Here is a 57,671-nt window from a genome sequence, read left to right on the forward strand (position 1 = left end):
TTATCAGCTGTCTTTTACGTTTATAACAAATAATGTTGAGACTGATGCAGAGGAATTTGCCGTGAACCAATTTGGCGAAGATGTAGAGAACTACTCTGAACTTCGTGACCAGGCCGAGGCCAGGTATTTAGATTCTATCGGTAATGATGAAGTTATTGCGGGGATTACCTACAATGATGCGAAGGACAAGGAGCTTAATAAAGGGCTTGACTTAAAAGGAGGAATCAACGTGATCCTTCAAATTTCGGTTAGAGACATTTTAAGCGGACTTGCGAACGATTCAAAAGATCCTGCTTTTAGAAAAGCGATCGCTGAAGCAGACGAAGCACAGACCGATAGCCAGGAAAACTATGTAGATCTTTTCTTTGAGGCTTTCAACAACATCCCGAATGCAGAACTTGCATCTCCGGATATTTTTGCAAATAAGACTTTAAGTGATGAGATCAACTTTAATATGTCTAATGAAGAAGTTGAACCAATCATCCGTAGAAAAATTGATGAGTCTATTACTTCGGCTTTCGAAGTTTTAAGAAAGCGTATCGATAAATTTGGAGTTACTCAACCAAACATCCAGCGTCTTGGAAACTCAGGAAGAATTCTTGTTGAATTACCAGGTGCAAAGGATATAAGCAGGGTAAAAAATCTTTTACAGAGTACTGCGCAGTTAGAATTCTGGCACGTATATAAGAGTAATGAACTAGGAAATTTCCTTGTTCAGGCGAATAACAGACTTGCAGAGATGAAGCGTTCTGAGGATGTTTCTTCTGAAGAAGCTGTAGATTCTACAGATACCAGTGGTGACGAAGAGATCGATGAGCTTTTAGCTGAATCAGAAGATAGTACTGAAGTAGAAACTGGAAACAATCCACTTTTCGACCTTATTGTTTCTCCTGGTTATCAAGGAGGTCCGGTACTTGCAACTTTTAAGGTTCAGGATACTGCGCAGGTTATGGATTACCTTCAAAATCCTCAGATTCGTTCATTGCTACCTTCAGAATTAAGATATGCTAAATTCGTTTGGGGAGTGGCAGACGAGGAAACTCAAACCACGGGACTCTATGCATTGCGAGGAAACCGTAATATGGAGCCACCATTAAGTGGTAGCGTGATCACCGATGCCCAGCAGACATATGATCAGCTTGGAAGAATTGCAGTTAGTATGCAGATGGATGGTACAGGAGCGAAGATCTGGGAAGATATGACCGGACGAGCTTCTAATGAGCAAAGCCAGATCGCCATTGTTCTTGATAATATTGTTTATTCTGCCCCTGGTGTTTCTACTGGACCTATTTCTGGTGGTAGAAGTGAAATTTCCGGAGATTTTTCAATTACAGAAGGTCAGGATTTAGCGAATGTTCTACGTGCGGGTAAACTTCCTGCTTCCGCAGATATCATTCAAAGTGAAGTTGTAGGGCCATCTCTTGGTCAGGAAGCTATAGACAGCGGTATTAACTCTTTTGGAATTGCTTTGATCCTGGTTCTTATCTGGATGATTCTTTATTATGGTAAAGCTGGACTTTTCGCAGATGTTGCCCTTGTAGTAAATATTCTTTTCATTTTTGGAGTACTTGCAGGACTTGGAGCTGTATTAACACTTCCAGGTATCGCCGGTATTGTTCTAACAATTGGTATGTCGGTTGATGCGAACGTACTTATCTTCGAAAGGATCAAGGAAGAACTTGCTAAAGGAAAGGCTCAGCGAGATGCCATTAAAGATGGTTTCAATAATGCCTTGTCATCTATTCTTGATGCGAATATCACCACAGGTTTAACTGGTTTAATATTATTCCTACTTGGAACAGGTCCTATTAAAGGTTTTGCCACTACCTTATTAATCGGTATTGCAACATCCTTATTTACGGCAATTTTTGTAACCAGGTTATTTATTGATGGGTATGGTAAGAATGGTAAATCACTTGATTTTACTACTTCAATAACCAAGAACCTGTTTACAAATATGAATATCGATTTCCTTAAGAAAAGGAAAGTCGCTTATATCGTTTCAGGATTATTTATCGTGATTAGTATCGGGTCTCTGTTTACTCAAGGTCTAAACGAAGGTGTGGATTTTGTTGGAGGTAGAACTTATACTGTAAGATTTGCAGATGATGTAAATCCAACTGAAGTTCAGAGTGATCTTGTTGCTACTTTTGGAAGTGCCGAGGCCAAGACTTTTGGTCCTGATAATCAGTTGAAGATTACTACAAAATATAAAGTTGATCAAGAAGGTGCTGAAGTAGATGAAGAAATCCAGAGATCTCTTTATGAGTCTCTTGGTTCTTACTTACCTGCAGGCCTAACTTACGATGAATTCGTAGATGGCGATGATAATAAACAGGTAGGGGTGATGAAATCTATGAAAGTAGGTGCTACCATTGCTGATGATATTAAAAATGCTTCTTTCTGGGCTGTATTAGGATCACTAATTGTTGTATTCCTTTATATTCTATTGCGTTTCCGTAAATGGCAATTTAGTTTAGGAGCGGTTGCTGCAGTATTCCATGATGTTCTTGTGGTGCTGGGTATCTTCTCTTTACTATATAAAGTAATGCCTTTCAATATGGAGATAGATCAGGCGTTTATCGCAGCCATATTAACCGTAATAGGTTACTCACTGAATGATACCGTGGTTGTTTTTGACAGGATTAGAGAGTACGTTAATGAACATACAAGCTGGCCTCTAGGTAAAACAGTGAATTCAGCTATTAACAGTACCGTTAGCAGAACTTTGAATACCTCGCTTACTACCTTGGTAGTATTACTTGCGATCTTCATCTTCGGAGGTGAAAGCATCAGAGGGTTTATGTTCGCGCTTATTGTTGGTGTGATCGTAGGTACTTATTCTTCGATCTTCATCGCAACCCCGGTAATGTTCGATAGCGTGAAGAAGAAGTCTTCAATTCAGAAGAAAGAAAAACCTAAGACTGAAGAAGCAGCTACTGCTTAAAAGGTTATAGTTTGTTAGAATATAAAAAAGGCTTTCCAATCGGAAAGCCTTTTTTAGTATTTATAGTTTTTAAATTATGGTAGAGTAAATACCTTAATTTTAGAAATTTTTAATTCGTTTTATTGAAGCTTGCTAAAATCTATTCGATCACCATCTTCAATTCCCCACTCATCTGAAAGCCCACCATTAATCTCCAGGACAAATTTAGTTGGCCCGTCTGATGGTAAAGAAGTTTCATCTCTTGGAGTAGCATTCTTTTGAATACTTACCAGGGTACTATCTGCATCGTAATAAATAATATCAAGTGGAATGTAAGTGTTCTTCATGTAGAAGCTTCTAACTCTTTCCGTATCGTAAATGAATAACATTCCCTGGTCATCTTCCATGCTTTCTCGGTACATCAAACCAGTTTGATGTTCGTATGGAGTTTCAGCAAGTTCGATATCCAGCTTCCTTAGAGTATCACCAGAGGCTTTTATAAGATATAATTCACCTTCTTTGGTAAAGGTGATAGGATCGGTTTCAATAGAATCTTCCTTGTTATCTTCCTCGCATGAGGTTAGAGAGAAACTTAAGAATAGAGCCAGGCTTGCCAGGTTTAAAAATCTTCTTTTCATACTATTTTTTGTTTTGTAGGTCGGTACATGAAATAAAGCCCCGCGATCACAAAAGGAATACTAAGCCACTGACCGGTATTGAGTAGCCAGTTGGCACGTTCACCTACTTGTGGTTCTTTAATGAACTCTATAAAGAACCTAACGGTCCATAAAAGCACAAGAAACAGACCAAATATATATCCTTGTTTAAAACGTTTTTCAGTTTTCCAGTAAATGAACCATAAAATTAAGAATATGGCCAGGTAGCAGGCAGACTCATATAGCTGGGCTGGATGCCTTGGAAAATCTTCCCCTAATTTTTCAAATATCACCCCATAATCTGAATTTGTTGGTTTGCCGATTATTTCAGAATTAATAAAATTCCCAATTCTTACGAAGATTGCTCCGCTGGCAACAGGTATTACAATCCTGTCCAGGATCCAAAGAACTGGTTTCTGAATGATCCTTTTTGCATAAAGATACATGGCGACAATGATACCTATGGCAGCACCATGACTGGCTAATCCTCTGAATCCGGTAAATTCAAATTCTGGTTCGAATCTAACCGGTAGAAAGATTTCTAAAAGGTGATTTTGAAAATATTCCCAGTCGTAGAAAATTACATGTCCCAGCCTGGCACCTATAAGAGTGGCTAGAACGGTATATATAAATAGAGAATCTAGTTTTTCTATTGCTACGCCTTCCCTTGTATAAATACTTTTCATAATATACCATCCAAGGGTAAAAGCAATTATGAACATTACGCTATAATAGTGAATAGTGAAAAATCCTAGATCCAGTCCCTCTGAAGGATTCCAGTGAATGGCATTAAGCAGCATAGTTGATTTTTTGATTAGGCGTAAATATACATATTTGCCTTTTCTTTAACCCTTTTTGCTGTCTGATTTTCCTGGTACGGGGTCGTAACCGGAACCGCCCCAGGGGTGGCAGCTGGCAATTCGTTTAAGCCCGATCCAGAATCCTTTGATGGCTCCGTGAACTTTTATGGCTTCCAGCATGTATGTGGAACATGTGGGATGATATCTGCACGAAGCTGGAGTTAAAGGTGATATGAACTTCTTGTAGAACTGAACTAATGCGGTCAATATTTTACTCAACCATCGGTTCAGCATAATAAAAGATTATTTTACAGAAAAAGTAGTTCCTTCTTTTCCATCTTTTAATTGAATACCCATCTCCTGTAACTGATCTCTTATCTGGTCGCTTAAAGCGAAATTCTTATTATTTCTGGCTTCCGCCCTTAATTTGATAAGTAGTTCAATTGTTCCGGCGAGCTTTTCTTCACCATTACTATTTTCTGAAACCGAATCCTTTAGGCCAAGAATGTCGAACATAAATGCATTCATTGTTTGCTTTAGATGTTCCTTGTCTTCTTCGGTGATAACAATTTTACCTTCTTTAATTCCATTAATGGTTTTAACAGCATCAAATAATTTTGCAATTAAAATAGGGCTGTTAAAATCATCGTTCATGGCATCATAGCAGGATTGTTTCCATGCCGCCAGATCGAAATTCGTCTTATCAGATAATGGCAAGTCATCTATAGCATGATAAGCGTCCATTAATCGGTTGAAACCTTTCTCACTTCCAAGTAAAGCTTCACTTGAAAAATCAAGAATGCTTCTGTAATGCGCCTGAAGTACAAAAAATCTCACCACATTTGGTGAAAATGCTTTGGTTAGGACATCATTATTTCCGCTGAAAATCTGTTCCGGTAAAATGAAGTTACCGGTACTTTTAGCCATTTTTTTACCATTCAGGGTAAGCATATTCGCGTGCAGCCAATAATTTACCGGTGACTTTCCAGACGCGGCTTCTCCCTGCGCGATTTCACATTCGTGATGTGGGAATTTCAGATCCATTCCGCCGCCATGAATATCAAATTCTTCACCAAGGTACTTGGTGCTCATTACGGTACATTCCAGGTGCCAGCCTGGAAAACCATCACTCCATGGAGATGGCCACCTCATGATATGCTGTGGCTCAGCTTTTTTCCATAAAGCGAAATCCTGCGGGTTTCTCTTGTCGCTTTGTGCGGTAAGTTCCCTTGTGTTGGCGATCATATCCTCAATGGCTCTACCACTCAGTTTTCCATAAGAATGATCATTATTGAATTTTAAAACATCAAAATAAACAGATCCGTTGGCTTCATAGGCATAGCCGTTTTCAAGTATGGTCTTGATGATCTCTATTTGCTCTACGATGTGCCCTGTTGCAGTTGGTTCTATGCTTGGAGGTAGATTGTTGAATTTCTGAAGAATATTATGGAAATCTACCGTGTACTTTTGAACTACTTCCATTGGCTCGATCTGTTCCAGTCTGGCCTTTTTAGCAATTCTGTCTTCACCGCTATCAGCATCATTTTCGAGATGACCGGCATCGGTAATATTCCTTACATAGCGTACTTTATATCCAAGATGTTTCAGGTATCTGAAAACCAGGTCGAATGAAATAAATGTACGGCAGTTACCAAGGTGTACATTACTGTAAACAGTAGGTCCACACACATACATTCCCACATTTCCTTCATTAATAGGGGTGAAAACTTCCTTTTCACCGCTCATGGAATTATAAAGTTTCAGGCTTTGTTCCTGGTATAGCGCCATGTAATAAGAGTTTTTGATTTATTAGAACGATGTGTCTAATTTAATATAATCCAGAAATTCTCGTCTAATTTCTTTTTGTTTGAAGGCTCCTCCAAATTCACTGGTAACTGTGCTGCTTTCAATATCACGAATTCCCCTGCTATTTACGCATAAATGCTTTGCGTCTACTACGCAGGCAACATCTGGGGTTCCAAGTACGTTTTGTAGTTCATGAACTATTTGCATGGTCATTCTTTCCTGCACCTGCGGCCTTTTTGCGAAATAGTCTACAATACGATTCATTTTAGAAAGACCTACAACCGTACCATTTGAGATATAAGCTACGTGAGCCTTTCCTACTATTGGTAAAAGGTGATGCTCACAGGTAGAATAAACAGTTATGTTCTTTTCCACAAGCATCTCACCATATTTATATTTATTCTCAAAAGTGGATGCTTTAGGCTTTCTCTTGGGATGAAGACCAGAAAAAATTTCATTTACAAACATTTTCGCGACTCTCTGCGGAGTTCCCTTAAGACTATCATCTTCAAGGTCTAGACCCAAAGTGTCCAGAATATTCTTTACATCCTTTTTAATAAGGGCAATCTTCTCTTCATCACTTAAGTTGAATGCATCTTCTCTAAGGGGAGTGTTCGCGCTACTACCAGCATGGGCATCGCCCATCTCTTCAATTTCGTTCAATATTTTGTCTATTTTCATGCTTTTTTGCAATAATAGTCGGTTAAAACCGTATTGGCTTGCAAAGATACATATTTATAAGGTTTTGGCAGTATTCAAAATTCAATAAGCCTGAAGGCCTCTTCTGCTTTATATTTTATATTTTGCACTGGTTAAGGTGATAACTGGAATGAGGGAGCATTTGAAAACAATTCTATTTCTCTTAAGTGGGTTCTTATCCAGTAATTTTGGATTCGCCCAGGGAGCGCTATGTTCAGATATTGAACCTTTTTGCGCAGGAGAGGAGCGTCTTACTTTCCCTAATTCTAATTTTACCAATAGTAATCAGCTTAATGGTGAACTGGGGCCAGATTATGGATGTCTTGACGAACAGCCGTATCCAGCATGGTTCTTTCTTCAGATTGAAGAAGCTGGGGATCTAACATTCAGGATTTCTCAATATGAAAATCCTAATGGTACCGGTGCTCCCCTTGATGTAGACTTTGTTGTTTGGGGGCCTTTTGAAAGGGGAGATGAATACTGCAATAGCAATGCCTTAAGTGCAGATAAGATCATAGACTGCAGTTACCTTCCAGACGCTGTGGAAACCATGAGAATTCCAGATGCCGAGGCAAATAGTATTTACGTGGTGGTGATCACTAATTTTGAACAGGTGCCTGGTTTTATAAGCCTTGAGCAGACAAATACCGGGCAGGGGGGGTCTACAGATTGTTCCATTCTTCAGCTCGATCTTGGGGATAGTATTTCAGTCTGCGATGAGTCGGAATATGTTTTGGATGGAACTACAGATGAGGCAAGTTCTTATGAATGGTTCATTTTTAATGAAAATTCGCAGGAATACGAAGCAATACCCGGAGAGAATGGTCCAACCTTGACGGTTACCGAGTCTGCAAATTATAAATTGATTGTGACAGACGATATCGAAGATAAATCTGAAGAAGATGATGTAACTGTTACCTTTTATAATAGCCCCAGTATTGGCGAGGTTTCCAGTTTGGCTGTGTGTGATCTTGAGTCTGATACTATAGACCTCACGGAAAATTTTAATGATCTAATTCAGCCTAATGAGGGAGATGATTACGAAGTTCTTTACTACGAAAGTTCTGCTGATGTAACCGACGGGAATTTTATCAGTCAACCTGAGATCTATCCTTTCGAGGAAGGAAAAATCATTTACGCCGAAATTATTGATATGGAAAGTGGATGTACTTCTCCAGTAGAAGATTTTGAACTGAAAATTTTTGATTTTCCTGATCTTGGTCTTGACGAAACCACTATTTTTTGCGTAACTAGAAATCAAGTTTTACTGGAGCCGGTGGAGGTAGGGGATGATCTTGGAGAAGATTATTCTTATGAGTGGTATATTGATGAGACGTTAATTAGTTCAGATCCTGTAGTTGATTTTCAGGATTTGCCATCTGGAACATCTCTTAGGGCGGAAGTTACACACGCCGAATCTGGGTGCCAGGTGTCTTTCAATACTCTAATTGCTCCTGTTTCAGCTCCTGAAAACGTTCTTATTGACATTTCAGGTTCAGATTTTGGTGATGGTTATACCGTAACGGCCGAGCCTGAAAATTTTATAGGGGGTGAATTTGCCGAATTCGAATTCAGATTAGATAATGGCACCTGGCAGGATAGCAATGTTTTTAATCAGGTTAAACCTGGAAACCATACGGTTACAGCCCGGGAGATCAACGGGTGTGGGGCTACTACCAGTGAAAACTTCTTTCTTGTTGGTTACCCTAGGTTTTTTACGCCAAATTCAGATGGGTATAACGATAACTGGAATTTAATTACAGACAGTAATATCAGTATTAAAACACTGTATGTTTTTGACCGCTATGGGAAATTAATTACTCGCGTAGATCCTGATAATAAAGGTTGGGATGGAACCTATAACGGGCAAGACCTTCCCGCCGACGACTACTGGTTTCGTGTGGAATTCATCGATGAGAAAACAGGTAGGCATCAGGAGTATATATCTAACTTTACCTTGATGCGCAGCAGGTAAATTTCTTTAATAAATTCATTTTCATTTTTACAGGCCGAAGGTCAGCGAAACTACAAAATTTGATAAGTCACGGTCTATATAGGTTGGATTGATGGTTCCTGTGGTGCCATCGCTATAATTGGCGTAACTATATGCAAGATCTACATTGAAATTTCCGAAACTGTAACCCAAGCCTCCGGTATATCCTGTAAGGTCTCCCGCATTATTTTTATCCTCAAACGGACTTTCTTCAAACCTATAGCCTGCCCTCATGCTAAAGTTCGCAATGCGATATTCACCTCCAACTCTAAATGTTGAAACGGATTTCATTTCGTTTGAAATAACGTCATTAAGATCCCCGAATTCAATATCATAATTAGACCTGAATTTAATATTTGAGAAATCCTGCCAGCTGTAATCAAAACTTATAAGTCCTTTTTTACCAAATAAATAGGCGAAACTTCCATTGAGTTTAGATGGAGTTCTGAACTGGTATTCAGGATAAACATTAATAATCTGCGGAGCTACCCTTACAAACTCGTCTAAGGAGCTATTGGTTTCAAGATACTGCGTACTCTCTTCTCTTACGGTATACCAGGTAGGAGAATCATAAGTGAAGCCAACACGTATATTTTCTGTAGCTTTGGCAATACCACCTAATTGAAAAGAAAATCCGTCACCGTTGGTATAAAGATCATTGCCGAAATATACTTCGGTGGTTTCACTACCTTCGTTACTATTCGTTTCTCCAAATTCTGTAGAATTCTCATAATTGATAAAATGGGAATTCAAGTTTAGTCCCAGGTATAGAAAGTCTTTATATTGTGTACCGAAATTAAAAGTGAGTTTTCCCTTCATTCCGTAGGCTGCATATCTATATCGCTGATCAAAACTTCCAGGACTGATCAGGGAGAAATATTCGGTATTTTCAGGATTTTCAGATTCCGGTTCAATTATGTAACCCTGATATCCCAGGAAAGCTTGTTGTGCAGCATAGCCTTCATTTTCGCCTAAAAAAGAATATAGGTCTGATATTGTTTCATTATCTCTTAACTGCAAAAGATCTAATGGTACTCCATTGGCATAATTCAGAAAATACTGATCTATAGAATTATTTGAGGAACCTTGAACGAAATAATTCTCCTCATAATCTAATTCTGTGTTATAATTGACACCGATCGAAAATTTTCGCCAGTCATTGTTTTCGTTTCCGGTAAATACAAAAACACCACCTACGTTATTAAGATCGAAATTGCTTTCTCCTCTACTTCCAAATCCATCATTAAATCTAATGTCATTTTCGAGATCTCGGTAGTTCAAACTAACGGTTGCACTGCTAGATAGAAAAACTGCCGATGATGCCGGATTAAGAGCCATGGCAGATATGTCTCCACCCAGAGCGCCAAAAGCACCACTCATTGCCATAAACCTGGCGGTTCCTGTAAGTTCATTGTCTGAATATCTATAGGCGTCCCGAAGGTCTTGGGCGTTGATAGCAGGAGTAATGGATATTAGGAACAGGAGTAATATTCTTTTCATCTTCAGAAATCTTTTATTTATAAAAAAACCTTACAGGAAAGCACCTATAAGGTTTTGTTCATTTTAATGATTATTATCGGTTTCCACCACGACCACCACCTCTTGATGATCTACCCCCACCTGAACTTCGGCTAGCTCCTGAACTTCTTGAGCTGGATGATCTTGTAGCTGAACTACTACTCCTGCTACGAGAAGATGAAGATTGATAAGATCTGCCACTGCTGCTCCTGCTTTGAGTAGAGCGTTGATAAACAGGGGAACTACTTCTGCTCCTGCTATAGGAGTTATAAGATCTTCCAGAGTCAGTTCTGCTGGTAGATCTGGTATAAACTCTTGAATTATCTCCAACACTTCTACTGGTTCTTGAAGCGCGATCTGCGGAAACCCTAGGGTTTCTTATATCTCTAATACTTCTTGAGTAAGAACTTCTTTGGTTCTGATTACCTCTATAAGTGGTAGCATTTGAGCTTCGTCTTCCTCTATTGTATGAATAGCGGTCGTTATGATGATAATTGTACTGGTAATTATTATAGTAAGGGTAATAATATCCCGGATAGCCCCAGCCCCAGCCTATACCGAAGCCCCAGCCGCCGTAACCCCAGCCACCGCCGTAGGCCCATCCAGCTCCCCAACCTGGACCCCAAGGTCCCCAGTTAGGAAAGAACGGATCCCAGAATGGATCATACCATCCGCCGCCATACCAGCCGCCCCAGCCCCAGCGAGGACCTAATCCCCAAGGTGAATAGAACCCGCCAAAACCATTATTTATTACGGTAATCGAGTAAGTATCTGGATCTTCACCCCAAGGTGCGTTTCCGCCAACGTATGCAACGTCCCCGCCAACTTCTGAATAATCTTCATATCCATCATTGGAGCTATAACTGTCTACGTCTGTAAAAACTTCATTTTCCAGAACTTCACCAACCATTTCAGATTGCTGTGCAAACAGGTTTTTATAATAATTGGAATTGTTATTTGGTCTTACCTCGTTATTCTGTGTTTGTTCCTGCTCCCAGATCCCGGGTCTTGATTCTCCGTAAATTCCATCTGCTTCATAACCGGAGTACTGATACGAACCACACGATACCAGGGTGAAAAACACCACGGGAATCATTAGTAGATTCATTGTATTTCGAAAGAGGTAGTAAAAATCCATTGGTAATTCTTTTTATTGTTGGGCATTCTAAAAATAGTTAGTTTTGCCCGAACGGTTAGTATACACTACTGTTAGAAGTTACAAGTTTTATGCCAAATAACAAGATATGGGTAAGAATTTAACGAAGCGAAGCGAGGACTATTCAAAGTGGTATAACGAATTGGTTGTAAGAGCCGATCTGGCTGAAAATTCGGCCGTTCGGGGATGCATGGTGATAAAGCCTTATGGTTTTGCCATATGGGAAAAAATGCAGGCCGAACTTGATAGGATGTTCAAAGAAACCGGTCATCAAAATGCCTATTTCCCGCTATTCGTTCCTAAGAGTCTTTTTGAAGCTGAAGAGAAAAATGCTGAAGGATTTGCCAAGGAATGTGCGGTAGTAACCCATTATCGTTTGAAGAATGATCCGGATAAAGAGGGGAAACTAATGGTAGATCCGGAAGCCAAACTAGAGGAGGAGCTGGTAGTAAGGCCAACTTCCGAGGCTATTATTTGGAATACCTATAAGAACTGGATACAATCCTATCGAGATCTACCGATCAAAATTAACCAATGGGCCAATGTGGTGCGTTGGGAAATGAGAACCAGGTTATTTCTTAGAACTGCGGAATTTCTCTGGCAGGAGGGTCATACGGCACATTCTACCAAACAGGAAGCACTGGAGGAGACAGAACTAATGAATAATATCTATGCTGAATTCGCCGAAAATTTTATGGCAATCCCAGTGGTTAAAGGTGCAAAAACCGAAAATGAACGTTTTGCCGGGGCTTTGGAAACTTACTGTATCGAGGCTCTAATGCAGGATGGTAAGGCTTTGCAGGCTGGAACTTCGCATTTCCTGGGACAGAATTTTGCAAAAGCTTTCGATGTGAAATTTGCAACCAAGGAAGGCGGACTCGAAAATGTCTGGGCTACTTCCTGGGGAGTATCAACCAGACTTATGGGGGCTCTTATTATGACCCATAGTGATGACAATGGTTTGGTGTTACCTCCAAATTTGGCGCCAATACAGGTTGTGATAGTGCCTATATACAGAAATGAAGAGCAATTAAGCCAGATCTCAGAGGTGGCTAATCAGTTAGTAAAAGACCTTAGAGCCGTTGGGGTTACGGTTAAGTTTGACGATAACGATAATCAGAAGCCAGGCTGGAAATTTGCTCAATATGAATTACAGGGTGTACCGGTTAGGTTGGCGCTTGGACCCAAAGACCTGGAAAAGGGAACGGTTGAGCTTGCCAGAAGAGACACGCTTACCAAAGAATTCGTTAATCGGGATGAGGTTGTTGAAAAAGTGAAGAACTTAATGACCGAAATTCAGGATAGCTTATTTGAGAAGGCAAGAGAATATAGAGATGAACATATTACCGAAGTAAATACTTTTGAAGAATTTAAAAAGGTGCTGAAAGAGAAAGGCGGGTTTATATCTGCGCATTGGGATGGCACTTCGGAGACAGAAAACAAGATCAAAGACCTTACAAAGGCTACTATTAGATGTATTCCGTTCGAAAGAAAAGATGAAGCCGGAGAGTGCGTTTTAACTGGAAAACCATCTGAAGGAAGAGTGCTTTTTGCAAAGGCCTATTAATTTTTTTAATTTTTTTTGCCGAACATTTGCGGCATTATAAAAAAGTTGTATTTTTGCATCCGCATTTGAAACAAAACGGTCCGTTCGTCTAGGGGTTAGGACGCCAGGTTTTCATCCTGGTAACAGGGGTTCGATTCCCCTACGGACTACGAAATAAAACACTGCGAAAGTGTTTAGTTAAAAGCAACAATTTTAAGTTGCAAATTGAAATAAATAATGGTCCGTTCGTCTAGGGGTTAGGACGCCAGGTTTTCATCCTGGTAACAGGGGTTCGATTCCCCTACGGACTACTTTTAAAAAACATTTAAATAGTAATTGAAATGGCAAATCACAAGTCAGCGTTGAAGAGGATTCGTAGCAATGAGACTAAGCGTCTAAGAAACCGCTACCAGCATAAAACTACAAGAAACGCGATCAAAAAATTGCGTGACGCCGATAAGAAAGAGGCTGAGGCTATGTTGCCTTCTGTAATTTCTATGATCGACAAATTGGCTAAGAATAATATTATTCACGATAATAAAGCTGCTAACCTAAAGTCAAACTTGACTAAGCACGTCGCAGCACTTTAATTTTAGCAGTGTTCAATTTATTAAAGAATGCTTTTCGGTTTCCGGAAGGCATTCTTTTGTTGCTACAATTTAAAATACCGAAACCCCTGTTAAGGTTGTAAACCTTTCCAATGCTTTCATGCCTAACTCAGAATTTCCTTTTTCATTCAGAATCGGGCTCCATACAGCTACTGAATAATTTTTTGGGTGAATAGCTACGATTCCACCTCCTACACCACTTTTACCGGGCAAGCCTACCTGAAAACTGAATTCTCCAGCCTCATCATAGAACCCACAGGTTTGCATTAGCGCATTTATTCTTTTTACTGTTTTAGGCTTTAGAATCTTTTCATCTGTATCCAGAAGCCTTCCCCGATTGGCGAATATCATAAATGCTTTAGAAAGATCTTCACAAGACATGGCCAGCGAACATTGATGAAAATAGAAGTCTACAATAGGCTCTACATCACACTTGATGTTTCCAAGGGCCTTGATATAATTTACAAGAGCGATATTTCTATAACCAGTAGCTTTTTCAGAAGCAGCTACGGTTTTGTCATAATCTATATCTGGGTCACCTGTAATATGCCTTACGAATTCCAAAAGCTCTTTTTTAGGGTCATCCAGTTGGTCTACCAGGATATCTGAAATTACCAAAGCTCCTGCATTAATAAATGGATTTCTGGGAATTCCGCTTTCATATTCTAGCTGGGTAAGACTATTAAAAGGATCACCAGAGGGTTCAACATCCACACGGTCCCAAAGATCTTCTCCCATTAACCTCATAGCCATGGCCAGCGTGAATACTTTAGAAATACTCTGAATAGAAAAATTCTCCTTACTATCTCCAAAGCAAAAGTGTTGTTTGTCCCCACAATAAACATGCATACCGAATTTTTTTCGGTCTATTTTGGCAAGTTCCGGAATGTAGGAAGCTACTTTTCCTTTTACATCCCGGTAGCTCATTTCATCATGAATGGTATCTAGGATTTGCTGGTAATCCATATTAATTTAAATCGGTTAAATCTGTTCCTGTCTCTATTTCGAAAGGTACTTTATCCTTTTTGAAAACTCTTGCGTTCAGGTCCCCTTTTAACGTAACTTTATTATCCTTCAGTTCAAGCCAACTTCCCTCTCTTAGTCCAATAACAGGCTGAGAGTTTAACCCATGAAATTCTTTAATTCTCGTTTCTCTGGTTTCACCTTTATGCTCTGAATTTGGGTCTGGATCTAGATAATGCGGATTGATGTTAAATGGAACTAATGCAAGAGTTTGAAAAGAAGGAGGATAAACTATGGGCATATCATTAGTAGTCTGCATGCTTAATCCTCCTATGTTAGTTCCCGCACTAGTACCCAAATAAGGTGTTCCGTTTTTAACAGCTTCCCTTAGTGCGTTCATGACCTTGTTCCTGTATAATTCCGAAACCAGTAAAAAAGTGTTTCCGCCACCTGTAAATATTCCTTTGGCCTTCTTGATAGCTTTAGCCGGGTTTTCAAATTCATTGATTCCCTTTACCTTAATTCCAGCCTTCAAAAATGCTTCAGCTGCTTTTGAGGTATATTCCTCGTGCGAGATGCCGCCGGGCCTGGCGTAAGGAATAAAAAGAATTTCATCTATATTTTTATAGAGTTCTGAAAGCTGAGGAATTAAATATTCCAGGTATTCCTGGTTATGTAAGGTTGAAGTACTTGCAAGTATGGCTTTGGTCATTGTTTTTATGGTAAAATTAGGTAAACAGATGTATTAACAAAAGTTTACATTCTATTATAAGCGAAATGGAAATATCTGTCGTTATAAATTACCGAATACTAACCGATTCACCTTGATTTTTAAAAATACTTTAAGGCTTTTAACCTTAATTTTTATGCTTCTCCTGTTCGAGACAAATGTGTTTTCGCAGGAGACGAAATTATTACTGGGGCAAATTCTTACCGATAGTGTCCCGGCAGAAAATGTTCATGTGGTGAATTTAAATCTCATGAAGGGAACAACCAGTAATCAATCTGGTGCTTTTACGATCGAGGTTAAAATGGCAGATACACTATTTTTTTCCTCTGTACAATTTGAAAATAAAGAAGTGGTTGTTGACGAGCTGAACTTTCAATCTGGAAATATTATAGTAAAACTATCAGCAGCCAGGAATGAATTACCCGAAATCAGTCTTTCAGATCTCAGGCTTAGTGGGCACCTTGATACAGATCTGCCTAGGATCAATTACTTTAAGAGGGAGAAATTTGGAATACCATATCCAGAAAAAAGACTTAGTCAAACCGAAAGGAGGTTGTATACGGCGAATGCCAATATAACAAGTAGATGGCAATATATTGGGGTTTTACTTGGCGGGGTTCCTATAGATGTGATAATGAATGACATTAATGGCAGAACAAAATATTTAAAAAACCTGGCAAAAAGGGAGAAATTACAAGTAGATGTGCAGCGGGGGATAGACCTGCTCGGGAAAAGCTTTTTCATTACGACCCTTAATCTACCAGAATCGGAAATCGAAAATTTCGTTTTTTACTGCACGATGTATCCTGAATTTTTTGAATATATAGAATCATCAAAAATCCTTGAACTTATTGAATTTTACGAGTCTAAAACCGAAGGATTCATTAATCTAAGACAAATTAATGACCCTAAAACAGACTAGCCTAAAATCTTTTTTTTTGATTGTAGTTCTCTTTACCTGCTTTCAGTTCTATGAAAGCCGGGCGCAGGAGAGGAAACTCCTTGATGGAGTAGTTTTAATTGATAGTACGGGTGTTGCCGGAGGAATTCATGTAGTGAATCTCAGCGCTGAAACGGGAGCCTCTACAGATGCAAACGGAAATTTCAGAATAATGGCTAAAACCGGGGATACACTGTTTTTTTCTTCAATACAATTCCAGCATAAAAGAATTATAATAGAGCAATCTTCTTTTAATAGTGTTCTGAAAGTTAAACTTGTAGAAAAGTTCAATGAGCTTGATGAAGTTCAGCTTGATGACATAAGATTGTCTGGATTTTTATCTGAAGATCTGGATAAAGTACCAAAATCGATCTACGAAAAATTGGGGATGCCTTTTCCGAAACCAAGAAGGAGCAGCCTGGAACTAGCGGCTCATTCTGCAAGGAACGGTGGAAGTATAAGTACGATTATTAATGCTTTAAACGGGAAGCTAAAGCAAATAAAAAAAGCTGAAGAAAATCATAAACGAACTGTCCTGGTGGAAGAAGGCCTATCTCTTGTAGGAAAATCTTTATTTAAATACCGGTTTGGGTTACCTGAAGAAGAGATCATCAACTTTCTGTACTTCTGCACTGAAGATAACGAATATTCTACTTTAGTGGCCTCAGAAAGTATAATGGAACTACTTGAGTTTTTTGAATCTAAGATAGATTCTTTCAAAGCATTACGTGAACTGCATTAAATTTCTTTTGTTTGTAAAATCATGAAAATCATCAATAAAACATATTTTAATTTGAGCATTAATTTTTTCAAAAACTGGTTTAGCCTTTTACTTTTTATCTGCATTTTTTCTTTTTCTGCGCAGGCGCAGGAGCCTGTATTAGTTTCCGGAAAGGTAAGTTCTAATAATCCCGATCTTGATAGGATTCATATAATAAACCTCAATTTAGAAAAAGGAGTGGTAACTAATGCGAAAGGAGAGTTTCAGATCCCAGTTAGGGAGAATGATAGTTTATATATCTCATCGGTTCAATATGAGAATAGGACTATAATAATAACTTCAAAAAATATCAACGACCGCAGAGTAGTTATCGAACTTCAGGACGCCGTAAACGAATTGGCAGAGGTAGTGATAGACGATATAAATCTCTCAGGATATCTGGTAAATGACATTAATAAGATTTCTATCGCAGATGTGGAGAGAAAGAATCTGCTACAGGATAACCTGAACACCTTTATTGAAAAGGACAGAAAACTGAATCCGTACGAGAAACCCAGTCCGGTGGGGAGTATTCCCGTAGGTAAGATAGCAGGTATGGTGATAGATAAACTTTCTAAGAATAAAGACAGGTCGGTTAATTATACACCTAAAGAACTTGCCAATAGAAGTATAGCGATAGTTGGCAGGGAATTTTTTAGGGAAGATCTTGAATTAAAAGAAAACGAGATCTGTAATTTCCTTTATTACTGTACAGAGGACATTAGCTTTAAACATCTGGTTATTAATAATAATAATGCTTTTGTGCTTATAGAATATTTCGAAACCCGGATCGATGATTTTAGGAATCTGCGTGGATCGATGTTAAACGAATCTCAGGAAATTCCCGGTTAATTTATTTCTTAATTAAACCTTCTCTTTTTTTAAAGGTCAAATAACTGCAAAACAGAATTTTCTGAATTTTGGTTTAATATTTGCGACATTATTACAAAAAACTATGAAAAGGATTTTTTTTCTTTTAGCTGTCCTGGTAACGCTATGCTCTTTTACGATGAAAGCTCACGAAACTTACCTAAGCGTGACAGAGATAGAGTATAAGCAAGATCAAAAAAGTCTTCAAATTATATCCAGGGTGTTCATCGATGACCTGGAGAATGTCCTTTCTAAGAGGTACCAGAAAAATGTAAGTCTTTCCTATAAAGAGGATCTGGAACAGAACAAAGACCTCATTGAAAAATATGTAAATAAAAAATTAGGTATCTCTATTAATGGACAGAGACAGGAACTGAAATTGCTAGGATGCAAATTTGATGCAGGTCAAATTGTAATGTTCATCGAAGGCGTGGATATCGAAAATTTTAATGATATCACGGTAGAAAACCTTATCCTCACAGATCTTTTCGATTCTCAGAAAAATATCGTTCATGTAAAAAAGGGTGAGGAGATAGAAAGTATGTTGCTAGTAAAAGGCAATGGAATAAAAACTGTAAAATTTTAAAAAGTTCTCGGGAAGGGAATTTTAAATATATATTTTTGGCAATCTTAAAATTAAAACTAAGTAAATGAAGAAATTAAACATGCTATGCTCCGTGTTTTTGATGTTCGTTTTCGCAGGGGTATCTGCTCAGGAAACAGAACAGAAGGAAACGCGGCAGGAAGGTCACACAAACCAGAACAAATTCAGGCAAATGTATCAGGAGCTTGCCACTCCCAACCAGTATAGAACCGCTTCGGGTGCCCCTGGGCCGGCCTACTATCAGAACGAAGCTGATTATAAAATGGATATAGTTCTGGACGACGAGAATTCAGTTCTTACCGGTGAAGAAACCATCACCTATCATAATAATTCTCCACAGGATCTAGAATATCTGTGGGTTCAGTTAGACCAGAATATCAGAAAAAAAGATGCACCTCAAAAAGATGGTGACGGAATGAGTCCGGTAGTTACTCCAGGAAGATTTGCAAATAGTTATATGCAGGAACCTTTTGACGGTGGATTCAATATTAAAGAAGTTTCTACCAGTGGATCTCCTTTAAAATATACCATACACCAGACCATGATGCGTATAGATCTTCCAAAGCCTTTAAAGGCTGGAGAGAGTTATACTTTCGATATCAATTGGTCTTATAATGTGAATAATCACGTGACCAATCGAGCGCGTTCTGGATACGAGTTTTTCCCTGAAGACGGAAACAAGGCATATGTTATCGCACAGTTCTTTCCAAGAATGGCAGTTTACAATGATGTTGAAGGATGGCAGAATTACCAGTTCTGGGGGAATGGAGAATTCGCTCTTCCGTTTGGAGATTATGAAGTAAACATTACTGTTCCTTCAGATCACGTGATGGAAGCGACCGGAGAACTTCAGAATAGAAAAGAAGTTTACTCTAAAGATATGATGAAACGTTACGAGCAGGCTAAAAAGTCTTATGACAAGCCGGTGATGATCGTAACGCAGGAAGAGGCTGTAGAAGCTGAAAAAGGTTTTTCTAACAAGACTAAAACCTGGACTTACAAAGCAGATATGGTTCGTGACTTTGCTTTCTCTACATCTAGAAAGTTCATACTGGATATGATGGCGGTAGATGTTATGGGGAAAGACGTTATGGCTGTTTCTCTTTATCCTAAAGAAGGTAATCCACTATGGGAAGACTGGTCTACTAAGGTTGTTGCCAGTACTTTAAAGAGTTATTCAGAGCATACTTTCCAGTATCCTTATCATAAAGCTGTTTCGGTACACGCTAAGAACCAGGGGATGGAATATCCAATGATCTGCTGGAACTATGGCCGTCCTGATGAAAATGGTAATTTCAGTGACCGTACAAAATTCGGAATGATGAGTGTGATCATTCACGAGGTAGGGCACAACTTCTTCCCAATGATCGTGAACTCAGATGAGCGTCAGTGGGGATGGATGGATGAAGGTATCAATACTTTCGTTCAGTATGTGGCTGAGCAGGAATTTGCCAAAGAATATCCTGAAGCGATCGCACCTTTGGATAAATATCCATCAAGACGTGGGGAGCCTAGTAAAATAGTGCCTTATATGAAGGGGAATCAGGATTATATCTCTCCTATCATGTCTAACCCAGAGCAGGTGTACCAGTTGGGGAACAATGCCTACGGAAAGCCAGCGACAGCATTGAACATTCTTCGTGAGACCATTATGGGACGTGAATTGTTCGATCATGCTTTTGAAACTTACTCAAAAAGATGGATGTTCAAACACCCAACTCCAGAAGATTTTTTCAGAACGATGGAAGATGCTTCTTCTATAGATCTTGACTGGTTCTGGAGAGGTTGGTTCTATACTACAGATAACGTAGATATCGGAATAAAGGAAGTGAACAAATATTATGTGACGGATAAGCCTACTGAAAAAGGTAGAGAAATGCTTGAGCGTTATGGAACCACTCCAGAAGAGACAGAAGCCTTATATGTGGTAACTGAAGATGATGCAGAGTTTGAAGAATCTATGAAGGAAAAGTCACTTCTGGAAAGCTCAGAAACACTTCAGGCCTACGTGATGGACAATTTCAGCGAAGAAGAAAGAAAGAATCTTAAAGCTCCTAAGTATTTCTATCAGGTGGTTTTTGAAAAACCAGGTGGATTGGTAATGCCAATTATCGTAGAATTAACTTATGCTGATGGTACTTCAGAAAAACAAACCTATCCTGTGCAGATCTGGAGAAAGAACGACAAGACAGTTAGCAAAGTGATCCCGACAAATAAAGAGATCACCAAAATAACACTTGATCCAGACCTTGAAACTGCAGATGTAGATGTGAACAACAATAGTTGGCCTAAGAAAGAGGCGAACAACGAATTTGAAGAATTTAAAGAGTCCTCTCAGGAATAAGGATTTAGATCAAGAATATTTAAGCCGACTTTAACGAGTCGGCTTTTTTTATGCTTAGCTTTGTATTTATATTTGTCCCGTTATGCATACGATACCTTTATTTATTAGTGGAGCTGAAATAGCTTTTATCATGTTCATTCTTGTGATGGTGTTTGGAGCTGATAAAATTCCTGATATCGCCCGTGGATTGGGAAAAGGCATGAAGGCCATTAGGAATGCTTCAAATGATATAAAAAGTGAAATTCAGAAAAGTGCCGAAAAACAGGGCATTGATACAGATTTCACAAAGGATGTTCGCGGGGAGATAGATAAGGTAAAGGAGGATATAGATGAAATTACCGGTTCTGTAAGAAGGAAACCCTAATTGGACTTAGTGCATGTGGGAGAAAATTCAGCAGTGGGACAGGGAATTGTTCGTTTATCTCAATAACCTGGGTATTGAAAAATATGATGCTTTCTGGATCTTCGTAACGAACCCACGGCACTGGATACCACTATATTTACTTTTCTTCCTATTTTTCTTTCTGGCCTTTCACTGGCGAAAAGCAGCATTTACTTCACTTTTTTTACTGGCTACGGTTTTTACTACCTGGGGACTTACCAACCTTGTAAAGGGCATTGCCCTTAGATTAAGACCAAACAACACACCAGAACTTACAGAGCTTATAAGGATCTTGCAGGAACCAACTAACTACAGTTTCTTTTCAGGGCATTCATCAACTTCTTTCGCTGCAACTACATTTATTGTCCTAATTTTATCTCAAAAGACAAGATGGATCTATCTTGCTTACCTCTGGCCAATCATCTTTGTAATGAGTAGGATTTATGTAGGTGTGCATTATCCAGGTGATATACTCGTAGGAATGATCGTGGGAATAATTATGGCAATCATATTCTACAAACTCTATGATAAATCTGGAAGAAGACTGATATTTTAAAGAACCCTGGTAAGGGTAAGGCCATCCCTTATTGGCAGAATAACCGTTTCAACTCTTGGATCTTCGTTCAATAGTTTATTATACTCTAAAAGTGCCTGGGTAGATTCGTCATCCTTTTTGATTTTTTCGATCACTTTTCCAGACCACAGGACATTATCAGATAAGATGATTCCTCCAGAATTCATTTTCTCTATAATAAGTTCAAAATATTTCGGATAATTCGGTTTATCGGCATCAATAAAAACAAGGTCGAAATTTGAATCTATCTCCGGAATTATTTCCGTGGCATCTCCTAAATATTGCTCTATCTGGGAACTGTAATCAGACAGATCAAAATACTTCTTTTGAAAGTCAAATAATTCCTCGTTCACATCTATAGTATGCAATTTGCCATTTTTGGTAAGGCCTTCTGCCAGGCACAAGGCAGAATATCCTGTGTAAGTACCAATCTCAAGTATGGTTTCAGGAGATTTAAGCTTGGAAAGCATGCTCAAAACTCTTCCCTGGTAATGTCCGCTAAGCATTCTTGGCTGCATCACCTTCTGATTAGTTTCCCGGTTAAGTTTTGAAAGTAATTCTGGCTCCTTTTGTGAGTGAGCCACTATATAATCGTCTATATCTTCAGGTAAAAAATGCATTTTCGAGATCTTTTTGACAAAATTAAAGATTTTAGGTGGTGTTTCTGGCCTGTCTCATTTAAAACGAAATTGTATTTTTACCGAAAATTGAAAATATGCAGTTCGAGAATACCAGGGAATTTGCCAGGCAACTAGATAAAGAAGATAAACTTTCCAGATATAGGCATGAATTTATTTTTCCGAAGGTAAATGGTAAAGAGGTTATTTATTTTGTTGGAAATTCTCTAGGTCTTCAACCCAGGTCAGCTAAAAAATATGTTGATGAGATTATGAAAGACTGGGCTGAACTTGCTGTTGAAGGACATTTTTATGCCGATAAACCCTGGTGGGATTATCACGAGCGCTTTTCTGAAAAACTAGCCAAAGTAGTTGGTGCCAATCCCTCTGAAGTTACCGTAATGAATACCTTGACGGTTAACCTTCATCTATTGATGGTTTCTTTCTATAGGCCATCAGGAAAAAGATATAAGATTATATGCGAGGAAAAAGCATTTCCAAGCGACCAGTATATGATCAATAGCCAGGTGCGATTTCATGGTTATGATCCTGAAGATGCGATCGTCGAAATAAAAAGACGTGAGGGAGAAAATAATTTCAGAACAGAGGATATACTTCAGAAAATTCAGGAGGTAGGAGAGGAGTGCGCTCTGTTACTTATTGGGGGAGTAAATTATTATACCGGCCAAGTTTTCGATATGGAGACTATTACCAAAGCCGGGCATGATGTTGGAGCTTTCGTTGGATGGGATCTGGCCCATGCCGCTGGAAACATAGAGTTGAAATTAAGCGAATGGAACGTGGATTTTGCTGCCTGGTGTAGTTACAAATATATGAATTCAGGACCTGGAAATGCTTCCGGGTGTTTTATAAATAAGAAGTATCATAACAAAAAAGATATTCCGAGATTTGAAGGCTGGTGGGGTCATAATAAAGAAAGAAGGTTTTTGATGGAGCCGGAATTTCATCCAGAACCAACAGCAGATGCCTGGCAGATAAGTAACGCACCTATCCTTGCACTTGCTCCATATTTGGCCTCTTTGGAAATGTTCGATGAGGTAGGAATGCCTGCATTAATCCAAAAAAGAAATAAGATCGTGGCCTATCTTGAATATGTATTGCAAGAAATAGATAAAGATGTAGAAAGTACCTTCGAGATCATTACTCCGGCTGAACAGGAGGATAGAGGAACTCAGTTATCTGTATTCCTCCACGGTGAAGGTAGGGAATTATTCAATTATCTCATGGAGCAGGGGGTGATCACCGATTGGCGGGAACCTAATGTGATCAGGCTAGCGCCCGCACCATTCTATTGCTCTTTTGAAGACATGTATGAATTTGGGCAAATCCTGAAAAAGGGAATTCTTAGCAAACAAAAAGTTTAATTAAAAAAGGAGGCGTTCGCCTCCTTTTTTAATTTTATAAAATTTTCAAGAATTATTCTTCTACTGAAATGTCGCTAAAGAATAATTCGAAAGAGCCATCCTTGGATTTATGCATTTTGGAGATCATTACTCCATTGAAGTCTTCATAATCTTCCCAGGTAGTGGCCATTTCTCTTCCGCCACCTGAAGCCTTATAAACCCATTCCTGAATCATGTAATCCTCATCAAAATATATATCATAGCTATCACCAGGAGTGTAACCTCCTTCTGATGGATAGCTTACGGTAAGCATTTGCATTTCGTCTCCACTAATTGGTGCTTTGGATTTCTTTGTTTCGCTTATTTCAGCATCAGACCACTTTAACTGGTAAGGGAAAAGTAGCCAGTAAGAATCATTTACAAATCGTTGGTCTATATATTCCTTATCCTCTTCCAGGCTATCTTTTTTAGTATAGCTCATGGTAGAATCCTTTTCCGTAAGACTTATTTTGTCGCTTTTTACATTCCAAACCCATCTTCTTTCAGAACGCAATGTGTCATTTACCTTAACATTGAAAGTGAATTTTATCTGGCTGATACTATCAAATTCTTTGAATCCGTTCGCCATGGCTATTTTCTCATGAACTTCAAGATTCGGATTTTCGGTCACTACTTCCTTTTCTTTTTTCCTGTTATTACAGGAGATAAGAAAACATCCAATAATACTTAATATTATAAGTTTTTTCATGTCGTTGGTTTTGTTAAAGGTAATAAATATACTGCTTAAAGTGCATTAACACTCATTCCTCCATCTGCCACGATGTTCTGTCCAGTAATAAAAGATGAATTGTCCATGGCTAAGAATGAAATTATCGAAGACATTTCCTCTGCTTCCGCAACCCGGTTTAGGGGTGTTCGGTTTAAAATCGCCTGCATTTTTTCTTCATTATGAAGATATCCTTCGGTAAGTGGCGTTTTGGTGAACCAGGGTGATACGGCGTTTACCCTGATACTGTCCTGTGCCCATTCTACTGCAAGGCTTCTCGTTTGTTGCAATAAACCTGATTTAGACATGGAATAAGGCGTTCCGGTTCCCACATCCTGCAGCGCTGCTGAGGAAGCTACATTTATGATAGACGCGTTTCCAGACTTTTTAAGAAGAGGAAATAATTTCCGGCTAATTTCGAAGGGAGCAACCAGGTTGACCTCAAGTACTTTCCTAAATTCTTCTTCTGAATAATCATTGGTCTTTTTCCTGATATTGATCCCGGCATTATTCACCAGGATGTCCAGCTTTTTCCAGTTTTTATTTATCCATTTCTTAATTTTATCAATATCCTTCGAGTCAGATGAGTCTGCTACAATTCCGGTAGCTTTTAGTCCTTCATTTTTTAGTTTAGATTCAAAAGAATTAATTTCTTTTTCATTTCTCGCCGTAAAAAGCACCTCTGCTCCAAGGTCCAGAAACATCTTAACTGATGCTCGGCCAATTCCCTTGGTTCCGCCAGTGATGAGCGCTTTTTTGTTTTTTAGGTTCCACATATTGTAGATCTTCAGAAAAGTATTTTATAAAAAAACCCTTTGATCGCTCAAAGGGTCGTGTTCAAATTTTAGTCGTCTATAATCTTCTACCGGTTAGTAGTTTGTAAAGAATTAGGATAACGGCTAATACTATTAAGATATGGATAATGCTTCCTAGGTCTGGAAAAGCAAAATATCCAACAAGCCATCCAATTACCAGTAGAACGATAATAAGCCAAATTAAATCTCTCATGTCAGGTTGATTTTTAGGCAGGCCTTAAGGCTTGCCGTTGGTTAAAATAAAATATTAGTTAGTCGGTTTTTTGTTAATTTCAATACTAATTTAGAGAATAGACTCACCCAGTAGTTTTGATTTAACCTTGATTTAACTATACTTCCTAAAAGTCCTCAGGCTTATTAATGATCTCTTTAGCCCTCGTTCTTATTTCTTCTAATTCTTTCGAATCCTTCTTTTCCAGTAGGCTCATCATCATGTTCATTCGTTGATTATCCTTGAATTTTTCGCGATTATCATCCAGAAAATTCCAGTATAGACTGTTAAAAGGACAGGCTTTTTCCCCGGTTTTTTTATTTACACTATAATGGCAATCTTTACAATAATTACTCATTTTATTGATGTAATTGCCGCTGGAAACGTAGGGTTTGGTTGCAACAATCCCTCCATCTGCGAACTGACTCATCCCACGTGTATTGGTGATCTCTACCCATTCTATCGCATCTATATAAATTCCCAGATACCATTTATCCACTTCATCGGGATGTGTTTGACTCAATAGTGCATAATTCCCGGTGATCATTAATCGTTGGATATGATGAGCGTAGGCATTTTCCAGACTATTTTTTATGGAAAGATGGAGGCAATTCATCTTTGTGTCAGCGTTCCAGTAGAAGGAAGGAAGATCATTCTGGTTTCTCAGTTTATTTGATCTTTTATATCCGGGCATTTCCTTCCAGTAAATACCCCTCATGTATTCTCTCCAGCCTAATATTTGCCGAACGAAGCCCTCTACCTGAGAGATATCTATATCATCTTTATGGTCGTAGTAATAGTCTATTACAGAATCTATCACTTCCTTTGGACTAAGCATTTTAGTGTTCAGGCTGAAAGATAAGCGTGAGTGGAACAAATAAGCCTCGTCTGAATGCAAGGCATCCTGGTAATCTCCAAAATGTACCAAAAGGTTTTTGCAGAAATAATTCAGAACCGAAAGTGAATCTTCCCTTGAAGTGGGCCAGTTAAAATTTTTCTCGCTTACAGAGCCCATGGTTTTTACACCAGACTTTTCCAACTCTTTCAGAATGCTAGAAACATCTTTTCTAAAGCCTCTTTCGTGTGGTATATCCGGATCGCCATTCCATTTTTTTCGATTGGATTTATCAAAATTCCATTTTCCGCCTTCAGGATCAGAGTCTGTAGCCATAAGAATGCCATACTTCTTCCTCATATGGCGATAAAAGTATTCCATGGTGAGCTGCTTCTTACCCTTGTAGAATTTTTCCAGTTCTTTTCTTTCTGATAAAAAATGTTCTGAGTCGAAAGCCTCAGTTTCTATGTCCAGCTCTTTACAAATTTCCTTCAACTGTTCATCTAACCTGTATTCATCTGGAAGCTGATATTCGAACTTTTTAAATCCTTCTTTAGAAATCAGATTTTTTATATTCTCATCTAGTTTTTGCCGGTTGTTTTTGTCATTGATCTTGAAATAAATCACCTTATGATCCCTATCTTTTAGATAATTGGCGAAATTTCGCATGGCGCTGAAGAATCCCAATATCTTCTGAATGTGATGCACCACATAATCGGTTTCCTGTCTTATTTCCATGAAAACATAAGTGATATCTTCATAATCATCTTTAAACCAGCTGTGTTGATGGTTTAACTGGTCACCCAGGATAAGACGTAAGGTTTTTAATCTTTCAGCCATAAGTTCTGATATTCATTATCCGGATCATAGCGATCTGCCTGACTTTTAATATTGAATTTCCGGTCTCTGGGATCGTTTCCAACTCCACTATTATACATCCAGTTACCCCAATTGCTATGCACATCATAATCTATAAGCATACTTTCAAAATACGAGGCCCCAATTCGCCAGTCCTGTTTTAGTTCTTTCGCCCAGAAACTATTTACATTCTGCCTGCCACGATTGCTCATAAAACCGGTTTTGGCGATCTCCTTCATATTGGCATTCACAAAATCATATTTAGTTTCTCCAGATATCCATTGCTCCAATTCTTGTCTATTTTTATTCCAGTCGAGTTCCTTATCCAGGATTCCACCAATCTGGAATATTTTACTTCCATGTTTTAGAGAAACATATTTAAAAAAATCACGCCAGATAAGTTCAAATATCAGCCAGTAGGTGCTTTGGTTGCTATTTATCTCCTTTTCATACTTTTTCACCTCGTGGTAGATCTGTTTTGGAGAGATACTTCCATTAGCTAACCACGCAGATAATTTTGAACTGTAGTCGGGTCCTATCAGGCCATTCCTGGTTTCCTTATATTCTGATAATTTCTTGGTTTTCCAGAAATATTCATCCATGCGTTTTCGTGCCTGGTCTTCACCACCCTTAAATGGAAATGCCGACCTTTCATCTATTTCAAAATTTTCCAGCCCAAGGTCTTCCAGGGAAGGAATGGAATTGTTGTTGGAAGAGGTGGCTTTCTTTAGAGGTTCCGGAGTTTCTATAAGCTCACGGATTTCCGTTTTGTTTTCACAAGATTTCCTGAAATGAGTATATACTTTGGGAATTTCTTCAAAGCTTTGAAAAGGGATATCCTCTGGATGATATAAGAATTGCTGGTAATAGGAATTAAAATTTATCTTTCCGGAATTGTCCTTTACAGCATTTTCTACTTCTCTTTCATCCCTCGTCCATTCTTTTTGATAATAAATGGAATCTATCCAATACTCGCTTATAAGGTCTGGAATTACCTTTTCCGGTTTTTCCTGGAAGATGAATAATGGAATATTAAGAGAATCCAGATTACTTTGCAGTTCAGAAATCGTTTCAATCAAAAAATTTGCTCTGAATTTCCCTGTTTTTACAAAACCAAATGTACTCTTCGAATAATGCCTGGGATCAAAACAGTAAAGAGCAATTACTTTATCGTGATTTTCACAAGCTTTTTTTAAAGCTTCATGATCTGAAATCCTTAAATCGTTTCTATACCAAACAAGGCCTGTACTCATTCTTTATTTTTTCGGCATTTTTCACTACAATATTTTACGTTTTCCCAGTCCTTTTTCCATTTTTTTCTCCACTTGAAAGGGCGTTGGCATACCGGACAGATTTTTTCCGGCAAATGTTCTTTTTTCATGAATTCACTTTCTTGCTAAAAAAGGATTTCACCTCCTGGTTAGGTCTGGCGTAGTGAAACCTGTCCAGTAAGGTAGGGAGGGAATATCCATCCAGACCATTTATCGCAACCGTACCGGCATCATCAAGACGAAGCCAGCCGTCTGGCATTTGTATTCCATCATCAAAATATATATGTTCGATGGAAGCTACTACAAGCAGAGTATCGTTTTCTTTGATCTCGTATTCGTTGAGGTATTTACAACCCATTTTTATTTCAGACTGTTGCACATAAGGAGCATGGAAATCATCAAGGTATTCTTCAGTAAGCCCGGTTTTATGAAATTCTGATATTTCTTCATCATATTTCGCGGCTGTATGATGTGCCTGCTCTATCATTTTTTCGTGAATATGATTCACCGTGAAATATGAAGTTTCCTTGATATTGTTATAGGTATTTCTGGAAACACTCAGTGGCCTTGTAACAAACCCTAGCATAGCAGGATTGCTACCCATATGGGTCACCGAACTGAAAACCGCAACATTTGGATTGCCGCTTTCAGATTTTGTTGCGATAAGATTAGCAGATTTATAGCCTGTGGAGCTGTTTATCAAATTTAAACGGAAGATCTTTTCCATTTTTTCGATATCCTTGGAGCTGATATGTTTCATAAAAAAAGGCCAGTTTATTTGACTGACCTCAATTTATTGATTGCTCGTTTAAAAGCCTGTTAATGTACTTTTAAATTATTACTGATTCTCCATTTTGTTAATGGCCATTTCATATTCTTCCATAGCTTCCCTTACCTGGTCTATATTATCTGAAGCTTTTTGATGGGCGTCTTCCATCACTTTTTCCAGATTTTTGTCTGGATGCTGGAATAAGTCGGTGATCACATGGTTAATTTTATCAATTAAACTGCTTTGGGTATTCTTGATATCCTCCAGTTTGTTTAACGTAGACCTCATGTGGTCAAGTTTCTCCTGATCCATAATTTTAAGTTTTTAGTTACTCTAATTTACCTTAACATTTACCAGGTCCAAAAGGTCTTAACAGGTTTTAAAATAGCTTTATAAAAATATTATGATACTTTTTCTTCTTCATAAGCCGGATAATCTATGTATCCATCTGTTCCAGGGGTATAAAAAGTGTCTTCATCATAAGAAGCCAGAGGCCAGTTATTCTGAAAACGTTCAGGAAGATCGGGATTTGAAATGAATAATTTCCCAAATGCCACCAGGTCTGCATTGCCATTCTCTATTACTTTGTTTCCAGACTTTTTATCAAAGCCATTATTGATCATCAAGGTACCTTTATAGATCTTTCGGTATCTCTTGGCGATCTCAGTTTCCAGGAATGAAACATCGCTAACATCGGTGAATGGTTCCGATAAATGTACATAAGCCAGGTCATACGCATTCAGCTTTTCGATGATATAATCGAAGGTAGCTATACTATCTTCTGTAGCTTCTATTCCGAATGATTTGTGTAGAGAAGGATTGAATCTGCAACCTATCCTGTTCTCTGGCCATATTTCTGCAATTGCCTCTAGTACTTCGAAAAAGAAGCGAGCCCTGTTTGGGATATTTCCTCCGTATTCGTCCTCCCTCTGGTTGGCATTTTTATTAAAGAACTGGTGAAATAAATATCCGTTGGAAGAGTGAATTTCAATTCCATCGAATCCAGCAACTTTGGCTAATTTTGCCGCATTCTTGAATTCCTGAACGGTTTCTTGGATTTCCTGAACGCTCATTTCCTTTGGTTCTGTGGTTTGCTCAAAACCCTCAGGAGTATATACCTTGGCATTAGGGTTCACCGCACTGGGTGCAAGGGGTTTATCTCCATTATGGAATTTTGGATGGGAAATTCTTCCTACATGCCATAACTGTATAAAGATCTTTCCATCCTTTTCATGGACAGCCTCGGTAACTTTTTTCCATCCTTCCACCTGTTCGGTAGTATGAATTCCAGGCGTGTTAACATACCCAACTGCTCGTGTGGAGACCTGGGAGCCTTCGGTAATAATTAAGCCTGCCCCAGCTCTTTGGGTATAATACTTAACATGAATATCTGTTGGGGCATTTTCAGAGTTATCGGCCCGGCTCCGCGTCATAGGTGCCATAACTACCCGGTTTTTAAGAGTTATATCTCCAAGTTTAAAACTTTGTAAAAGTGCTTGTGTTTGTTTGCTCATAGCGATTTTTCTTTAAAATTACCGGTTATGTTCGTGCTGTGCTGTTAATGAATTGATAAATGAGGTTTATTAGATTCCTGAATTGAAAATCTGGTGCATAAAGTCTGTTTCATAATAATTGAGTAATTTCGTAATCAGAATAACTACAATATTTCGGCGCTAACGTACCTCTGCCGGGATTAAACTTTTCAAATCAATACATGCAAGAACAAAAAGATGTAGCAATAGTAGGATCGGGACTTGTAGGATCATTACTAGCTATTTTCCTAAGAAAGCAAGGCCATAAAGTCACAGTGTTCGATAGACGGCCAGATGTGCGTAAAGTGCAGTTCTCTGGGAGATCGATAAATCTGGCCATGTCGAACAGGGGATGGAAAGCTCTTCGTGAAGCAGGTATTGAGGATGAAATCAGGAAACTGGCCCTTCCACTGGATAAACGAGCTATGCATGTAGAAGGGAAGCCGGTATATTTTCAGAATTATGGAGAAGATGGGGAGGCTATTTATTCTATTTCCAGGGGTGTGCTAAATCGAAAAATGATCGATCTTGCAGAATCTGCCGGAGCTAAATTCCGCTTTGAGGAAAAGATCTGGGATGTAGATATGAAAGAAGCCAGGCTTTATACCGGCGATTCTGAGAAAAGTCCATGGAAAGAATATAAGTTCGATCTAATCTTTGGGGCTGACGGTGCTTTTTCAAGAGTTCGTCATAAAATGCAGAGGCAAAGCAGGTTCAATTATTCCCAGCACTTCATTGATGTAGGTTACAAGGAGCTAACAATTCTGGCAAATGAAGATGGTTCTCACAAGCTTGATAATTCGTCATTCCATATCTGGCCCCGGGGTAATTTTATGCTCATTGCCATGCCTAATCTTGATGGAACCTTTACTTGTACGCTTTTTATGCCTTTTGAAGGTGAAACTTCTTTCGAAACCATAAATACAGTGAAGGAAGCCGATACTTTTTTTGAGAATTATTTTCCAGATATCAAGGATGAGATCTCAAATTTAAAGAAGGATTTCTTCAGAAATCCAACCAGCGCCATGGTGACCATTAAATGTTTTCCTTGGTCTTATTATGATAAAATAACTCTCGTAGGTGATTCAGCGCATGCCATTGTTCCATTCTACGGTCAGGGGATGAATGCTGGTTTTGAAGATATTTCTGTATTAAATGAAAAGATGAATAAATATGGGAATGACTGGGAACAGATATTTGAAGAATATCAAACCGAGCGAAAACCAAATGCAGATGCTATTGCTGAATTGAGTTATAGGAATTTCATCGAAATGAGCAGTAAGACGGCAGATCCTATGTTCTTACTCAGGAAAAAGATCGAAAAGAAATTTACCCAGGATCATCCAGACCTTTGGGTACCTTTATACTCACGAGTAACTTTTTCAGACAAGGCGTATGCTGAAGCTCTGAAAATTGGAGATTACCAAAGGGGAATAATGGATGAGGTAATGAATACACCGGAAATTGAGGAGAAGTGGGATAGTAAAGAAATTGAAAATAAGATCATTGATCTTATCAGAAAATGAAATAAAAAAAGCTGCTAGATGGCAGCTTTTTTGTTTTAATGTTTGTCCTCTTTTAGAATATCAGGAAACTTGGATTTAAACCTGTTCAATCTTGGTATAGAAACATTCCTGATATAAGGATTATTCGGATTGTTCTTTTCGTAATCCTGGTGATAATCTTCAGCTTTCCAGAATTTTTGAAAAGGCATAACTTCAGCGGCAATCGGTTCTTTATAGTCTTTAGCTACTTCAGCTTTTACTTTTTCAATAATTTGCTTTTGCTGAACATTTTGATAGAAAATTATGGATCTATATTGAGAGCCTTTGTCTGGTCCCTGACCATTTACCTGGGTAGGATCCTGCGAACCAAAATAAACCTGAACGAGAGTTTCAAAACTAACTGTCTCCGGATCATAGATCACTTCCACCGCTTCGGCATGACCGGTTCTTCCGGTATTACTTGACTCATAAGTAGGGTTTTTAGTATGACCACCGGAATAGCCAGAAATGGCTTCTTCAACGCCTTCAACGCTCTCATAGATTGCTTCGACACACCAGAAACACCCGCTGGCAAAATATGCTCTTTCCATTCCTTCCTGGGAAGAGACTTCCACCGGTTCTGCATTTGCGATTTTGTCATTTACAGCCTGCTTATCTTCTGTTTGATTTCCACATGCTAGAAGTATTAGACTAATAAAATTTATCAATAATAATTTCATTGTTATTTCTTTTTATAAGTTCCTTCAAGGGTTTTTTTACCTAATAATGCATAATCCACGGCGATCTTTCCATCTTCAGAAAAGCCTTTCCAGTCTAATTTCAGGCGGTTATTGCCTTCATGGCTTAAAACTGCAATAGGTGTACCAGTTTCAAAATTATCCCATGGAATTTCCTCATTAGAAGAGGAGGAGGCCAGATTCACAAAGTATACATTTACATTATTGCCATTTTCTTCAAAACGGGCGTTGATATATAATTCATCTTTTTTCAGACATAATTCAGAAGTGCTGGAAAAATTGATGTCCACACAATTACAATTGCAGGGAAGGTCCTGTTGCTCACCACTGTTTAAGTATAATCCTGGTGTAATTCTGGAAGTTTCAGAAGTTACATTTTCTGATGGACCAGTGTCATTTTTAGTTTGATCTTCAATATAGTCTGATTTTTTTATATCATCATCTGAAGAAGGTGAGTTGTCTTTTGAATCCTGTACAACTTCCTGATAATTTTCCTGATCGGGGTCGCCATCATTTTTATTTTCCTTGCAGGAATAAAAACAAAGAATTAACAGCAGGAGGAAGGTAGTAACTCGCATATCATGTGATTTAAGGTGGGTTAAAGTTAGTTTTAAATCATTCAGTATATGTGAAATACTTGTTAATCTAGGTAAGTGTATGAATCTTTAAATTTTGAGCATAAAAAAACTGCCTGAAAAACTTTTGCTTCAGATCTTAAGATCTTACTGTTATTTTCCAGGCAGTCTATATTAAAAATTCAAGAAGTTTAGAACTTCTTAAACATGCTCTCCATTTTTTCCTGCTCTTCTTTCGCAAGTTCTTCATCAACAAGAATTCGTCCACTGTGCTCATCGGTAATGATCTTTTTACGACCAGCGATCTCCATGATTACCTGTGGAGGAATAGTAAAGAAAGAACCTCCAGAAGCACCACGTTCTACAGGAACTACCGCGAGACCATTCTTTACATTGCTTCTAATTCTTTTATAAGCGCTAACAAGTCTGTCTTCGATATTTTTCTCGTACTCTTTAGACTTCTCAATAAGTGCCTTCTCTTCCTTTTCGGTTTCTTTCAGTATCTCATCCAGCTCACCTTTTTTGTGCTTAAGGTGTTCTTCGCGCTCAGAAAGTTTCTCTTTAGTTTGAGTAATTACTTCTTTCTTCTGCTCGATCTTTGCTTTGTATTCTTTGATGTGCTTTTCAGCAAGTTCGATCTCCAGTTCCTGGAATTCAACTTCTTTGCTTAATGCGTTAAATTCTCTATTGTTACGAACGTTTTTCTGCTGTTCAGAATATTTTTTGATCGTAGATTTAGACTCCTCAATCTGGTTCTTCTTGTTCTTGATGTCATTATCAATGACTTCTATATCTGCATCCAGTTTTTCCAGGCGTCTGTTTAAACCTGCTACTTCGTCTTCCAGATCTTCAACTTCCAGAGGTAATTCACCACGTACGTTTCTAATTTCATCAATTCGCGAATCCACCAACTGAAGATCGTACAGTGATCTTAACTTCTCTTCTACAGTAACATCGTTTTTTTTCGCCATATTATAAATAATGTATTGGATTGGTATTTGTATCTGCTAAAATAAGTGCAAAACTACTAATTTTTTTGCTAAGAAAAGAATATAGTAAATTTTTTGTAAACTGTTCACTTTCATAGTGTCCAATATCTGCTAGTACCAGCTTTTCCTCGGCTTTATAGAAGTCGTGGTATTTGAAATCTGCTGAGACAAAGATATCGGCTCCGGCTGATTTGGCATTATTGATGGCAAATGCCCCACTTCCACCTAAAACAGCTACTTTTTTAATGGGTTTGTCCAGAAGTTTGGAATGTCTAACACATCCTGTATTAAATGTGCTTTTCAACTGTTCTAAAAAAGATTTTTCGTCAACTACTTTTTCCAGTTCACCTATCATTCCCATCCCTAAATGCTGGTTCTTGTTTTCCAGGCTATGTATTTCATAGGCAACCTCTTCATAAGGATGAGCTTTAAAAAGCATTTTCAGGATTGGGCTTTCTAAATGTGCCGGGTAAGTGATCCCGATTTGGGTTTCCTCCTCATAATGAACCTTTCCCTTTTCGCCAACAACAGGATTTGAATCTTCATTACCCATAAAACTACCCTTTCCAGTGATGTTGAAGCTGCAGTTGTCATAATTCCCTATGCTTCCAGCTCCGGCAGAAAACAACGCCTCGCGGACTTTTTCAGCTTCTTCGGTTGGAATAAAAGTGGTTAGTTTTTTAATTGAATCTTTCCTAGGAATAAGTATTTGTCTGTTTTTAAGGCCAATTTTTTCACAGATCATATCATTTACGCCTTTGTGCTGGTTGTCTAAAGCGGTGTGAATAGCATAAATAGCAATATCATTTTTGATTGCCTTTAAAACAGTTCGTTCTACATAATCCCTTCCCGTTAATTTCTTAAGACCGGAAAAAATTATGGGATGAAAGCTAATGATTAAATTACAGTTTTTGTCGATGGCTTCATCTACGGTGGCCTCTAATGTGTCAAGTGTGATCAACGCCCCTGAGACTTTAGTAGAATTGTCACCAACCAGCAAACCCACATTATCGAATCCTTCAGCATAATTTAAAGGAGCAAATTCTTCAATTAGGTCTATTACTTCCTGAATGATCATATTTTAATATTTTAGCCCTTAGATTTGAAACTATGGGATCACGGTTTGTAGATTCAGTGTTGAAATTCCTCAACAGCTTTTCAAATATAAATATTATACCAAGCCTTTCATGTCGAATCTAAGAAAATTACTTTTTCCCTTTTCATTAATATATCACGGTATTACCGAGGTTCGTAACAGGTTTTATGATCTGGATATTCTTAGGTCTAAGTCATTTGAAGTACCAGTGATCGCTGTGGGAAACCTTAACATGGGCGGGACAGGAAAATCTCCCATGATCGAATATCTTATTGGTGAGTTGTCTAAAAAATATAAGGTGGCAACGCTAAGCCGTGGTTACAGGCGAGATAGTAAAGGTTTTCAGCTTGTAGAAGAAACCGATCCGGTAGAGAGATCGGGAGATGAGCCGCTGCAGTTCAAGAGTAAATTTACTGATACTATAGTGGCTGTTGATGTTAACAGGAAGGAAGGAATTGCAAAATTAATGAAGTTCTCACCTGATGTTATTTTACTGGATGATGCATTCCAGCATCGTAAAGTTAAGGCAGGATTTTACATACTTCTAACAGCATATAATGACCTCTATGTTGATGATCTAATTCTGCCAGCAGGGAATCTTAGAGAATCTCATACAGGAGCAAGTAGAGCCAAACTAATTGTGGTTACGAAATGTCCTCAAGATCTTAGTAAAGAGGAAATGAGGATAATTCGAAAGAAACTTCAACCGGAAGTTCATCAGGAAGTGTTCTTTACTTTTATAAAATATTCTGAAAAAATCATTTCTGAAAATGAGGAAATAAAGGTGGAGAGAATAACTTCAGATTTCGTTCTGGTCACGGGTATCGCAAATCCAGATCCATTAATCGGTTTTCTGAATTCCCATGATATCAGATTAAAGCATTTTAAATTTTCAGACCATCATAAATTCTCAGAAAAGGAGATCGAAGAGTTAAGTAAGGAAAACCGAATTCTTACCACAGAAAAAGACTATATGCGCTTAAGAAACAGAATATCTTCCGAAAAACTCTATTACCTGCCTATTGAAGTTGGATTTTTAAATAATAAAAGCAGGGAATTTGATAAAAAGATCCTTGATTATATAAACAAAAATGAGGTGTAAAAACACCTCATTTTTTCTTTTGGCTAATTCAAATTATATGAAAGTCTTTTCTATATAATTCAATCTGCCTGTATTTTACAAAGCCTGTGCCAAAAAGGTCATACAGTAGTTTCTTTTGCCGCAAGATATTTATTGATCTTATGGAAAAATTCTTCCGTTTTATAAGGTTTTGGAATGATATCGTTAAATCCGTTTAGATAAAATTCATCCAGGTTATCATCCAAAGTTACCGCAGTAAGTGCTATGATCGGTATGGAATCATCAAACTTCCTGATCTCGATTGTTGCTTCTATACCGCTAATTCCCGGCATGTGAATATCCATTAGGATCAAGTCAAATTCGTTATTCTTTACTTTTTCTATGGCAATGGTTCCATCATCTGCAACATCACAAAGTACCTTATTCTTTTCAAGGATCTTACGGGTAATCATCTGGTTGATCTTATTATCCTCTACTACTAGAATACGCTTATCCTCCATGATCTCGTTGGAGAGTTTGGTCTCATCAACTGGAGTAGTGGCCACCGCTTTTCTTATTTCAGATTCCGGAGTTTCAAAATCCAGTTCAAAGGTGAATTTCGAACCTTTACCTAATTCGCTTTCCAAGTTAATCTCACTTCCTAGAAGGCTAAGCAGGTTCTTAACGATGGAAAGTCCTAGACCTGTTCCACCAAACTTACGGTTGATTTGAGTAGATCCCTGGGTGAAATTATCGAAAATAGCTTTCTGTTTTTCTTTCCCAATTCCTTCGCCATTATCCTTAATTTCAAATAGTAAGGTAATGTCTTTTTCTAGTTGTTTGGTCTTCTTTACAGAGATCCAGATATCACCGTCTTCAGTAAATTTTATGGAATTTCCTATAAGGTTAATTAAGATCTGGGAGATTTTCAAAGGATCTCCGTTCAATCTACCTGGTATTTCATCGTCGAAATCGAAATGCAGCTTGGTATTTCTTTCGTTAGCCGAATTTTTCAAAGCAATAAGTACGTCTGAGATCCTCTTTTTCAAGTCGAAATCAGATTTTACTATTTCTACCTTGTTCGCCTCGAGTTTATTGAGATCCAGGATGTTGTTTATAAGTGACAATAAATACTCTCCCGAAAATTTAAGCGAATTAAGATGTTCTCTCTGGCTTTCCGTAGGGCTTTCTTCCAGTAGGAGGTGGGTAAGGCCGGTAACTGCATAGAGCGGAGTTCTTAATTCGTGGGTAATCGTTGTTAAAAATTGTGCTTTGGCCAGGGATGCTTTTTCAGCATTTTCCTTTGCGAGGATCAATTCTGAGTTTTTCTTTTGAAGAAGTTCGTTGGCTCTGGCTCTAAGATTGTTGTTCTTATATAGAGAAAGGGTTAAAAGTGAAAGTATGGTGATTAGAGCAACACTAAGAATAGTGGTGAGTTTATTAACTTTTAAAGTCTTTTCCTGTTCGGCATTCTGAAGAGTCAACTCATCCAGAGTGGTTTTCAGGGCATCAACCCCCGCACGTTCGTTCAATTCCTTGGCAAGGGCTTCCTTATTGGCATCAAATACCGCATCCCTTACCTCATTTCTTTGCTTGAGATATGCCAGTGCACCAGCAGAATTATTTCTTATTTCCTCAATTTCACTCAGGATTCCATAGGTGTACATGGTCATACCTGTAAAATTTCCATCTTTAGCGATGGATAGGGACTTCTTTGCAGCTTCTTCGGCCATTTTGAAATTGCCTTCAATTAGATGGCCTCGAGCCAGAAAATAATGTAACCTGGTAAGTTCATAGCCATTAGTGCTATCCTCAAGATACGTCTCAGCTGTCTTGAGTTCAGTCATGGCTTTTTTCACCTGACTTTTATCATTCAGGTGAAAAATAGCCTTATTAAGTGCTATAATACCTAATTGTTCCAGGTTGCCTTCTTCTTTATAATATCCTTCAGCCAGATCCAGATATTTAAAAGCTCTGTTTACTTCTTTTTTTGAATTTAGAATTTTTCCATACATGATATAGGAATAGTGTAAACCAGCCTGATCATCTATTTTTCTTTGTATGGAAATTGCTCGATCTAGCTGGGTGATACCTTTGTCATACTCATGACGAACATGGTACATTCTGGCAAGAATACTGCTGGAAAGCGCTATATATCTCTCATGATTTATTCTTTTGGCTAATTCCAGGGATTTGTTCAATTGACTTTGAGCTTTATCGAATAACATCATGTCAACAGAATTCTCTGCCTGGGATAGAAGTTGTTTTATCTGTTCAGGTTTCGGCTCTGTCTCACTGATCGGTGATTTCTGGAAACTTAAAATGACAAAGCTACAGGTTAGTAATAGGAAAAGCTTTAAGTTCTTCATTCGGGAAAATAGCTAGAAGCTGTTAATATTGTTAAATATAGCTATTTATCGTTAATGAGTAAAATTAAATCGACAAGACGACTGGAGTAGCCAATTTCATTATCATACCAACCAATTAATTTAACCAGTTTTCCTCCAATTACCGAAGTCATTTGAGCATCAAAAATACAGCTGTATTTGCTATCAAGAATATCTACTGAAACTATGGGGTCTTCAGTATACTGCAGGATATCCTTGAGCTCATTTTCAGAGGCTTTATGGAAAAGAGCATTTACCTCCTCGATGCTGGTCTCTTTTTTCACATTCAGCGTCATATCGGTTAGAGAGCCATTAGGAACAGGAACTCTAATACCACAACCACCAATAACTTCACTAAGGTCTGGGAAAATACTTGTTAAAGCTTTTGCAGCTCCGGTTGTTGTTGGAATAATAGACTGTGCAGCAGCCCTGCTTCTCCTTAGGTCCTTATGTGGCTTGTCATGTAAACTCTGGTCTGAAGTGTAGGAGTGTACAGTGGTTATATATGCCTGAGTGACTTCCAATTGGTCATGAATCACCTTCAGCATTGGAGCAGCGTTGTTGGTGGTGCAGGAAGCATTTGAGATTATTCTCTCAGAGCCGTCCAGGATTTCTTCATTAACGCCTAGAACTACCATTTTGATGTTTTCATCTTGGGGTGGAACAGATAGAATAACCTTTTTCACACCTTCTTTCAGGTGGCCGTTCAGAACTTCTTCTGTTTTGAATTTTCCTGAGGATTCTACTACATAATCCACTTGATAATCATTCCACGGAATATCACGCGGTTCATTGAAATTTAATAGGGGGATCTTTTTGCCATCTACGATAATTTCAGAATCTGAAGAACTTACCTCGGTCTTCAAAGTTCTGTGAATACTATCATATTTTAAAAGATGAGCTAGGCTTCTAGCATCATGAATATCATTAATGGCAACAACATTAATGTCTGGATTCCCAAGGAGTACTCTAAAAAGATTCCTGCCTATTCTGCCAAAACCATTAATGGCAATATTAATTGTTTCAGCCATTCAAAGACTAGTTAATATGTTTCTGTGCTTTGTATGAAGATCTTACCAAGGCACTACTTTCAACGTGTCTGAATCCAAGCTCCAGGCCAACTTCTTCGTATTTCTTGAACTGGTCTGGTGTAATGAATTGTTTTACAGGAAGGTGTTTTTTACTCGGCTGAAGATATTGCCCAATAGTAACTACATCTACCCCGGCTTCTCTTAGATCCTTTAAAGTCTGGATAACCTCTCCTTCCTGTTCTCCAAGACCAAGCATAATACCAGACTTGGTTCTACGAACTCCATTGTCTTTTAAATATTTTAAAACAGCAAGGCTTCGATCATATTTAGCCTGAATTCTTACTTCACGAGTAAGCCTTTTTACAGTTTCCATGTTGTGAGATACAACTTCAGGCATTACCTCAATGATACGATCAATATTTCGTTCGTTACCCTGGAAGTCTGGAATAAGCGTTTCCAGTGTAGTTTCAGGATTCATTCGACGAATAGCTTTTACAGTTTCAGCCCAAATGATAGAACCCATATCCTTAAGATCATCACGGTCTACACTAGTCACCACCGCATGTTTAATCTTCATAATTTTAATAGATCTGGCTACTTTTTCTGGTTCGTCCCAATCTACAGTTTCAGGCCTTCCGGTTTTTACTCCGCAAAATCCGCAGGATCTGGTGCAAATATTACCAAGAATCATAAATGTAGCGGTACCTTCACTCCAGCATTCCCCCATATTAGGGCAACTTCCTGAAGTACAAATAGTATGAAGGTCGTATCTGTCTACAAGGCTCCTTAATTCGGTGTATTTTTTACCGGTAGGAAGTTTAACTCGAAGCCATTTTGGTTTTGGCTTTCTTTCTGTTTTGGATTTTATTGGCGCAACGTCTGTATTCATAGCAAAAATCTGAGGATTCAAAGATACAATAATAAGCTGAACTGCATAAAATAGACTCCCCAGGATTTAATTCCTTACTTAACTGTTACGGGTTTCTATAATTTCAGCTAGTAATTTCTTTGCCCTAAGTAATTTAACCTTAATATTATTCATGGGTTCGTCTAATTCCCCGGCAATTTCTTTGTATGATTTTTCCTGGAAAAATCTGAGATTGATTACCTGCTGATAATGCGGTTTTAACTGTTTGATGTCGGCTAGTAATTGTTCGAGATTTTGCTCTTTAATCAGTTTATCTTCAACTCCAGGTGTTTCGTCTGCAATTTCGTAAACCCTTTCTTCATCCTGCATGGAGGTACGCGATCTAATCGAAGCTTTTTTCTTACGTATCTGGTCTATGTGAATGTTTTTCGAAATAGCGATCAACCAGGTAGTAAAAGAATGTTTTTCGTTGAAAGTATCTAATTTGTTAAAGGCCTTGGAGAAAGTTTGAATGGTGATGTCTTCAGACTCATATTCATTTCGAGTCTTTTTCAGCTGAAATCCATAAACGTCATTCCAGTACCTGTCCAGAAGATAATTGAAAGCCGACTGACTGCCATTTTTTGCCTCCCTGATCTTTTCAAGAAGATGCTCTGGATTTATTTCCAATGCTTAGGTTTTGAGATGAGGTTAGAGATAAAGATAGCTAATTGCATTAATATTAAAAAAATATCGAAAAAAGGAAATAGCCATACAACATCTGTCTCTTGTAACTTTTTACCGGCCTTTATATAGACAATTGCCTCAATGATCAGCTTTAAAAATAATATTCCTAGGACGATCTTTGGAAAAACCTGCAGGCTAAGTAAGCCGGCAAAAAAGAGCCAGAAAAGTACTCTGAAAATGAAAAAAGTTCCCAGAAGTAATTTGTGTTTTGATTTATAATGGTTCGCTACAGATACATGTCTTCTTTTTTGATGGAACCAGTCTGAAAAGCTTGTCTTGGGAACACTTCTGGTGATCGCATCGGGGTGAAAACAAATAGAGGTATTTTCAGGAGTAGAAGCTTCGTTCACGAAAAGATCGTCATCTCCAGACCTTAAATGAAGGTGGCTGGCAAATCCTTTCATTTCATAAAATTTTGTGGAGGTGTAAGCCAGATTTCGCCCAACGCCCATATAAGGAGATCCTAATTTTGCATAGGAAAAATACTGAATGGCCGTTAGCAGGGTTTCAAACCGAATCAGTTTATTCAAAATGGATTTTGAATTCGGGAAGTATCCGCCATATCCCAATACGATGGAGTTCCCAGGCTGGAAATTTCGAGACATTTCCTGGATCCATTTTTTAGATTGCGGAGCACAATCTGCATCTGTAAATAACAAATGGTCATTTTTGGCCTTCTTTATACCCAGAGTAAGAGCATATTTTTTATTGGCCCAGAATGCCTCGTTGTTCTGGACGTTTACAATTTTGATTCGTGGATCTGTCTTCTGAAATTCCTCAATTACTTCGAGGGTGCTATCTGAAGAAGCATCGTTGATAACGATCACCTCATAATCTGGGTATTCCTGGTCAAGAATAGCAGGGAGAAAATTGCGAAGATTTTCCTCCTCATTTTTTGCACAAATAATTACAGAAACTGGAACTTCCGGGTGAATTTTGTTTTTTATTCCAGATGTGGCGAAAGAGAAAAATGAGAAAAAATAAAGGAGATTAACCAGGCTAACAAGGATAAAAAGAACCAGTAAAATTGTTTCCATTCAGCCTAGGTAGTCTTAGGTGAATCTGAACAATTTTCAATTTCGTCTGGTAATTTTCCGCAAAAACTACATGGTTCTCCAGACTTATTCAGATAAGGATTCTGGCTGGCGCAGGTTCCGGCGAATTTACCGTCCTTTTTTCCCCAGATCTTGATTGCTATTCCGGCAAAAGCCAGTCCTAGTAAAATGATGCTAATAATTAATAATTTCATGCTTCAATTCTTCTGATGCAAAAATAATAATAAAATACTCAACTGAAAACAGCCAGTTTGATTAATAAAGTCTTTACACTATTTAACTAAACTTTAATCGATTATTCAGTGTTAACTGTCTTTTGCACAATATCTTGTGCTATTAATCACGAAAAAAAACTACAATTATGAAATTTAAAATGTTATTTATGCTACTTGCTCTTTCAGGGGTAATGCTCACATCATGTGAGGATGCCAAGAAAAAGGAGCAAGAAAAGGCTGAGAAAGAAAGAATGGAACAAATGGAAGCAGAAAAGCAGGCTGAAATGGAAGCCGAAAAGAAAAAGAAGGAAATGGAATCCAATAGTATTGCTGCAAAGGCTATGGAGACCGATACTTTAAGTACTTTAGTAAGTGCCTTGAAATCTGCAGAGCTTGCGGGAATGTTTAAAACTGAAGAAGGGCCATTTACTGTTTTTGCTCCACATAACGGCGCTTTTAGTAATGTAGACAAGGCTACACTTGAATCTTTAATGAAGGAAGAAAATAAAGATCAACTGGCTGATGTTCTTAAATATCACGTGGTGGCCGATGAGGTTACTTCTTCTGAACTGGTTCAGGCGATAAATGACAATGATGGTAAATATGAGATCAATACTGTTGGTGGTGGAACTATCGTAGCTTCTCTGAATGGAGATAGCGTAATTCTTACCGATGAAAACGGGAACAAGGCTAAAGTTGTTATGGCCGATGTGGATGCTTCAAACGGAGTAGTTCACGTTATAGATGCTGTAGTAATGAAGAAGGCCTAAATTTTTTTTGAAGAATAAAATTGAAAAGGGAAATGATTTATCATTTCCCTTTTTTTATTTAGATGATGTTGACTTCTGCCTCGAGCTCGATATTGAACTGTGATTTTATCTTTTCCTGGATCATTCTGGCAAGTGAAAGTATTTCACTTCCTGTGGCTTCACCATAATTAACAAGAACCAGAGCCTGATTTTTATGTACCCCGGCATCACCATTTCTGAATCCTTTCAATCCGGCTTTATCAATCAACCACCCTGCAGGTACTTTTATCTCGTTTTCAGAAACCGTATATGAAGGGATTTCTGGAAATTTCTCTTCTAATTTATGAAAATGATTTTTGGAAATTATGGGGTTTTTAAAAAAACTTCCGCTGTTACCAATCTCCTTAGGGTCTGGCAATTTTGAATTCCTTATTTTGATTACTGCATTGGAGATATCCTGTATCGAAGGTTCTTTAATTCCCTCATTTTCAAGTTCAGACTTAATCGATCCATAATCCATATGGATTTTATGGCCTTTTTTAGTCAATTTGAATCTTACTGAAGTGATGATAAATTGACCTTTTAATCTATGTTTAAAAACTGAATTTCGATATTCGAATTCGCAGTCTTGAAGGTTAAAAGTTTCTTCCTCCAGGGTTTGAATATTCATTGCCCTGCAGCTTACAAAATTATCTTTGAGCTCAACCCCGTAGGCACCTATATTTTGAATGGGTGCTGTACCTACATTACCCGGAATGAGGGATAGATTCTCTAGTCCACCAAAATTTTGTTTCAGGGTCCAGAGAACGAACTGATGCCAGTTTTCTCCTGCAGCTACTTCAATGATAACTTCAGAATCGGTTTCAGAAATGATCTTTTTTCCTTTTAGAGCTATGTGTAAAACCGTTTTACTTAGATCCCCGGTGAGAAGCATATTGCTGCCACCCCCAAGTATGAAAAGTTCTGAAGCATAACTTTTTCTAAGAATATTCCGCAGATCATCCAGATCCTGAATAGATACGAATTTTCCTGCCTTAACGTCAATGCCAAAGCTGTTATAGTTCTTTAAAGAAAAATTCTGCAGTAGCTGCATTAATTTTGCTGCTTATATTGCTTAAGTGCTTTGTCTAAAATTTTGATCGCTCTCTCCAGGTTTTCTTTCTTTAATACATAAGCAATCCTCACCTGGTTTTTACCTGTATTTGGTGTAGAGTAGAATCCTGCTGCGGGAGCCACCATGATAGTTTCGTTATTGTCTTCAAAACTTTCCAGAAGCCAGCGTGCGAAATCATCGGCATCTTCAACCGGAAGTTCTGCGATACAATAAAAAGCTCCCTTAGGCTTGGCAACCTTAACACCTTCAATTTTTTCCAGTCCGTCAACAAGCAAGTCCCTGCGGTAAGTGTATTGCTCAATAACTTCGTCGAAATATTCCTGCGGAGTTTCCAAAGCAGCTTCACTAGCGATTTGGGCAAAGGTTGGAGGACTTAACCTTGCCTGCGCAAATTTCATTGCCGTGGCCATCACCTCTTTATTCTTGGAAACAAGGCATCCTACACGAGCACCACACATGCTGTAACGTTTGGATACAGAATCTACCATAATCGCATTTTCAGCAAGCTCAGGAATGCTCATTATAGAATGATGTTTTACCCCATCATATGCAAACTCTCTATAAACTTCATCTGAAACTATGAAAAGATCATGCTTCAAGGCAAGATCGGCCAATTGCTGAACTTCCTCTTTGGTATACAGGTAACCTGTTGGGTTTCCTGGGTTGCAAATAAGAATTGCTTTCGTTTTTTCTGTGATCAGTTTTTCGAATTCTGCGATAGGAGGCAGCGCAAAACCATCATCAATACTAGCCTGAATTGGTTTAATAGAAACTCCGGAAGCTGTAGCGAAACCATTGTAGTTTGCATAAAATGGCTCCGGAATAATTACCTCGTCACCAGGATCGGTAATGCTACCCATTGTAAATAACAATGCTTCTGAACCACCTGTAGTAATTATTATATCTTCCTTGTTTACCGGTAATGATGATTTCTGGTAATATCCGGCTAGTTTCTCTCGATAGCTTTCAAATCCGGCAGAATGACTGTAAGATAAAACCTCGATATCATGATTCTTTACGGCATCTAATGCACCCTGAGGAGTTTTAATATCGGGTTGACCAATGTTGAGTTGATATATTTTACGACCTTTCCTTGTTGCTTCTTCAGCGAAAGGCACCAATTTTCTGATAGGGGATTCAGGCATTTCAAGCCCTTTATTTGAAATTTTAGGCATAGCTGTTTATTTGTGGTGCAAAATTGCAAAATTAAACTATGAATCTATAATTTGGATGTTAATAATAAGGAACTTTTTTCTGTTGAGAGTATGGAGGTTTTAATATAGGTTCATAAAAAAGCCTTCCATTTAGGAAGGCTTTCAATATTTAAAATTGTTCAGAGTTTAACTATCGTCTTCAGCACTGTTACTGTCAATCACCGTCCCTTTAATTTTAAGGGCTTTAATCGATTGCTCAGCATTGGAATAAACCGTAACCGTTTTTCTGATAGGTCCAACTCTTTTGGTATCGTACTTTACTTCGATCTGCCCTGTTTTACCAGGTAGAATTGGTTCTTCAGGTTTTTTAGGGACGGTACATCCACAACTGGATTTCACGTCTTCAATTACCAATGGAGCATCGCCAGTATTTGTGAATTCAAATACACGAACTCCATCACTACCTTTTTTTATTTCGCCATAGTCTATGGTTTCAGACTTGAATTCCATTTTAGCGGTCTTCTGTGCCTGGGCTGCAGTAACTCCTGCAACAAGAAATATAGCGATTGCAATTAGTTTTTTCATCATTTTTTAAATTTAGCGGAATTATAAAGATAAGTTGAAATATTTCAATTCTCAAAATTTATATCATTTCAGCAGCTTTCATAATCCTCTATTAATAATTACTTTTGCCATTATTTCAAAAACTAGACCAAGAAATGGCAATTGCTTCACAATATAATGCGAAAAAAGTAGAGGAAAAGTGGTATGACTACTGGATGAAAAACAACTATTTTCATTCTGAAGTAGATGAAAGGGAGCCATATACCATCGTAATTCCGCCACCTAACGTGACCGGTGTTTTACACATGGGGCATATGTTGAATAATACCATTCAGGATGTTTTGGTTAGACGTGCCCGTCTTAAAGGTTATAACGCCTGCTGGGTTCCTGGTACAGACCATGCCTCTATAGCAACCGAAGCAAAAGTAGTGGCAAAGCTGAAAGCAGAAGGTATTGATAAAAACAAAATTGGGCGTGAGGAATTTCTACAACATGCCTGGGACTGGACTCATAAACATGGTGGTATAATCCTTCAGCAATTAAAGAATCTGGGAGCCTCCTGCGATTGGGAAAGGACAAAATTCACCATGGATGACGATATGTCTGAATCTGTGATAAAAGTTTTTGTGGATCTATATAATAAAGGGCTTGTGTATCGAGGTTACCGTATGGTAAATTGGGATCCCCAGGCGAAGACAACCTTATCTGATGAGGAGGTAAATTATGAGGAAAGAAACGGAAAGCTGTTCTATTTAAATTATAAGATAGATGGTAGTGACGAAGTACTCACTATTGCTACCACAAGGCCTGAAACCATACTGGGAGATACGGCCATATGTATTAATCCTAATGATGAACGGTTTGAACACCTAAAAGGGAAGAAGGCCATTGTCCCAATTTGTAACAGAACCATCCCTATTATCGAAGATGAATATGTAGATATGGAATTTGGAACGGGTTGTCTTAAGGTTACACCTGCCCATGATGAAAATGATAAAAATCTTGGTGATAAGCACAAGCTGGATGTGATCGATATTTTTAATGATGATGCAACTTTAAATCAATATGGATTGCATTATGAAGGGAAGGATCGATTTGTAGTTAGGGCCGAAATAGTTGAGGAACTGGAATTAAAAGGATTCCTTTCCAAAGTTGAAGATTACGTTAATAAGGTTGGAACCAGTGAGCGTACAGGAGCGGTAATTGAACCTAAGTTAAGTGACCAGTGGTTCCTGAAAATGAAAGAAATGGCCGAGCCTGCTCTCAAAGCGGTTATTGGAGATGATATAAACCTGGTGCCAGAAAAATTTCTGAATACCTACCGTCACTGGATGGAAAACGTGAGAGATTGGAATATTTCTCGTCAGCTTTGGTGGGGGCATCAGATTCCGGCTTTTTTTTATGGTAACGGTAAGAGCGATTTTGTAGTTGCAGAGTCTGTAGATGAAGCTCTGGAGAAAGCTCGAGAAGCTTCCGGAAATGCAGAGCTGGAAATAAAAGATCTAGTTCAGGATAAGGATGTTCTGGATACCTGGTTCTCTTCCTGGTTATGGCCAATGAGCGTTTTCAACGGTATTCTTGAGCCTGAAAATGAAGAAATAAAATATTACTATCCTACGAATGACCTCGTAACTGCACCGGAAATCCTATTCTTCTGGGTAGCCAGGATGATCATGGCTGGATATGAATATAGAGGTGAAAGGCCTTTCAAAAATGTTTATTTAACCGGGATCGTTCGGGATAAGCAAAGACGAAAAATGTCTAAATCCCTAGGAAACTCACCAGATCCGCTTGAACTTATTGGGCAATATGGTGCAGATGGAGTTAGGGTTGGAATGTTGTTAAGTTCACCCGCTGGTAACGACCTGATGTTCGATGAAGATCTTTGTAAGCAGGGTAGCGCCTTCACTAATAAGATATGGAATGCTTTTAGGCTTGTGAAAGGTTGGGAAGTTTCTGAAGATATCGAACAGCCAGAAACTGCCAGAATGGCTATAGACTGGTATAAGTCGAAGTTCCAGAAGACTCTAAAAGAAATAGAGGACCATTATTCAAAATACAGGATAAGTGATGCTTTAATGGCAACTTATAAACTGGTTTGGGACGATTACTGTAGCTGGTTCCTGGAAATGGTAAAACCGGCGTATGGAGAGCCGATGGATAGTAAAACTTACAGTGAAGTAATTTCTATTCTGGAATATAATCTTAAAATTCTCCATCCGTTCATGCCTTTTGTAACAGAGGAGATCTGGCAGGAAATTACCACTCGTACATCAGAAGAAGCCCTGATTATAGCAAAATGGCCGGAACAAACTGATTTTGACCAGAAAATTATAAAGGAATTTTCCCATGCTGCAGAGGTTATTGCAGGGGTTAGAAAAATTAGAAAGGAAAAGAATATTTCCTTTAAAAATGAAATAGATCTTAGCATTCTAAATAACGAGGATACTTCCAAGACCTTTGATTCTGTGATTGCGAAAATGGGGAATATTGGTAAAATGGAATATGTGAATGGTTCTGTTGATGGAGCTCTTTCATTTAGGGTAAGGTCTAATGAATATTTTATCCCAATTGTTGGAGCTATTGATGTTGAGGCCGAAAAGAAAAAAATTCAGGAGGAGCTGGATTATACTGAAGGTTTTTTAAAATCTGTAGATAAAAAGCTTTCAAACGAAAGATTCGTGAACAATGCGCCCGAAAAGGTAGTAGCGATTGAAAAGACTAAAAAAGCTGATGCCGAAGCAAAAATTGAAGCGCTTAAGGCCAGTCTAAAGAGTTTAGGTTAAAAAATTATAAGCTTTATAAATAAAAAAGAGGACTTTTCGAGTCCTCTTTTTTATTTTTTTAGGTAGAATCACTCAGGTATTTTGCCAATATGCTCTTCAACCATTTCAATATATCTTTTCTTAGCTTCGTCCTTGCTTAGGCTTTTCACCTGTACAAGGGCGTTTATCTTAAAAGCACTCCTAAGGTCTCCTTTATTGGTAGGGGGGATGTAGAAACCATTTTGCTCTGTAGCCCGCTTATAGAGGGCATAGAAATGTAAAAGCACGTCTGGCGGAAATTGCTGCGTAGTGCTACTCGCCATGTCATATGCCTTTAGAAATTTTGAATTTTCAGGTGCCATCATAACTTTAAGAAGTTACATCAGCGATAACACTAACGCCTCCTTTTACTTTTTGATTAATTTCCACATTCACTTTTGTTCCAATTGGAACAAACACATCCACACGACTACCAAATTTAATAAAACCGCTGTCACTTCCCTGAACTACTTCAGAGCCTTCTTCAGCATAATTTACGATTCTTTTTGCAAGAGCACCAGCAATTTGGCGATACAAAATCTCACCTGCAACTTCATTTTTTACCACCACAGTTGTTCTTTCGTTCTCTTCACTTGACTTTGGGTGCCATGCAACAAGAAACTTTCCTGGGTGATATTTGCTGTAAGTTACTTTTCCGCCTACAGGATGTCTGGTGACATGCACGTTTATTGGTGACATGAAAATAGAGATCTGTAGTCTTTTATCTTTAAAATATTCTTTTTCCTCAACTTCTTCAATCGCCACTACTTTTCCATCTACAGGAGCGATAATATGCTCATTATTATGATTTGTAGTTCTCGTCGGATTTCTGAAAAATTGAATTATCAGAAGAAAGAATAATATAGATACTACCAGAATGGCAAATTTTATCCAGTATGTATCAATAAAACTGTATGAAATGATATTTATTGCGATCAGTATGATCGCAGTGAGGGTCATTATTTTGTATCCTTCCTTATGAAACATAGTTTAAAATATATAAATAGGCATAGATAAAAGGGCTTGCAAAGATAATACTATCAAGTCTGTCAAACAATCCACCGTGTCCCGGCATCAATTTACCACTGTCCTTTACTCCAGCCTGTCTTTTGAATTTTGATTGAATTAGATCTCCCAGGGTTCCAAATATGCTTAGAATTATAGCCATTCCAAGCCAGGTCCACATTGTAAGGAAATCTGTGTAATACCAAATGGCGTAGCTCATTAAAACGCTAAAGATCAGTCCGCCAAGAAATCCTTCAATCGTTTTATTTGGGGAGATCTTTTCATAAAGTTTACGTTTTCCAAAATTCTTCCCTATAAGATAGGCAAATGTATCGTTAGTCCAAATAAGGAAGAATATTCCTATTACCAGCTTCGGAATAAAAACCCCTTCTATTGTTGGGATAAGGGTGAGAAATATAGTTGAGGAAATAAGATAAAAGATGATGATTATATACTTCTTCTTCTCAAATACAGGTATTTTCTTGATCACTATCAGATCCTTTACCAGGAAAAGATTAACGAAGATCGTTATGAGTAATAGTAGGATAGTGGCGTCCTGGTTGAATTTTAAAAAACTGAATAAATAAAAAAGTACTGCTTGCAGAATATAGAGCGCATAGCTTTTTAAGCGAAGCAACTTCTGCATCTCAATTAAACAAACCAGACTTAACAGATAAAAGAGTATTATGAATATAACCTCGGATGATAGAATTGATGCAACCAAAATGGATATATACAGCAATCCTGAAACAGCACGAATTATGGTTTCCTTCATATATTAAAGATCTTCCAGAAGCAGCAAATATAGGTTTTTTGTACTACTTCCGTAGCTCATAAAATCACCTTCTTTTTGCGTTTCAAAATTCTTAATGGTTGTAATATTAGAAGGGATTTGCTGTTTGTTTTTGAATTTTATTCCTCTCAATCCTTCGCCAATGGTGTCTATAAGCTGACTTGTAGAGGAAATTATTATAAAATTTGCAGGAAGATCATGCAGTTTTCTTTCCTTGATCTGGTTAGATGAGATTAATATTGAGCCGTCATTGGCAACCAGGAATTCACACGTGGATAAAAAGAATTCGGCATTAGCTGATTTATTGAAATCCAGGTTAAAACCTTGAAATTTGCTCTTTAGATTTTCGTCGAAGCAGCAGCATTGCCTTTCATACCAGTCATTCTCCATCAGAATATTGTCGAATGCTTCCTGGATTTCTGAATCATCAACACAATATAAGAACTTGCCGCCGTTGTTTTTGAAATTGAGCATAAAACGCTCATCGGTAGGTAATTTCACCTCCGGCATATACTTCCCTCTGTCAGCATTCTCAGGGATATCCTGATCCTGGTCTGATTTCGACTTGGGATTAAGAAACCTTTTGAATAGATTCATAGAGTTTTGGGTATGATTCCTACAGTCATTTTATCAAAGTTAAAAAATCTGAAAATAACTATTGTTGAATTTCAGATTTTTTACTTTAACTTCTACACTACTTATTAACCGAATCGTTTTCGGTTAATTCTCCTTCTTCATCTGTATCTTTCCCTTCTGAAGCCTCTGATTTAGGGCTTTTAGAAGTATCCTCAGGGAGAGTGTTCTTTTCAGAAAGTGGTTTGCCTTCTTCTTTCTCTTTATCGAAAGGCCGTTTCCCAAAGATCTTTTCTAGGTCATCTTTAAAGATTACCTCCTTATCTAAAAGTATCTCTGCCAACTGGGTAAGTTTATCCTTATTATGTTCTAAAAGGTCTACCGCTCGCTGGTATTGAGCCTCGATTAGATTAGAAATTTCTTTGTCTATAAGTTCGGAAGTTTTCTCACTGTAAGGCTTTGTGAAATTATATTCGCTCTGGCCTGAAGAATCGTAATAGGTAAGGTTTCCAACAGCTTCGTTAAGTCCATAGATAGTTACCATGGCTCTTGCCTGTTTAGTGACTTTTTCAAGGTCGCTTAAGGCGCCTGTGGAAATCTTATTGAATATCACTTTTTCAGCAGCACGGCCACCTAAGGCGGCGCACATCTCGTCAAGCATTTGTTCTGGTCTAACAATCAATCTCTCTTCTGGGAGATACCAGGCAGCACCTAATGATTGTCCCCTTGGAACAATGGTCACCTTAACTAGTGGAGCAGCGTGTTCTAGCATCCAACTAGTAGTAGCATGCCCTGCTTCGTGAAAAGCGATCGCCTTTTTCTCTTCCGGAGTAATGATTTTATTTTTCTTCTCAAGACCTCCTACGATTCTATCAACTGCATCAAGGAAGTCCTGTTTACCAACGGCTTTATTGCCTTTTCTGGCAGCGATAAGCGCAGCTTCATTACAAACGTTGGCGATATCTGCACCAGAGAATCCAGGCGTTTGCTTGGCAAGGAATTCGATATCCAGTTCGTCAGAGATCTTCTTCAACGGTTTCAGATGTACCTCAAAGATTTCTCTTCTTTCTCTTAGGTCTGGAAGGTCTACATAGATCTGCCTGTCAAATCGACCGGCACGCATTAATGCTTTATCCAGAACATCAGCTCTGTTGGTGGCAGCAATAACAATTACATTGGTATTGGTTCCAAAACCGTCCATTTCAGTTAGAAGCTGGTTCAGCGTATTCTCCCGCTCATCGTTGGAACCAGAGAAATTACTTTTTCCTCTTGCTCTACCAATGGCATCGATCTCATCAATAAAAATGATCGAAGGAGATTTTTCTTTAGCCTGTTTGAATAGGTCACGAACCCGGGAAGCTCCAACCCCAACAAACATCTCTACGAAATCTGAACCAGATAAAGAGAAGAATGGTACTTTGGCTTCACCTGCGACGGCTTTTGCTAATAAAGTTTTCCCAGTTCCCGGAGGTCCTACAAGTAATGCTCCTTTCGGGATTTTACCACCAAGAGCGGTATATTTTTCAGGTTGTTTAAGGAAATCAACGATCTCCTGAACTTCCTCTTTCGCACCTTCGAGGCCAGCAACATCTTTAAAAGATGTTTTTACATCAGTATTCTGATCAAAAAGTTTTGCCTTGGATTTACCAATATTGAAGATCTGGCCTCCTGCGCCACCACCGGCTCCGGAACTCATTTTTCTCATAATAAAGATCCATACACCAATAATTAGGATAAATGGAAGTAAAGCCCAGAATAACTCTCCAAGGACATCGCTGGAGGTGTCAAAGGTGACAACTGTATTCAGGTTGTTCTCCTTTTTGATCTCGTTTATATCGTTCTCAAAATTCTGAAGGTCCCCGAATTGGAATGTATAAGTTGGTGACTCACCAGTAGGGAAGAAATCAGGATCAATATTTTTTTTGTGGATCTCTTTTTCCTTAGCCTCTTTGGTAAGATAAACCCTTGCCTGGTTACGGTTAATGATCTCTACCTTTTCTATATCACCATTTCTAAGGTAATCCTTGAATTCAGCCGGATTTGTTTTTGCAGGTTCAGAGAATCCCCCGTCACCAAACAAATTCAGGCCTAAAAATATGATAATGATCGCCGCATAAATCCAGTAAGCACTAAATTTAGGTTTTTTGGGATCTAATTTTTTCTTCGGTTTTTGATTCGCCATTATGTCGTTCTAAATGATTTGGATTTAATAACTTGTTTCTATGGATGTGATCTTAGCATCTCCCCATAGGCTTTCAATATCGTAAAATTCCCTAATATGCTTCTGAAATACGTGAACAACTACATTTACGTAATCCATAAGCACCCACTCGGCATTCTCGCTTCCTTCAATATGCCAGGGTTTGTCTTTCAGGTTTTTACTAACTGTTTTTTGTATGGAATTGACTATGGCGTTAACCTGTGTGTTGGAAGTACCGTTACAAATAATGAAATAATCACAAACGGTGTTTTCGATCTCTCTTAAGTCCAGGATATCAATATCATTACCCTTAACTTCCTCTATCCCTTTTATAATATGTGCAATAAGTTGATCGCTGTTTTTTTCCTTTTCTGACATTAAATTAATTTATTTACGCAAATTTATCATTTTTTGCTCTTTTAAAGAGATTGTTTGCAGAAGATTTAACGCCTTATCTCTTATACTTTTATATGCGTATAATCAAAGTTGATGCCATTGATTCCACTAATACCTTTGTTCGTAAATTTTACGAGGGTAATAAGGGTTTTGAACCTGTTTGTGTAAGAGCCATTACTCAAACTGCCGGGAGGGGGCAAAGAGGGGCGAATTGGTTTTCAAAAGCAGGGAAGAACCTTACATTCAGTATTCTCTATCCTCAGCAAAAACTTAATATTTCAAAACATTTCCTGCTAAGTGCCTCGGTTTCTTTAGCGGTTTTGGAGGCATTAGAAGGATTGAATATTCCAGATCTTAAAGTGAAATGGCCTAACGACATTCTGTCAGCAAAACTAAAGTTAGGCGGTATTTTAATTGAAAACATTGTGAAAACCGAAGGGATTGTGGCGAGTGTGATTGGAATTGGACTGAATATAAATCAGGTTGATTTCAAAGATTTGCCTCAGGCCTCATCGCTAAAAAATATCACTGGAAAAAATTATGATCTTGATGAGATACTTTATAAAGTGGCATTGGCAGTAGAAGAAAAACTGAAGGAGTTGCCATTTTTAAAAAATAATTCCGTTCTGGAGGAATATGTTAGCAGGATGTTCCGGCTAAACCAGGTTTCGTCATTTTCCACTCCAGATGATGAGAAATTCAATGGAATTATACGTGGAGTCACTACCGAAGGAAAACTGAACCTTGAAATAGAAGATGGGGTTTTTAAAACCTATGACCTTAAAGAGATCAGGTTGTTGTATTAAATAAAAAAAGCCGGAAAATTCCGGCCTCTAGTACAAATTGAAAATTTTTTACAGCTTCCCGATATTCTCGGTTAGAGCGGTGATGAATTTCTTTAAAGGGCCTTTGATCATCATGCTCATCATAGGATTGAAATTTCCTTCAAAATCCATGTTCACTTCACTCTGTTCAGCTCCGGCAGGGGCAATGTGAGTTCTTAGTTGAAAGGGGAATTTATCTGAAGTAGATCCGAGAACCACCAATTCAGGTTCTAAGGTTTCTACTATTTTTAATTTTATTTCCGGCATGCCTTTCAATTGGAAAAGGAAAGTGTCATCTGCGGTTACTTCAAACTTTTCCTTACTTTCTGGCATGATCTGTTCGTAATTCTCAACGTCGGTCAAAAAGTTGAACATATCCTGCTGGCTTTTGCCGGCAGTTACTTTTGGGCTTTCTAATTTCATTTTATGATTTCCAGTTGGCAGGGTCTTCTCTCCATTTACGGAGTACTCCTGCTTCTTTAATGTTAATATAATTAGTCTTTTGAGCGGTTTCGATGAGATTTTCGTAATCGCTTAGCGTATGAAGCTCTATTTCCTGATTTTTAAAGTTCTCTACAGCTGTATCGAATCCATAAGTGAAGATGGCAAACATGCCTTTTACATTTGCACCTGCCTCTTTTAAAGCCTTAACAGCATTCAAACTACTGTTGCCTGTACTTATAAGATCTTCAATCACCACAACGGTCTGGCCTTCTTCAAGATTACCTTCTATCTGGTTCTGCCTTCCGTGTCCTTTTGGTTCAGGCCTAACATAGGCAAATGGCAGACTTAGATATTCTGCTACCAGCATACCAATTCCAATTGCTCCAGTGGCTACTGCTGCAATCACGTCGGGTTTTCCATACTTTTCTTCGATCTGTTTGGCAAAGTTCTCCCGAACATAGTTTCTAATCACCGGATAGGAAAGGATAATCCTGTTATCACAGTATATTGGAGACTTCCATCCGCTTGCCCAGGTAAAGGGTTGTTGCGGTTCTAATTTTATTGCCTTAATTTGCAACAAAAGCTCAGCAGTCTTTTTTGCTGTTTCTTTATTCAAAATCATAGCTGCAAATGTATAAAGTTTTTGTGAATGATATTCCCATAATCGTTTCAACACAGAAAGAAATTGGGGAAAAATATACATCTTTCCCTTTAAAGACTGTTCGTCTAAAAAAAGTTGTTAGAAAAATCATGAAGGGGAAGTTATTATACGTGAACCTTTATCACCCGGATGAAACCAAGCTTTTAAAACTTCTTTTGAAAAAAATGAAGGTTGTTAAGGCAGCAGGTGGAATGGTGGTTAATCAGAAAAAAGAAATTCTTTTTATTTACAGGAACCGTCGTTGGGATCTACCTAAGGGTAAGACTGAGAAAAAGGAAAGTATTCAGGATGCAGCGATAAGAGAGGTAGAAGAGGAAACGGGAGTAGAAGGCTTACAAATCACTAAATTCATTACCCGAACTTATCATGTTTTTAAGCGAAAAGGTAAACTTAGGTTGAAAGAGACCCACTGGTTCGAAATGTATACCGAATATGATGGCGAACTTATCCCAGAGCTGAGCGAAGGGATCAAAAAGGCTAAATGGAAGGATTTTGAAAAAAGCCGTAAAGCCCTTCAAAAATCCTACGCCAATATAAAAATGTTGTTTCCGGAGAAATATTTAGCGAGGAAGTCTGAAGATAGGGTAGCGTAAGTGCGCCTCTTCATAATTCTCAGATCTTTTTTGTAGCCAGTCCAACTGTGCATACCAGTTATTTCTGAATTCAGAATCATTTCTCTTTTTCTTTTCAAACTCATTGCGAAGAGCTTCATTGCTATCCAGCATGTCTTTGGCGATATCCTCGAAAACATAAGGTGAAAAGCCTTCTTTTTGTTGTAACACTGTATCGAAGAAATTCCAGTTGAAGAAAGAATCTGTCGCCTCTGGTTCTAAAGTTTCAATCAAATACCTTGCTCCATCCTGGAAAGTAGTGATTAGATAATCTCCTTTTCTGAATCTCACTTCCTCAGACGTTTTAGTAACAGTTGTTTCCTTATGCAGGTAATGACCTTCGAAGGCAGTTTCTGAAGTTTCAAAATCATCTATTTTATAAACTTCTACGTTTATGATCGTGTCCCGTTCTAAAGCCTCCATTTTTATGTTGTTCATCTTCAGGCGATCAATAACCTGCCACCATCCTTGAGGAACTATATAAGCTCTTGGAATATCAATTTCCTTGGTAACTGCAAAATTGTCATAATAATCTATTTCCTTAGTGAAGGTTTTCTCGCGGTCGTATTTCAATCTCTTCTGTCCCGTTACCTCGCTGTTCGTATTCGCTGCCTCGAATCCT

Annotated in this window: 59 protein-coding genes and 2 tRNA genes (2 of these 61 only partly in view); 20 read left to right on the top strand and 41 right to left on the bottom strand. The window is 38.2% G+C overall.

All coding sequences use genetic code 11. From position 1 onward, the window contains the following. Positions 1-2,947, top strand: partial view of a protein translocase subunit SecDF gene (secDF, locus tag ML462_RS12835; protein ID WP_240714219.1) — the 3' portion only. The gene continues 56 nt to the left of window position 1, outside the view; 2,947 of the gene's 3,003 nt are visible here — the last part of the coding sequence; its start codon lies off the left edge, out of view; its stop codon occupies positions 2,945-2,947. Positions 2,948-3,066: 119 nt separating this feature from the next. Here secDF and ML462_RS12840 read toward each other — a convergent pair whose 3' ends face one another. From ML462_RS12840 to folE, 5 genes are read right to left on the bottom strand one after another with little or no spacing between them, the layout of a single operon-like run. Continuing rightward, positions 3,067-3,564: a DUF192 domain-containing protein gene (locus tag ML462_RS12840; protein WP_240714221.1), complete on the bottom strand. Its 498-nt coding sequence runs from the start codon at positions 3,562-3,564 to the stop codon at positions 3,067-3,069. Beyond that, positions 3,561-4,382, bottom strand: a complete 822-nt coding sequence (gene lgt / locus ML462_RS12845; RefSeq protein WP_240714222.1) for a prolipoprotein diacylglyceryl transferase — start codon at positions 4,380-4,382, stop codon at positions 3,561-3,563. The genes ML462_RS12840 and lgt overlap by 4 nt, the downstream gene beginning before the upstream one ends. A gap of 45 nt (positions 4,383-4,427) precedes the next feature. Next, the gene (gene yidD / locus ML462_RS12850) at positions 4,428-4,676 is read right to left on the bottom strand and encodes a membrane protein insertion efficiency factor YidD (RefSeq protein ID WP_240714224.1); all 249 of its coding nucleotides are present in this window, start codon (positions 4,674-4,676) and stop codon (positions 4,428-4,430) included. A 9-nt stretch (positions 4,677-4,685) separates the two neighbouring features. Continuing rightward, positions 4,686-6,170 (bottom strand): cysteine--tRNA ligase, encoded by a 1,485-nt coding sequence (gene cysS / locus ML462_RS12855; RefSeq protein ID WP_240714225.1) that lies wholly within the window; start codon positions 6,168-6,170, stop codon positions 4,686-4,688. 21 nt (positions 6,171-6,191) lie between these two features. After that, entirely contained in the window at positions 6,192-6,869 is a 678-nt protein-coding gene (gene folE / locus ML462_RS12860; protein ID WP_240714226.1) for a GTP cyclohydrolase I FolE, read from the bottom strand. Between the two features lie 160 nt (positions 6,870-7,029). Between folE and ML462_RS12865 the strand changes: the two genes are divergently transcribed. Next, positions 7,030-8,862 carry a T9SS type B sorting domain-containing protein gene (locus ML462_RS12865; RefSeq protein WP_240714227.1) on the top strand — a complete coding sequence of 611 codons (1,833 nt, stop codon included), beginning with the start codon at positions 7,030-7,032 and terminating at the stop codon, positions 8,860-8,862. A gap of 27 nt (positions 8,863-8,889) precedes the next feature. Here the strand turns inward: ML462_RS12865 and ML462_RS12870 are convergent, their stop codons facing one another. After that, complete coding sequence (locus ML462_RS12870) at positions 8,890-10,380, bottom strand: OmpP1/FadL family transporter (RefSeq protein ID WP_240714228.1); 1,491 nt, start codon at positions 10,378-10,380, stop codon at positions 8,890-8,892. A gap of 73 nt (positions 10,381-10,453) precedes the next feature. Continuing rightward, positions 10,454-11,506 (bottom strand): hypothetical protein, encoded by a 1,053-nt coding sequence (locus ML462_RS12875; RefSeq protein ID WP_240714229.1) that lies wholly within the window; start codon positions 11,504-11,506, stop codon positions 10,454-10,456. Positions 11,507-11,642: 136 nt separating this feature from the next. Between ML462_RS12875 and proS the strand changes: the two genes are divergently transcribed. The 4 genes from proS to rpsT all read left to right on the top strand — a co-directional run bounded on the left by proS (position 11,643) and on the right by rpsT (position 13,690). Beyond that, positions 11,643-13,121: a proline--tRNA ligase gene (gene proS / locus ML462_RS12880; protein ID WP_240714230.1), complete on the top strand. Its 1,479-nt coding sequence runs from the start codon at positions 11,643-11,645 to the stop codon at positions 13,119-13,121. Positions 13,122-13,198: 77 nt separating this feature from the next. Further along, positions 13,199-13,270, top strand: a tRNA-Glu gene (locus ML462_RS12885). A 69-nt stretch (positions 13,271-13,339) separates the two neighbouring features. Next, positions 13,340-13,411 (top strand) — tRNA-Glu (locus ML462_RS12890). 30 nt (positions 13,412-13,441) lie between these two features. Continuing rightward, complete coding sequence (rpsT, locus tag ML462_RS12895) at positions 13,442-13,690, top strand: 30S ribosomal protein S20 (protein WP_240714231.1); 249 nt, start codon at positions 13,442-13,444, stop codon at positions 13,688-13,690. A 69-nt stretch (positions 13,691-13,759) separates the two neighbouring features. On the opposite strand, the gene ML462_RS12900 is transcribed toward rpsT, so the two are convergent. Together ML462_RS12900 and pepE are read right to left on the bottom strand one after the other, a co-directional pair. Continuing rightward, positions 13,760-14,674 (bottom strand): glutaminase, encoded by a 915-nt coding sequence (locus tag ML462_RS12900; RefSeq protein WP_240714232.1) that lies wholly within the window; start codon positions 14,672-14,674, stop codon positions 13,760-13,762. Position 14,675: 1 nt separating this feature from the next. After that, positions 14,676-15,383: a dipeptidase PepE gene (gene pepE / locus ML462_RS12905; RefSeq protein ID WP_240714233.1), complete on the bottom strand. Its 708-nt coding sequence runs from the start codon at positions 15,381-15,383 to the stop codon at positions 14,676-14,678. Between the two features lie 154 nt (positions 15,384-15,537). Between pepE and ML462_RS12910 the strand changes: the two genes are divergently transcribed. From ML462_RS12910 to ML462_RS12940, 7 genes are all read left to right on the top strand, one after another. Continuing rightward, complete coding sequence (locus tag ML462_RS12910; RefSeq protein ID WP_240714234.1) at positions 15,538-16,323, top strand: carboxypeptidase-like regulatory domain-containing protein; 786 nt, start codon at positions 15,538-15,540, stop codon at positions 16,321-16,323. A gap of 16 nt (positions 16,324-16,339) precedes the next feature. Continuing rightward, entirely contained in the window at positions 16,340-17,083 is a 744-nt protein-coding gene (locus ML462_RS12915) for a carboxypeptidase-like regulatory domain-containing protein (protein ID WP_240714235.1), read from the top strand. A 51-nt stretch (positions 17,084-17,134) separates the two neighbouring features. Beyond that, positions 17,135-17,953: a carboxypeptidase-like regulatory domain-containing protein gene (locus ML462_RS12920; protein WP_240714236.1), complete on the top strand. Its 819-nt coding sequence runs from the start codon at positions 17,135-17,137 to the stop codon at positions 17,951-17,953. A 103-nt stretch (positions 17,954-18,056) separates the two neighbouring features. Further along, a complete protein-coding gene (locus tag ML462_RS12925) occupies positions 18,057-18,557 on the top strand; it encodes a DUF6702 family protein (RefSeq protein ID WP_240714237.1) in 501 nt (166 codons plus the stop codon). A gap of 64 nt (positions 18,558-18,621) precedes the next feature. Further along, complete coding sequence (locus tag ML462_RS12930; protein WP_240714239.1) at positions 18,622-20,919, top strand: M1 family metallopeptidase; 2,298 nt, start codon at positions 18,622-18,624, stop codon at positions 20,917-20,919. Between the two features lie 82 nt (positions 20,920-21,001). Further along, the gene (locus ML462_RS12935) at positions 21,002-21,283 is read left to right on the top strand and encodes a Sec-independent protein translocase subunit TatA/TatB (RefSeq protein ID WP_240714241.1); all 282 of its coding nucleotides are present in this window, start codon (positions 21,002-21,004) and stop codon (positions 21,281-21,283) included. Between the two features lie 13 nt (positions 21,284-21,296). Continuing rightward, entirely contained in the window at positions 21,297-21,857 is a 561-nt protein-coding gene (locus ML462_RS12940) for a phosphatase PAP2 family protein (RefSeq protein ID WP_240714242.1), read from the top strand. Here ML462_RS12940 and ML462_RS12945 read toward each other — a convergent pair. Next, on the bottom strand, positions 21,854-22,525 hold the full coding sequence (locus ML462_RS12945) for an O-methyltransferase (protein ID WP_341481587.1): 672 nt from the start codon (positions 22,523-22,525) through the stop codon (positions 21,854-21,856). The genes ML462_RS12940 and ML462_RS12945 overlap by 4 nt on opposite strands. A 65-nt stretch (positions 22,526-22,590) precedes the next feature. Between ML462_RS12945 and kynU the strand changes: the two genes are divergently transcribed. After that, positions 22,591-23,877, top strand: a complete 1,287-nt coding sequence (gene kynU / locus ML462_RS12950; protein ID WP_240714245.1) for a kynureninase — start codon at positions 22,591-22,593, stop codon at positions 23,875-23,877. Between the two features lie 52 nt (positions 23,878-23,929). On the opposite strand, the gene ML462_RS12955 is transcribed toward kynU, so the two are convergent. The 9 genes from ML462_RS12955 to ML462_RS12995 form a co-directional block, all read right to left on the bottom strand. Next, entirely contained in the window at positions 23,930-24,604 is a 675-nt protein-coding gene (locus ML462_RS12955) for a hypothetical protein (protein ID WP_240714246.1), read from the bottom strand. A gap of 35 nt (positions 24,605-24,639) precedes the next feature. Further along, the gene (locus tag ML462_RS12960; RefSeq protein ID WP_240714247.1) at positions 24,640-25,398 is read right to left on the bottom strand and encodes an SDR family oxidoreductase; all 759 of its coding nucleotides are present in this window, start codon (positions 25,396-25,398) and stop codon (positions 24,640-24,642) included. Between the two features lie 76 nt (positions 25,399-25,474). Next, a complete protein-coding gene (locus tag ML462_RS12965) occupies positions 25,475-25,630 on the bottom strand; it encodes a lmo0937 family membrane protein (RefSeq protein WP_011710576.1) in 156 nt (51 codons plus the stop codon). Between the two features lie 145 nt (positions 25,631-25,775). Continuing rightward, on the bottom strand, positions 25,776-27,323 hold the full coding sequence (locus ML462_RS12970) for a cryptochrome/photolyase family protein (protein ID WP_240714248.1): 1,548 nt from the start codon (positions 27,321-27,323) through the stop codon (positions 25,776-25,778). Beyond that, positions 27,308-28,594, bottom strand: a complete 1,287-nt coding sequence (locus ML462_RS12975) for a DASH family cryptochrome (RefSeq protein ID WP_240714249.1) — start codon at positions 28,592-28,594, stop codon at positions 27,308-27,310. The genes ML462_RS12970 and ML462_RS12975 overlap by 16 nt, the downstream gene beginning before the upstream one ends. Next, entirely contained in the window at positions 28,591-28,722 is a 132-nt protein-coding gene (locus ML462_RS12980) for a DUF2256 domain-containing protein (RefSeq protein WP_240714251.1), read from the bottom strand. The genes ML462_RS12975 and ML462_RS12980 overlap by 4 nt, the downstream gene beginning before the upstream one ends. Then, positions 28,719-29,372: a flavin reductase family protein gene (locus ML462_RS12985; RefSeq protein ID WP_240714252.1), complete on the bottom strand. Its 654-nt coding sequence runs from the start codon at positions 29,370-29,372 to the stop codon at positions 28,719-28,721. Before ML462_RS12985 ends, ML462_RS12980 begins: the two co-directional genes overlap by 4 nt. Before the next feature lie 78 nt (positions 29,373-29,450). Next, positions 29,451-29,693 (bottom strand): hypothetical protein, encoded by a 243-nt coding sequence (locus ML462_RS12990; RefSeq protein WP_240714254.1) that lies wholly within the window; start codon positions 29,691-29,693, stop codon positions 29,451-29,453. 89 nt (positions 29,694-29,782) lie between these two features. Beyond that, the gene (locus ML462_RS12995; protein WP_240714255.1) at positions 29,783-30,895 is read right to left on the bottom strand and encodes an alkene reductase; all 1,113 of its coding nucleotides are present in this window, start codon (positions 30,893-30,895) and stop codon (positions 29,783-29,785) included. 200 nt (positions 30,896-31,095) lie between these two features. Here ML462_RS12995 and ML462_RS13000 point away from each other — a divergent pair, with 200 nt between their 5' ends. Further along, the gene (locus ML462_RS13000; RefSeq protein ID WP_240714256.1) at positions 31,096-32,439 is read left to right on the top strand and encodes an FAD-dependent oxidoreductase; all 1,344 of its coding nucleotides are present in this window, start codon (positions 31,096-31,098) and stop codon (positions 32,437-32,439) included. A gap of 35 nt (positions 32,440-32,474) precedes the next feature. Here ML462_RS13000 and msrA read toward each other — a convergent pair whose 3' ends face one another. From msrA to ML462_RS13020, 4 genes are all read right to left on the bottom strand, one after another. Beyond that, positions 32,475-33,137 carry a peptide-methionine (S)-S-oxide reductase MsrA gene (gene msrA / locus ML462_RS13005; RefSeq protein WP_240714257.1) on the bottom strand — a complete coding sequence of 221 codons (663 nt, stop codon included), beginning with the start codon at positions 33,135-33,137 and terminating at the stop codon, positions 32,475-32,477. A 2-nt stretch (positions 33,138-33,139) separates the two neighbouring features. After that, positions 33,140-33,733, bottom strand: coding sequence for a hypothetical protein (locus tag ML462_RS13010; RefSeq protein WP_240714258.1), 594 nt, complete (start codon positions 33,731-33,733; stop codon positions 33,140-33,142). Positions 33,734-33,921: 188 nt separating this feature from the next. Beyond that, on the bottom strand, positions 33,922-34,701 hold the full coding sequence (locus ML462_RS13015) for a zinc ribbon domain-containing protein (RefSeq protein WP_240714260.1): 780 nt from the start codon (positions 34,699-34,701) through the stop codon (positions 33,922-33,924). Between the two features lies 1 nt (position 34,702). Then, complete coding sequence (locus ML462_RS13020; RefSeq protein ID WP_240714261.1) at positions 34,703-35,797, bottom strand: Nif3-like dinuclear metal center hexameric protein; 1,095 nt, start codon at positions 35,795-35,797, stop codon at positions 34,703-34,705. A gap of 109 nt (positions 35,798-35,906) precedes the next feature. Between ML462_RS13020 and lpxK the strand changes: the two genes are divergently transcribed. Continuing rightward, complete coding sequence (lpxK, locus tag ML462_RS13025) at positions 35,907-36,917, top strand: tetraacyldisaccharide 4'-kinase (RefSeq protein WP_240714262.1); 1,011 nt, start codon at positions 35,907-35,909, stop codon at positions 36,915-36,917. A gap of 98 nt (positions 36,918-37,015) precedes the next feature. Here lpxK and ML462_RS13030 read toward each other — a convergent pair whose 3' ends face one another. From ML462_RS13030 to ML462_RS13055, 6 genes are all read right to left on the bottom strand, one after another. After that, positions 37,016-39,244: a tetratricopeptide repeat-containing hybrid sensor histidine kinase/response regulator gene (locus tag ML462_RS13030; RefSeq protein ID WP_240714264.1), complete on the bottom strand. Its 2,229-nt coding sequence runs from the start codon at positions 39,242-39,244 to the stop codon at positions 37,016-37,018. Between the two features lie 41 nt (positions 39,245-39,285). Further along, entirely contained in the window at positions 39,286-40,293 is a 1,008-nt protein-coding gene (gene gap / locus ML462_RS13035; protein ID WP_240714266.1) for a type I glyceraldehyde-3-phosphate dehydrogenase, read from the bottom strand. A gap of 7 nt (positions 40,294-40,300) precedes the next feature. Beyond that, on the bottom strand, positions 40,301-41,182 hold the full coding sequence (gene lipA, locus ML462_RS13040; protein WP_240714267.1) for a lipoyl synthase: 882 nt from the start codon (positions 41,180-41,182) through the stop codon (positions 40,301-40,303). Positions 41,183-41,260: 78 nt separating this feature from the next. Further along, entirely contained in the window at positions 41,261-41,830 is a 570-nt protein-coding gene (locus ML462_RS13045; RefSeq protein WP_240714268.1) for an RNA polymerase sigma factor, read from the bottom strand. Further along, positions 41,821-42,924, bottom strand: coding sequence for a glycosyltransferase (locus ML462_RS13050; RefSeq protein WP_240714269.1), 1,104 nt, complete (start codon positions 42,922-42,924; stop codon positions 41,821-41,823). The genes ML462_RS13045 and ML462_RS13050 overlap by 10 nt, the downstream gene beginning before the upstream one ends. Before the next feature lie 5 nt (positions 42,925-42,929). Beyond that, positions 42,930-43,136 (bottom strand): membrane or secreted protein, encoded by a 207-nt coding sequence (locus ML462_RS13055; RefSeq protein WP_240714270.1) that lies wholly within the window; start codon positions 43,134-43,136, stop codon positions 42,930-42,932. Between the two features lie 167 nt (positions 43,137-43,303). Between ML462_RS13055 and ML462_RS13060 the strand changes: the two genes are divergently transcribed. Next, complete coding sequence (locus ML462_RS13060; RefSeq protein WP_240714272.1) at positions 43,304-43,927, top strand: fasciclin domain-containing protein; 624 nt, start codon at positions 43,304-43,306, stop codon at positions 43,925-43,927. 58 nt (positions 43,928-43,985) lie between these two features. On the opposite strand, the gene murB is transcribed toward ML462_RS13060, so the two are convergent. From murB to ML462_RS13075, 3 genes are all read right to left on the bottom strand, one after another. Then, on the bottom strand, positions 43,986-44,999 hold the full coding sequence (gene murB / locus ML462_RS13065; RefSeq protein WP_240714273.1) for a UDP-N-acetylmuramate dehydrogenase: 1,014 nt from the start codon (positions 44,997-44,999) through the stop codon (positions 43,986-43,988). Next, on the bottom strand, positions 44,999-46,195 hold the full coding sequence (locus tag ML462_RS13070; protein ID WP_240714274.1) for a pyridoxal phosphate-dependent aminotransferase: 1,197 nt from the start codon (positions 46,193-46,195) through the stop codon (positions 44,999-45,001). Before ML462_RS13070 ends, murB begins: the two co-directional genes overlap by 1 nt. 165 nt (positions 46,196-46,360) lie before the next feature. Continuing rightward, a complete protein-coding gene (locus ML462_RS13075; protein WP_240714327.1) occupies positions 46,361-46,759 on the bottom strand; it encodes a DUF1573 domain-containing protein in 399 nt (132 codons plus the stop codon). Between the two features lie 134 nt (positions 46,760-46,893). Between ML462_RS13075 and ML462_RS13080 the strand changes: the two genes are divergently transcribed. Continuing rightward, the gene (locus ML462_RS13080; RefSeq protein ID WP_240714275.1) at positions 46,894-49,524 is read left to right on the top strand and encodes a valine--tRNA ligase; all 2,631 of its coding nucleotides are present in this window, start codon (positions 46,894-46,896) and stop codon (positions 49,522-49,524) included. A 68-nt stretch (positions 49,525-49,592) separates the two neighbouring features. On the opposite strand, the gene ML462_RS13085 is transcribed toward ML462_RS13080, so the two are convergent. The 6 genes from ML462_RS13085 to rsfS all read right to left on the bottom strand — a co-directional run bounded on the left by ML462_RS13085 (position 49,593) and on the right by rsfS (position 54,491). Next, positions 49,593-49,868 carry an acyl-CoA-binding protein gene (locus ML462_RS13085; RefSeq protein WP_240714276.1) on the bottom strand — a complete coding sequence of 92 codons (276 nt, stop codon included), beginning with the start codon at positions 49,866-49,868 and terminating at the stop codon, positions 49,593-49,595. Positions 49,869-49,872: 4 nt separating this feature from the next. Then, positions 49,873-50,529: a phosphatidylserine decarboxylase family protein gene (locus tag ML462_RS13090; protein WP_240714277.1), complete on the bottom strand. Its 657-nt coding sequence runs from the start codon at positions 50,527-50,529 to the stop codon at positions 49,873-49,875. Then, entirely contained in the window at positions 50,519-51,322 is an 804-nt protein-coding gene (locus ML462_RS13095; RefSeq protein WP_240714278.1) for a phosphatidate cytidylyltransferase, read from the bottom strand. Before ML462_RS13095 ends, ML462_RS13090 begins: the two co-directional genes overlap by 11 nt. 3 nt (positions 51,323-51,325) lie before the next feature. Then, positions 51,326-51,937 (bottom strand): LUD domain-containing protein, encoded by a 612-nt coding sequence (locus ML462_RS13100; protein ID WP_240714279.1) that lies wholly within the window; start codon positions 51,935-51,937, stop codon positions 51,326-51,328. A 97-nt stretch (positions 51,938-52,034) separates the two neighbouring features. Further along, positions 52,035-54,095 (bottom strand): ATP-dependent zinc metalloprotease FtsH, encoded by a 2,061-nt coding sequence (gene ftsH, locus ML462_RS13105; RefSeq protein WP_240714280.1) that lies wholly within the window; start codon positions 54,093-54,095, stop codon positions 52,035-52,037. A 24-nt stretch (positions 54,096-54,119) separates the two neighbouring features. Continuing rightward, positions 54,120-54,491, bottom strand: coding sequence for a ribosome silencing factor (rsfS, locus tag ML462_RS13110; RefSeq protein ID WP_156273893.1), 372 nt, complete (start codon positions 54,489-54,491; stop codon positions 54,120-54,122). A 92-nt stretch (positions 54,492-54,583) separates the two neighbouring features. On the opposite strand from rsfS, the gene ML462_RS13115 reads away from it, so the two are divergent. After that, the gene (locus ML462_RS13115; protein ID WP_240714281.1) at positions 54,584-55,315 is read left to right on the top strand and encodes a biotin--[acetyl-CoA-carboxylase] ligase; all 732 of its coding nucleotides are present in this window, start codon (positions 54,584-54,586) and stop codon (positions 55,313-55,315) included. Between the two features lie 48 nt (positions 55,316-55,363). On the opposite strand, the gene ML462_RS13120 is transcribed toward ML462_RS13115, so the two are convergent. Together ML462_RS13120 and pyrE are read right to left on the bottom strand one after the other, a co-directional pair. Further along, complete coding sequence (locus ML462_RS13120; protein WP_240714282.1) at positions 55,364-55,756, bottom strand: SRPBCC family protein; 393 nt, start codon at positions 55,754-55,756, stop codon at positions 55,364-55,366. Between the two features lies 1 nt (position 55,757). Beyond that, complete coding sequence (gene pyrE / locus ML462_RS13125; RefSeq protein ID WP_240714283.1) at positions 55,758-56,399, bottom strand: orotate phosphoribosyltransferase; 642 nt, start codon at positions 56,397-56,399, stop codon at positions 55,758-55,760. 8 nt (positions 56,400-56,407) lie between these two features. On the opposite strand from pyrE, the gene ML462_RS13130 reads away from it, so the two are divergent. Continuing rightward, positions 56,408-57,031, top strand: a complete 624-nt coding sequence (locus ML462_RS13130; protein ID WP_240714284.1) for an NUDIX domain-containing protein — start codon at positions 56,408-56,410, stop codon at positions 57,029-57,031. Here ML462_RS13130 and ML462_RS13135 read toward each other — a convergent pair. Further along, positions 56,999-57,671: the end of a M14 family metallopeptidase gene (locus ML462_RS13135; protein WP_240714285.1), read on the bottom strand. The gene runs 1,079 nt beyond the window's last position; 673 of the gene's 1,752 nt are visible here — the last part of the coding sequence; its start codon lies beyond the right edge, outside the window; the stop codon is at positions 56,999-57,001. The genes ML462_RS13130 and ML462_RS13135 overlap by 33 nt on opposite strands.

Source organism: Christiangramia lutea, assembly GCF_022489035.1.
Classification (GTDB): domain Bacteria; phylum Bacteroidota; class Bacteroidia; order Flavobacteriales; family Flavobacteriaceae; genus Christiangramia; species Christiangramia lutea.

Excerpts from the sequence above, each read along its gene's own strand:
- murB (WP_240714273.1), bottom strand. The coding sequence starts at position 44,999 with ATGCAGCTACTGCAGAATTTTTCTTTAAAGAACTATAACAGCTTTGGC.
- ML462_RS13100 (WP_240714279.1), bottom strand. The coding sequence starts at position 51,937 with ATGAATCTATTCAAAAGGTTTCTTAATCCCAAGTCGAAATCAGACCAG.
- ML462_RS13075 (WP_240714327.1), bottom strand. The coding sequence starts at position 46,759 with ATGAAAAAACTAATTGCAATCGCTATATTTCTTGTTGCAGGAGTTACT.
- ML462_RS12875 (WP_240714229.1), bottom strand. The coding sequence starts at position 11,506 with ATGAATCTACTAATGATTCCCGTGGTGTTTTTCACCCTGGTATCGTGT.
- lpxK (WP_240714262.1), top strand. The coding sequence starts at position 35,907 with ATGTCGAATCTAAGAAAATTACTTTTTCCCTTTTCATTAATATATCAC.
- lgt (WP_240714222.1), bottom strand. The coding sequence starts at position 4,382 with ATGCTGCTTAATGCCATTCACTGGAATCCTTCAGAGGGACTGGATCTA.
- ML462_RS12960 (WP_240714247.1), bottom strand. The coding sequence starts at position 25,398 with ATGTGGAACCTAAAAAACAAAAAAGCGCTCATCACTGGCGGAACCAAG.
- cysS (WP_240714225.1), bottom strand. The coding sequence starts at position 6,170 with ATGGCGCTATACCAGGAACAAAGCCTGAAACTTTATAATTCCATGAGC.
- ML462_RS13020 (WP_240714261.1), bottom strand. The coding sequence starts at position 35,797 with ATGATCATTCAGGAAGTAATAGACCTAATTGAAGAATTTGCTCCTTTA.
- ML462_RS13095 (WP_240714278.1), bottom strand. The coding sequence starts at position 51,322 with ATGAAGGAAACCATAATTCGTGCTGTTTCAGGATTGCTGTATATATCC.
- ML462_RS13080 (WP_240714275.1), top strand. The coding sequence starts at position 46,894 with ATGGCAATTGCTTCACAATATAATGCGAAAAAAGTAGAGGAAAAGTGG.
- ML462_RS13090 (WP_240714277.1), bottom strand. The coding sequence starts at position 50,529 with ATGTTTCATAAGGAAGGATACAAAATAATGACCCTCACTGCGATCATA.
- pyrE (WP_240714283.1), bottom strand. The coding sequence starts at position 56,399 with ATGATTTTGAATAAAGAAACAGCAAAAAAGACTGCTGAGCTTTTGTTG.
- ML462_RS12955 (WP_240714246.1), bottom strand. The coding sequence starts at position 24,604 with ATGAAAAAACTTATAATATTAAGTATTATTGGATGTTTTCTTATCTCC.
- ML462_RS13120 (WP_240714282.1), bottom strand. The coding sequence starts at position 55,756 with ATGAAATTAGAAAGCCCAAAAGTAACTGCCGGCAAAAGCCAGCAGGAT.
- ML462_RS12925 (WP_240714237.1), top strand. The coding sequence starts at position 18,057 with ATGAAAAGGATTTTTTTTCTTTTAGCTGTCCTGGTAACGCTATGCTCT.
- ML462_RS13130 (WP_240714284.1), top strand. The coding sequence starts at position 56,408 with ATGTATAAAGTTTTTGTGAATGATATTCCCATAATCGTTTCAACACAG.
- ftsH (WP_240714280.1), bottom strand. The coding sequence starts at position 54,095 with ATGGCGAATCAAAAACCGAAGAAAAAATTAGATCCCAAAAAACCTAAA.
- ML462_RS12910 (WP_240714234.1), top strand. The coding sequence starts at position 15,538 with ATGCTTCTCCTGTTCGAGACAAATGTGTTTTCGCAGGAGACGAAATTA.
- ML462_RS13115 (WP_240714281.1), top strand. The coding sequence starts at position 54,584 with ATGCGTATAATCAAAGTTGATGCCATTGATTCCACTAATACCTTTGTT.
- ML462_RS13060 (WP_240714272.1), top strand. The coding sequence starts at position 43,304 with ATGAAATTTAAAATGTTATTTATGCTACTTGCTCTTTCAGGGGTAATG.
- proS (WP_240714230.1), top strand. The coding sequence starts at position 11,643 with ATGGGTAAGAATTTAACGAAGCGAAGCGAGGACTATTCAAAGTGGTAT.
- ML462_RS12935 (WP_240714241.1), top strand. The coding sequence starts at position 21,002 with ATGCATACGATACCTTTATTTATTAGTGGAGCTGAAATAGCTTTTATC.
- ML462_RS12840 (WP_240714221.1), bottom strand. The coding sequence starts at position 3,564 with ATGAAAAGAAGATTTTTAAACCTGGCAAGCCTGGCTCTATTCTTAAGT.
- kynU (WP_240714245.1), top strand. The coding sequence starts at position 22,591 with ATGCAGTTCGAGAATACCAGGGAATTTGCCAGGCAACTAGATAAAGAA.
- ML462_RS12870 (WP_240714228.1), bottom strand. The coding sequence starts at position 10,380 with ATGAAAAGAATATTACTCCTGTTCCTAATATCCATTACTCCTGCTATC.
- ML462_RS13010 (WP_240714258.1), bottom strand. The coding sequence starts at position 33,733 with ATGCGAGTTACTACCTTCCTCCTGCTGTTAATTCTTTGTTTTTATTCC.
- ML462_RS13030 (WP_240714264.1), bottom strand. The coding sequence starts at position 39,244 with ATGAAGAACTTAAAGCTTTTCCTATTACTAACCTGTAGCTTTGTCATT.
- rsfS (WP_156273893.1), bottom strand. The coding sequence starts at position 54,491 with ATGTCAGAAAAGGAAAAAAACAGCGATCAACTTATTGCACATATTATA.
- ML462_RS12900 (WP_240714232.1), bottom strand. The coding sequence starts at position 14,674 with ATGGATTACCAGCAAATCCTAGATACCATTCATGATGAAATGAGCTAC.
- ML462_RS12975 (WP_240714249.1), bottom strand. The coding sequence starts at position 28,594 with ATGAGTACAGGCCTTGTTTGGTATAGAAACGATTTAAGGATTTCAGAT.
- ML462_RS13050 (WP_240714269.1), bottom strand. The coding sequence starts at position 42,924 with ATGGAAACAATTTTACTGGTTCTTTTTATCCTTGTTAGCCTGGTTAAT.
- ML462_RS12970 (WP_240714248.1), bottom strand. The coding sequence starts at position 27,323 with ATGGCTGAAAGATTAAAAACCTTACGTCTTATCCTGGGTGACCAGTTA.
- ML462_RS13055 (WP_240714270.1), bottom strand. The coding sequence starts at position 43,136 with ATGAAATTATTAATTATTAGCATCATTTTACTAGGACTGGCTTTTGCC.
- yidD (WP_240714224.1), bottom strand. The coding sequence starts at position 4,676 with ATGCTGAACCGATGGTTGAGTAAAATATTGACCGCATTAGTTCAGTTC.
- ML462_RS13000 (WP_240714256.1), top strand. The coding sequence starts at position 31,096 with ATGCAAGAACAAAAAGATGTAGCAATAGTAGGATCGGGACTTGTAGGA.
- ML462_RS13015 (WP_240714260.1), bottom strand. The coding sequence starts at position 34,701 with ATGGCGAAAAAAAACGATGTTACTGTAGAAGAGAAGTTAAGATCACTG.
- gap (WP_240714266.1), bottom strand. The coding sequence starts at position 40,293 with ATGGCTGAAACAATTAATATTGCCATTAATGGTTTTGGCAGAATAGGC.
- ML462_RS12985 (WP_240714252.1), bottom strand. The coding sequence starts at position 29,372 with ATGAAACATATCAGCTCCAAGGATATCGAAAAAATGGAAAAGATCTTC.
- folE (WP_240714226.1), bottom strand. The coding sequence starts at position 6,869 with ATGAAAATAGACAAAATATTGAACGAAATTGAAGAGATGGGCGATGCC.
- ML462_RS12965 (WP_011710576.1), bottom strand. The coding sequence starts at position 25,630 with ATGAGAGATTTAATTTGGCTTATTATCGTTCTACTGGTAATTGGATGG.
- msrA (WP_240714257.1), bottom strand. The coding sequence starts at position 33,137 with ATGAAATTATTATTGATAAATTTTATTAGTCTAATACTTCTAGCATGT.
- lipA (WP_240714267.1), bottom strand. The coding sequence starts at position 41,182 with ATGAATACAGACGTTGCGCCAATAAAATCCAAAACAGAAAGAAAGCCA.
- rpsT (WP_240714231.1), top strand. The coding sequence starts at position 13,442 with ATGGCAAATCACAAGTCAGCGTTGAAGAGGATTCGTAGCAATGAGACT.
- ML462_RS12930 (WP_240714239.1), top strand. The coding sequence starts at position 18,622 with ATGAAGAAATTAAACATGCTATGCTCCGTGTTTTTGATGTTCGTTTTC.
- ML462_RS13070 (WP_240714274.1), bottom strand. The coding sequence starts at position 46,195 with ATGCCTAAAATTTCAAATAAAGGGCTTGAAATGCCTGAATCCCCTATC.
- ML462_RS12980 (WP_240714251.1), bottom strand. The coding sequence starts at position 28,722 with ATGAAAAAAGAACATTTGCCGGAAAAAATCTGTCCGGTATGCCAACGC.
- ML462_RS12990 (WP_240714254.1), bottom strand. The coding sequence starts at position 29,693 with ATGGATCAGGAGAAACTTGACCACATGAGGTCTACGTTAAACAAACTG.
- ML462_RS12940 (WP_240714242.1), top strand. The coding sequence starts at position 21,297 with ATGTGGGAGAAAATTCAGCAGTGGGACAGGGAATTGTTCGTTTATCTC.
- ML462_RS12995 (WP_240714255.1), bottom strand. The coding sequence starts at position 30,895 with ATGAGCAAACAAACACAAGCACTTTTACAAAGTTTTAAACTTGGAGAT.
- ML462_RS13085 (WP_240714276.1), bottom strand. The coding sequence starts at position 49,868 with ATGATGGCACCTGAAAATTCAAAATTTCTAAAGGCATATGACATGGCG.
- pepE (WP_240714233.1), bottom strand. The coding sequence starts at position 15,383 with ATGACCAAAGCCATACTTGCAAGTACTTCAACCTTACATAACCAGGAA.